55 protein-coding genes and 1 pseudogene (2 of these 56 cut by a window edge) are annotated in these 57,166 nt (G+C 58.3%); 34 read left to right on the top strand and 22 right to left on the bottom strand.

The annotated features are described in order from the left end of the window. From HP15_RS06260 to HP15_RS06290, 7 genes are all read right to left on the bottom strand, one after another. On the bottom strand, positions 1-13 hold the beginning of the coding sequence (locus HP15_RS06260; protein ID WP_014576693.1) for a tetratricopeptide repeat-containing response regulator. 1,625 nt of this gene lie to the left of the window's left edge; only the first 13 of its 1,638 coding nucleotides appear in the window; the start codon lies at positions 11-13; its stop codon lies beyond the left edge, outside the window. Next, positions 10-3,528: a hybrid sensor histidine kinase/response regulator gene (locus tag HP15_RS06265; protein WP_014576694.1), complete on the bottom strand. Its 3,519-nt coding sequence runs from the start codon at positions 3,526-3,528 to the stop codon at positions 10-12. The genes HP15_RS06260 and HP15_RS06265 overlap by 4 nt, the downstream gene beginning before the upstream one ends. Positions 3,529-3,581: 53 nt before the next feature. Beyond that, positions 3,582-4,088 (bottom strand): hypothetical protein, encoded by a 507-nt coding sequence (locus HP15_RS06270; RefSeq protein WP_014576695.1) that lies wholly within the window; start codon positions 4,086-4,088, stop codon positions 3,582-3,584. A gap of 97 nt (positions 4,089-4,185) precedes the next feature. Continuing rightward, complete coding sequence (locus HP15_RS06275; protein ID WP_014576696.1) at positions 4,186-5,952, bottom strand: sodium:solute symporter family protein; 1,767 nt, start codon at positions 5,950-5,952, stop codon at positions 4,186-4,188. A gap of 6 nt (positions 5,953-5,958) precedes the next feature. Further along, positions 5,959-6,225: a DUF4212 domain-containing protein gene (locus tag HP15_RS06280; RefSeq protein WP_008172923.1), complete on the bottom strand. Its 267-nt coding sequence runs from the start codon at positions 6,223-6,225 to the stop codon at positions 5,959-5,961. Positions 6,226-6,438: 213 nt separating this feature from the next. After that, positions 6,439-7,146 carry a 3'-5' exonuclease gene (locus HP15_RS06285; protein ID WP_008172922.1) on the bottom strand — a complete coding sequence of 236 codons (708 nt, stop codon included), beginning with the start codon at positions 7,144-7,146 and terminating at the stop codon, positions 6,439-6,441. Between the two features lie 16 nt (positions 7,147-7,162). Beyond that, on the bottom strand, positions 7,163-9,079 hold the full coding sequence (locus HP15_RS06290; RefSeq protein ID WP_014576697.1) for a putative nucleotidyltransferase substrate binding domain-containing protein: 1,917 nt from the start codon (positions 9,077-9,079) through the stop codon (positions 7,163-7,165). A gap of 170 nt (positions 9,080-9,249) precedes the next feature. Between HP15_RS06290 and smrA the strand changes: the two genes are divergently transcribed. The 9 genes from smrA (at position 9,250) to HP15_RS06335 (ending at position 16,860) form a co-directional block, all read left to right on the top strand. Continuing rightward, positions 9,250-9,831, top strand: a complete 582-nt coding sequence (smrA, locus tag HP15_RS06295) for a DNA endonuclease SmrA (protein ID WP_008172920.1) — start codon at positions 9,250-9,252, stop codon at positions 9,829-9,831. A gap of 63 nt (positions 9,832-9,894) precedes the next feature. Then, a complete protein-coding gene (locus tag HP15_RS06300) occupies positions 9,895-10,086 on the top strand; it encodes a membrane lipoprotein lipid attachment site-containing protein (protein WP_008172919.1) in 192 nt (63 codons plus the stop codon). Positions 10,087-10,166: 80 nt separating this feature from the next. Continuing rightward, positions 10,167-10,652, top strand: coding sequence for a (2Fe-2S)-binding protein (locus HP15_RS06305; RefSeq protein WP_014576698.1), 486 nt, complete (start codon positions 10,167-10,169; stop codon positions 10,650-10,652). 1 nt (position 10,653) lies between these two features. After that, positions 10,654-12,858, top strand: a complete 2,205-nt coding sequence (locus HP15_RS06310; RefSeq protein WP_014576699.1) for a xanthine dehydrogenase family protein molybdopterin-binding subunit — start codon at positions 10,654-10,656, stop codon at positions 12,856-12,858. Next, complete coding sequence (locus tag HP15_RS06315) at positions 12,851-13,846, top strand: XdhC family protein (RefSeq protein ID WP_227499718.1); 996 nt, start codon at positions 12,851-12,853, stop codon at positions 13,844-13,846. The genes HP15_RS06310 and HP15_RS06315 overlap by 8 nt, the downstream gene beginning before the upstream one ends. Positions 13,847-13,895: 49 nt before the next feature. After that, complete coding sequence (locus tag HP15_RS06320) at positions 13,896-14,522, top strand: methylthioribulose 1-phosphate dehydratase (RefSeq protein ID WP_014576701.1); 627 nt, start codon at positions 13,896-13,898, stop codon at positions 14,520-14,522. Continuing rightward, entirely contained in the window at positions 14,519-15,079 is a 561-nt protein-coding gene (locus HP15_RS06325) for a 1,2-dihydroxy-3-keto-5-methylthiopentene dioxygenase (RefSeq protein WP_014576702.1), read from the top strand. Before HP15_RS06320 ends, HP15_RS06325 begins: the two co-directional genes overlap by 4 nt. Next, positions 15,076-15,768 (top strand): acireductone synthase, encoded by a 693-nt coding sequence (mtnC, locus tag HP15_RS06330; protein ID WP_014576703.1) that lies wholly within the window; start codon positions 15,076-15,078, stop codon positions 15,766-15,768. Before HP15_RS06325 ends, mtnC begins: the two co-directional genes overlap by 4 nt. Positions 15,769-15,804: 36 nt before the next feature. Continuing rightward, the gene (locus HP15_RS06335) at positions 15,805-16,860 is read left to right on the top strand and encodes a DUF3080 domain-containing protein (RefSeq protein WP_014576704.1); all 1,056 of its coding nucleotides are present in this window, start codon (positions 15,805-15,807) and stop codon (positions 16,858-16,860) included. Between the two features lie 7 nt (positions 16,861-16,867). Here HP15_RS06335 and HP15_RS06340 read toward each other — a convergent pair whose 3' ends face one another. The 4 genes from HP15_RS06340 to arsC are packed head-to-tail and all read right to left on the bottom strand — an operon-like array spanning position 16,868 to position 20,137. Continuing rightward, positions 16,868-18,685, bottom strand: coding sequence for a GspE/PulE family protein (locus tag HP15_RS06340; RefSeq protein ID WP_049784461.1), 1,818 nt, complete (start codon positions 18,683-18,685; stop codon positions 16,868-16,870). 20 nt (positions 18,686-18,705) lie between these two features. Continuing rightward, positions 18,706-19,077: a DUF2069 domain-containing protein gene (locus HP15_RS06345; protein WP_014576706.1), complete on the bottom strand. Its 372-nt coding sequence runs from the start codon at positions 19,075-19,077 to the stop codon at positions 18,706-18,708. A gap of 57 nt (positions 19,078-19,134) precedes the next feature. Next, positions 19,135-19,740, bottom strand: coding sequence for an NAD(P)H:quinone oxidoreductase (gene wrbA / locus HP15_RS06350; protein WP_008172906.1), 606 nt, complete (start codon positions 19,738-19,740; stop codon positions 19,135-19,137). A gap of 43 nt (positions 19,741-19,783) precedes the next feature. Further along, entirely contained in the window at positions 19,784-20,137 is a 354-nt protein-coding gene (arsC, locus tag HP15_RS06355) for an arsenate reductase (glutaredoxin) (protein WP_014576707.1), read from the bottom strand. Between the two features lie 68 nt (positions 20,138-20,205). On the opposite strand from arsC, the gene HP15_RS06360 reads away from it, so the two are divergent. The 17 genes from HP15_RS06360 (at position 20,206) to HP15_RS06440 (ending at position 38,860) form a co-directional block, all read left to right on the top strand. After that, complete coding sequence (locus HP15_RS06360) at positions 20,206-20,673, top strand: TlpA family protein disulfide reductase (protein WP_008172901.1); 468 nt, start codon at positions 20,206-20,208, stop codon at positions 20,671-20,673. Between the two features lie 45 nt (positions 20,674-20,718). After that, a complete protein-coding gene (dnaE, locus tag HP15_RS06365; RefSeq protein ID WP_041645143.1) occupies positions 20,719-24,201 on the top strand; it encodes a DNA polymerase III subunit alpha in 3,483 nt (1,160 codons plus the stop codon). A gap of 139 nt (positions 24,202-24,340) precedes the next feature. Further along, complete coding sequence (gene accA / locus HP15_RS06370; protein ID WP_008172897.1) at positions 24,341-25,294, top strand: acetyl-CoA carboxylase carboxyl transferase subunit alpha; 954 nt, start codon at positions 24,341-24,343, stop codon at positions 25,292-25,294. After that, the gene (gene tilS, locus HP15_RS06375; protein ID WP_014576709.1) at positions 25,278-26,627 is read left to right on the top strand and encodes a tRNA lysidine(34) synthetase TilS; all 1,350 of its coding nucleotides are present in this window, start codon (positions 25,278-25,280) and stop codon (positions 26,625-26,627) included. The genes accA and tilS overlap by 17 nt, the downstream gene beginning before the upstream one ends. An 87-nt stretch (positions 26,628-26,714) precedes the next feature. Then, positions 26,715-28,343: a CTP synthase gene (locus HP15_RS06380; RefSeq protein ID WP_014576710.1), complete on the top strand. Its 1,629-nt coding sequence runs from the start codon at positions 26,715-26,717 to the stop codon at positions 28,341-28,343. Positions 28,344-28,345: 2 nt separating this feature from the next. Beyond that, positions 28,346-29,191, top strand: coding sequence for a 3-deoxy-8-phosphooctulonate synthase (gene kdsA, locus HP15_RS06385; protein ID WP_014576711.1), 846 nt, complete (start codon positions 28,346-28,348; stop codon positions 29,189-29,191). A gap of 124 nt (positions 29,192-29,315) precedes the next feature. Further along, positions 29,316-30,611 carry a phosphopyruvate hydratase gene (gene eno, locus HP15_RS06390; protein WP_014576712.1) on the top strand — a complete coding sequence of 432 codons (1,296 nt, stop codon included), beginning with the start codon at positions 29,316-29,318 and terminating at the stop codon, positions 30,609-30,611. Between the two features lie 205 nt (positions 30,612-30,816). Beyond that, positions 30,817-31,089: a septum formation initiator family protein gene (locus HP15_RS06395; protein ID WP_008172887.1), complete on the top strand. Its 273-nt coding sequence runs from the start codon at positions 30,817-30,819 to the stop codon at positions 31,087-31,089. Positions 31,090-31,095: 6 nt separating this feature from the next. Further along, positions 31,096-31,797, top strand: coding sequence for a 2-C-methyl-D-erythritol 4-phosphate cytidylyltransferase (gene ispD, locus HP15_RS06400; protein ID WP_014576714.1), 702 nt, complete (start codon positions 31,096-31,098; stop codon positions 31,795-31,797). A gap of 26 nt (positions 31,798-31,823) precedes the next feature. Next, positions 31,824-32,303 carry a 2-C-methyl-D-erythritol 2,4-cyclodiphosphate synthase gene (gene ispF, locus HP15_RS06405; RefSeq protein WP_014576715.1) on the top strand — a complete coding sequence of 160 codons (480 nt, stop codon included), beginning with the start codon at positions 31,824-31,826 and terminating at the stop codon, positions 32,301-32,303. Continuing rightward, positions 32,300-33,349, top strand: coding sequence for a tRNA pseudouridine(13) synthase TruD (truD, locus tag HP15_RS06410; protein WP_014576716.1), 1,050 nt, complete (start codon positions 32,300-32,302; stop codon positions 33,347-33,349). The genes ispF and truD overlap by 4 nt, the downstream gene beginning before the upstream one ends. An 11-nt stretch (positions 33,350-33,360) precedes the next feature. Continuing rightward, positions 33,361-34,131: a 5'/3'-nucleotidase SurE gene (gene surE, locus HP15_RS06415; RefSeq protein WP_008172880.1), complete on the top strand. Its 771-nt coding sequence runs from the start codon at positions 33,361-33,363 to the stop codon at positions 34,129-34,131. Continuing rightward, complete coding sequence (locus tag HP15_RS06420) at positions 34,128-34,784, top strand: protein-L-isoaspartate(D-aspartate) O-methyltransferase (protein ID WP_014576717.1); 657 nt, start codon at positions 34,128-34,130, stop codon at positions 34,782-34,784. The genes surE and HP15_RS06420 overlap by 4 nt, the downstream gene beginning before the upstream one ends. A gap of 2 nt (positions 34,785-34,786) precedes the next feature. After that, complete coding sequence (locus tag HP15_RS06425; protein WP_014576718.1) at positions 34,787-35,776, top strand: DUF368 domain-containing protein; 990 nt, start codon at positions 34,787-34,789, stop codon at positions 35,774-35,776. A 210-nt stretch (positions 35,777-35,986) separates the two neighbouring features. Further along, positions 35,987-36,877 (top strand): peptidoglycan DD-metalloendopeptidase family protein, encoded by an 891-nt coding sequence (locus HP15_RS06430; RefSeq protein ID WP_014576719.1) that lies wholly within the window; start codon positions 35,987-35,989, stop codon positions 36,875-36,877. 206 nt (positions 36,878-37,083) lie between these two features. Next, on the top strand, positions 37,084-38,079 hold the full coding sequence (rpoS, locus tag HP15_RS06435) for an RNA polymerase sigma factor RpoS (RefSeq protein WP_008172872.1): 996 nt from the start codon (positions 37,084-37,086) through the stop codon (positions 38,077-38,079). A gap of 205 nt (positions 38,080-38,284) precedes the next feature. Next, entirely contained in the window at positions 38,285-38,860 is a 576-nt protein-coding gene (locus HP15_RS06440) for a chalcone isomerase family protein (RefSeq protein WP_014576720.1), read from the top strand. Positions 38,861-38,920: 60 nt separating this feature from the next. Here HP15_RS06440 and nth read toward each other — a convergent pair whose 3' ends face one another. The 8 genes and pseudogenes from nth to metG all read right to left on the bottom strand — a co-directional run bounded on the left by nth (position 38,921) and on the right by metG (position 47,175). Next, positions 38,921-39,559, bottom strand: coding sequence for an endonuclease III (nth, locus tag HP15_RS06445; RefSeq protein ID WP_008172868.1), 639 nt, complete (start codon positions 39,557-39,559; stop codon positions 38,921-38,923). A 28-nt stretch (positions 39,560-39,587) separates the two neighbouring features. Continuing rightward, positions 39,588-40,304 carry an electron transport complex subunit E gene (locus HP15_RS06450; protein ID WP_014576721.1) on the bottom strand — a complete coding sequence of 239 codons (717 nt, stop codon included), beginning with the start codon at positions 40,302-40,304 and terminating at the stop codon, positions 39,588-39,590. A 2-nt stretch (positions 40,305-40,306) separates the two neighbouring features. After that, positions 40,307-41,008 carry an electron transport complex subunit RsxG gene (gene rsxG / locus HP15_RS06455; protein ID WP_014576722.1) on the bottom strand — a complete coding sequence of 234 codons (702 nt, stop codon included), beginning with the start codon at positions 41,006-41,008 and terminating at the stop codon, positions 40,307-40,309. A 2-nt stretch (positions 41,009-41,010) separates the two neighbouring features. After that, on the bottom strand, positions 41,011-42,060 hold the full coding sequence (gene rsxD, locus HP15_RS06460; protein ID WP_041645144.1) for an electron transport complex subunit RsxD: 1,050 nt from the start codon (positions 42,058-42,060) through the stop codon (positions 41,011-41,013). Positions 42,061-42,081: 21 nt separating this feature from the next. Beyond that, positions 42,082-43,911, bottom strand: a complete 1,830-nt coding sequence (gene rsxC, locus HP15_RS06465; RefSeq protein WP_041645145.1) for an electron transport complex subunit RsxC — start codon at positions 43,909-43,911, stop codon at positions 42,082-42,084. Then, positions 43,911-44,488: pseudogene (gene rsxB, locus HP15_RS06470) on the bottom strand (electron transport complex subunit RsxB). The gene rsxC and the pseudogene rsxB overlap by 1 nt, the downstream one beginning before the upstream one ends. A 29-nt stretch (positions 44,489-44,517) precedes the next feature. Beyond that, entirely contained in the window at positions 44,518-45,099 is a 582-nt protein-coding gene (gene rsxA / locus HP15_RS06475; protein ID WP_014576726.1) for an electron transport complex subunit RsxA, read from the bottom strand. 45 nt (positions 45,100-45,144) lie between these two features. Next, entirely contained in the window at positions 45,145-47,175 is a 2,031-nt protein-coding gene (metG, locus tag HP15_RS06480) for a methionine--tRNA ligase (RefSeq protein ID WP_014576727.1), read from the bottom strand. Between the two features lie 198 nt (positions 47,176-47,373). On the opposite strand from metG, the gene apbC reads away from it, so the two are divergent. The 4 genes from apbC (at position 47,374) to HP15_RS06500 (ending at position 51,269) form a co-directional block, all read left to right on the top strand. After that, positions 47,374-48,474: an iron-sulfur cluster carrier protein ApbC gene (apbC, locus tag HP15_RS06485; protein WP_041645146.1), complete on the top strand. Its 1,101-nt coding sequence runs from the start codon at positions 47,374-47,376 to the stop codon at positions 48,472-48,474. A 280-nt stretch (positions 48,475-48,754) separates the two neighbouring features. After that, positions 48,755-49,321, top strand: a complete 567-nt coding sequence (gene dcd, locus HP15_RS06490; RefSeq protein ID WP_008172848.1) for a dCTP deaminase — start codon at positions 48,755-48,757, stop codon at positions 49,319-49,321. Further along, the gene (locus HP15_RS06495; RefSeq protein WP_008172846.1) at positions 49,318-49,917 is read left to right on the top strand and encodes a YjaG family protein; all 600 of its coding nucleotides are present in this window, start codon (positions 49,318-49,320) and stop codon (positions 49,915-49,917) included. The genes dcd and HP15_RS06495 overlap by 4 nt, the downstream gene beginning before the upstream one ends. 74 nt (positions 49,918-49,991) lie before the next feature. After that, positions 49,992-51,269 carry a valine--pyruvate transaminase gene (locus HP15_RS06500; RefSeq protein WP_014576729.1) on the top strand — a complete coding sequence of 426 codons (1,278 nt, stop codon included), beginning with the start codon at positions 49,992-49,994 and terminating at the stop codon, positions 51,267-51,269. On the opposite strand, the gene HP15_RS06505 is transcribed toward HP15_RS06500, so the two are convergent. The 3 genes from HP15_RS06505 to purM all read right to left on the bottom strand — a co-directional run bounded on the left by HP15_RS06505 (position 51,266) and on the right by purM (position 53,814). After that, complete coding sequence (locus tag HP15_RS06505) at positions 51,266-52,000, bottom strand: DUF3108 domain-containing protein (RefSeq protein ID WP_041645147.1); 735 nt, start codon at positions 51,998-52,000, stop codon at positions 51,266-51,268. The genes HP15_RS06500 and HP15_RS06505 overlap by 4 nt on opposite strands. A 90-nt stretch (positions 52,001-52,090) precedes the next feature. Next, positions 52,091-52,753, bottom strand: a complete 663-nt coding sequence (gene purN, locus HP15_RS06510) for a phosphoribosylglycinamide formyltransferase (RefSeq protein WP_014576731.1) — start codon at positions 52,751-52,753, stop codon at positions 52,091-52,093. Continuing rightward, positions 52,750-53,814, bottom strand: a complete 1,065-nt coding sequence (gene purM, locus HP15_RS06515) for a phosphoribosylformylglycinamidine cyclo-ligase (RefSeq protein ID WP_041646167.1) — start codon at positions 53,812-53,814, stop codon at positions 52,750-52,752. Before purM ends, purN begins: the two co-directional genes overlap by 4 nt. Positions 53,815-54,033: 219 nt before the next feature. On the opposite strand from purM, the gene HP15_RS06520 reads away from it, so the two are divergent. The 4 genes in view from HP15_RS06520 to HP15_RS06535 are tightly spaced (at most 60 nt apart) and all read left to right on the top strand, a layout consistent with a single transcriptional unit that may run on beyond the window. Further along, a complete protein-coding gene (locus HP15_RS06520) occupies positions 54,034-55,311 on the top strand; it encodes a DUF2066 domain-containing protein (RefSeq protein WP_041645148.1) in 1,278 nt (425 codons plus the stop codon). Positions 55,312-55,332: 21 nt separating this feature from the next. Further along, entirely contained in the window at positions 55,333-55,893 is a 561-nt protein-coding gene (locus HP15_RS06525) for a CDP-alcohol phosphatidyltransferase family protein (protein WP_169702144.1), read from the top strand. Beyond that, complete coding sequence (gene hda, locus HP15_RS06530; RefSeq protein WP_014576735.1) at positions 55,890-56,588, top strand: DnaA regulatory inactivator Hda; 699 nt, start codon at positions 55,890-55,892, stop codon at positions 56,586-56,588. The genes HP15_RS06525 and hda overlap by 4 nt, the downstream gene beginning before the upstream one ends. A gap of 60 nt (positions 56,589-56,648) precedes the next feature. After that, positions 56,649-57,166, top strand: partial view of a ParA family protein gene (locus tag HP15_RS06535; RefSeq protein WP_008172831.1) — the 5' portion only. It continues 280 nt past the right edge of the window; 518 of the gene's 798 nt are visible here — the first part of the coding sequence; the start codon lies at positions 56,649-56,651; its stop codon lies beyond the right edge, outside the window.

Below are 57,166 nucleotides of genomic sequence, written 5' to 3' on the forward strand. Positions count from 1 at the left end.
TGGTGTCGGTCATGAGCGCTTCTGTTTCAGTAGCTTGTTAACCAGTGCTCTCAGTGCAGCCGGTTTCACCGGTTTGTAGAGAATCTGGTAGCCCCGGTTGATGGCATCCTCCCGAACTTCAGGCGCCATATAGCCGGTGATAAGTATGCCCGGGATGTTGGCATTAAGAGCACCGCGAATGCTGTCCATGGCATCGAGGCCGTTCTTGTTATCATCCAGCTGATAATCGGCAAGTATAATATCGGGCCGATTCCCTTCCAGTTTTTCCATGGCGTCTTCCAGGCTTTCGGCGGCCGTTACGTCACATTTCCAGTTCCCAAGCAACGCGACCATGCCCTGCAGGATAGCCGGGTCGTTATCGATGCACAGGAAATGCAGGCCGCCGAGGTTGGATACCCTGCGTGAGCCCGATGCGGGCTTGGCAGAGGTGGTCTCGTTCTGTTCCGGAGCTGCTGTTGGCACGGTGATACCGAAGACACTGCCTCGGCCCTGGACGGAATGGACGCTGACCGGGTGGTTCAGCATGCCGCTGATACGGTCAACGATGGCGAGACCGAGCCCCAGGCCCTTTTTATCCCGGCCATGCTGAAATCGACGAAATTCCTCGAAAATGTGTGCCAGCTGGTCCTCGGGGATACCGGGACCCGTATCCCAGACTTCTATACGAATATAGCCTTTCAGACGCCGGCACCCGAGCAGAATCTTGCCTTCCGGCGTGTAGCGTATGGCGTTGGACAGGAAATTCTGGACCACACGACGCAGCAATTTGGAATCGGAGCGGATCCAGGCCGTGCTGGGCACAACGTGCAGCTCCAGGTTCTGGTCCTTGGCGATTGCTGAAAAGTCGGTTGCCAGGTGGCGCATGATCTCGTTCACGGGGAACACCCCGATATCGGGCTCCAACGCACCTGCGTCGAGCTTTGAAATATCCAGCAGGGTGCTGATGATCTCCTCGGCAGCCCCGAGAGAGCTGTCGATGTGGTCCACGAGATCTTTCATTTCGCCGTCATCGGCTTTGCCGGCGAGGGCAGAGGTGAATAGCCGCGCTGCGTTCAGCGGCTGCAGAAGGTCGTGGCTGGCCGAGGCGAGGAAGCGTGTCTTGCTCTGGTTCGCCTGCTCGGCCACGGATTTGGCCTTCAGCATCTGCTCATTGATGACCTGAAGCTCCTGGGTGCGCTCCTTGACCCGCTGCTCGAGATAAATGTTGGTCTCCTTGAGGGCCTGCTCGGTTCTGCGCATGGCCGTGATGTCCTGGAACGTGGTGACATAGCCACCACCGGGTATCGGGCTGCCATCGATGCGTAACACCGTACCATCCGGTCTCTGGCGCTCGTAGGACATCGGCCGTCCCTCACGCATGCTCGTGCAGCGATCGACGACGATCTCATCAATCCGGCGGGCAGATAGATTGGCATTGGTAAGGTTATAGCGCATCAGATCTTCAACAGGCCGACCGACCCTGACGAAGCCCTTCGGGTAGGTGAACAGTTCCAGATACCGGTGGTTCCAGACCACCAGTTGCTGCTGGTGGTTAACCACAGACACGCCCAGACTGATATTTTCAATCGCTGACTGGAGCAACTCCCGGCTGAAGGTCATGGCCTGGGACGCTTCGTCGACGATGCTGACCACATCCTCGATCTGCATGTCCCGGCCTGTGAGGGTCGATTCCAGGACCACCCTGGCGGTGGAGGCGCCGATCACCGAGGCCAGTTGGCGCTCGATGTATTTCATCAGATGCGCCGATGCCGGGCGGTGCGGGTGCAAACGGATGGCGTTACGGCGTTCGTAATTCCGGAAAATGGTTTCCGAGCGTTCTTCACCCATGAACCGGTCGGTTAGCGCCCGGAGGTCGGATGTCAGTATTTCGCCCTGCCAGCTCTGGTGCTGCGCGGTTTCCGCTTTGGGCTGCGGATCGTGGAAGAAGGAGGCAATCTGGATCTTTTCGCGGACACGTTGACGGGTCAGCATCGAAAGTACGATGTACACCAGCGTGTTGATGCCGAGGCTCCAGATAATGCCGTGACTGGTCTGGTCCAGCTCGGACCCGAACAGGGCAGTGGGGCGCGTCCAGTTCAGTCCCCAGATTCCCTGCTCAATCAGTGTGTCGTTGACCCAACCGGTGGTGGCCAGTGCCGGCAGTAGCAGGGTGTAACACCACATCAGGAAACCAAGGCCAAGGCCCCAGACGGCGCCCATGTAATTGCCCCGGCGCCAGATAATGCCGCCTACCAGCGCCGGCCCGAACTGCGCCGCTGCCGCAAATGACAGCAGGCCGAAGGCCGTCAGGCTGTAGTCTTCGCCGGCCATCCGATAAAAACCATAGGCGGTGAGCAGCACCACAAAGATAGCCACCCGGCGGATACTCAGGAGCAGGTAGCTGAGGTCCGTGCGCCGGTTCATGCCCGGTCGGAAAAATTTCAGCAGGGCCGGCATGATGATCTCGTTGCTGACCATGGTGGCAATCGCCACGGAACACACGATTACCATGGCTGCAGCCGCTGACCCGCCACCGAGGAACGCCAGTATGGCCAGCCATTCCTCGCCTGCCATGATCGGCAGCTGCAGTATCAGGATGTCAGGGTTTCCAGCAGAGGCCTCGGGCGACAGCAGACCCGCAGCGGCAATAGGAAGCACAAAGGCGCTGGCTACGATCAGGTAGATCGGCATCGCCCAGCGGGCAATCTCGAAGTCCCGATGATCGGTATTTTCAACCACCATGACATGAAATTGCCGGGGCAGGCAGATGATGGCGAGCATGGCAATGAGCGTCTGGGTAATGAATGCCGGCGCTTCGATACCATCGGTGGTCAGGGTGCCGATCAGGTCCGCGTCCCGGGCCCGTTCAAACAGGTCGCCAAACCCGCCATAGAGCCCGTAGCCAACGAACAGCCCCACGGCGACGAAAGCCACGAGCTTGATCAGTGATTCGAAGGCCACGGCCTGGATCATGCCCCGATGGTGCTCGGTGGATTCCAGGTGCCGGGTACCGAACAGAACGGTGAAAACCGCCAGGGCAAGGGTGATGTACCACGCGGAATCACTCCAGGCCGCCGTGCTCAGCTCTTCATAGCCTGTTCCGGTAGCCGAGAGCACGTTGAAGCCCATCGCAATGGCTTTCAGTTGCAACGCAATGTAGGGAACACTGCCGATCAGGGCAAAGGTTGCAATCATTGCGGCCAGGAGCTGGGATTTGCCATACCGGGAGGCGATGAAGTCGGCAATGGAGGTACTGTTATTGCGCTTGCTGATATAGATGATCCGGCGCAGCAAGGGCGCACCGAACACGAAGACCAGCAAGGGCCCGAGGTAGATGGGGAGAAACCCCAGACCCTCCTGGGTGGCGCGTCCAACGGCGCCATAGAAAGTCCAGGAGGTGAAGTAGACTGCCAGGGAGAGTGCGTATATGTGTGTGCGTGCCAGGCGCCTGCGATATAACCCGGGGTGTTTGTCGCCGGCCCAGGCGATCACGAACAGGATAGAGATGTAGGTGATGGAAATGAGGACCAGCAGCCAGGCACTAATCATGGTTACGCGTTCCCGACAGTATCAGCAGGTTGGTACATCACGCTAACGAGTCATCACTCGGCGCAGACGGTTTCATACAGGGGGTCTCCGGGCTCGAGCAGTTTAAGGTTATCCACTCGCGGGCTTCCGTCAGATCCCAGAGGTACCAGTTCGCGGGTCGCACAGTTAATGATGTGAACGCGATGAGAAACCGCGTCTGTCATCTTCTGCTCGAAGCGATAGAGGGTAAACCGGACGATGTCTTCGCTGCTGGTATCACGGCTGATGCTTTTGGTGTCGACCGTGGAAAATGCGGTGACGTAGGGGAGCACGAAGGTCCATGGGCGCCAAAGGATGCCGTCGGATTCTGTGCTCACAACCACCGCTTCGTCCGGCAGGCGTGCTTCTTTCTGGTCGAACCAGGTGTATTCCATGTAAATGAGATAGCCGAGCATGCCCGCGCCGGCGAAAACGGGGATGATCCACTTCGGGGCTTTGTTTCGAGTGGCGGCGCGAATACCCAGTGCAATACCGGCAGCGCCAAGGCCGCAAACTACAGTAGCGACAAATGTCCAGAACATATAATGACTTCCTCAAAAAAGAACGGGCTTCCTCATTGAGGAAGCCCGTTCAGTATCAACCTGTCAGTTCATCGAACAAATCAGGCTGAGATGTTGCTTAGTGGTCTTGAGCCTGACCGGCACCACGTGGGTAACGGACGCTTTCAACCAGTTCCTGAATCTCAACGGGCGGTTCTTCAGTTGCGTTGGATACAATGAAGGCTACCGCAAAGTTGACGATCGCACCAATAGCGCCGATTGACAGCGGGGAGATGCCCAGCACCCAGTTGTCCGGAGTGTCTGGCAGGTTGTTGGTGCCCGGGATGAACAGCCAGCCCTTGTACACGAAGATGTATACCAGGGTGAACGTCAGGCCGCTCAGCATACCAGCGATGGCACCGGTGTTGTTCACGCGCTTGGAGAAGATACCCATCATCAGCGCCGGGAACAGGGATGCTGCCGCGATACCGAAGGCGAGGGCAACGACCTGTGCCGCAAAGCCTGGAGGGTTCGCCCCAAGGTAGGTGGCAACAACGATCGCAACGGCCATCGATATCCGTGCTGCGAGCAGCTCGCCTTTCTCCGAGATCGCCGGATTAATGGAACCTTTGATCAGGTCGTGACTGACCGCCGAGGAGATCGCCAGCAACAGACCGGCCGCTGTGGACAGTGCTGCTGCGAGACCACCCGCTGCGATCAGACCGATGACCCAGCCTGGCAGGTTGGCGATTTCCGGGTTGGCCAGTACCAGGATATCCCGGTTTACGACCAGCTCGTTGCCGTTCCAGCCGCGGGCTTCAGCCGTAGGCGCGAAGGCTTCGCTGTCGTTGTAAAGCTGGATACGGCCGTCTTCGTTCTTGTCGGTGAACTGGATAAGACCAGTAATTTCCCACTCCTTGATCCAGTTCGGACGCTCATCGTACTGGATCGGCTCCGCTGAGGTGCCGTCCGGGTAGATGGTGGTCATCAGGTTCAAGCGAGCCATGGAAGCAACCGCAGGCGCAGTCAGGTACAGCAGGGCAATGAATACCAGCGCCCAGCCTGCGGACCAGCGTGCGTCAGCCACCTTGGGTACGGTGAAGAAGCGGATGATAACGTGTGGCAGGCCTGCAGTACCGATCATCAGCGACAGGGTAAACAGAACCATGTTCAGTTTGTTGTCGATATCGGCGGTGTACTCATTGAAGCCGAGGTCGGTGATAACCTGGTTCAGCTTGCTGAGGATCGGCATGCCGGAATCCACGTGAGTCGAGAACAGACCCAGACCTGGAATCGGATTACCGGTCAGTTGCAGGGAGATGAACACCGCAGGAATGGTGTAGGCAACAATCAGTACGCAGTACTGTGCCACCTGGGTGTAGGTGATACCCTTCATGCCACCCATTACTGCGTAGACGAATACCACAACAGCCGCGATCATCAGGCCAACGGTGGAATCAACTTCGAGGAAGCGGGAGAAGGCAACACCGGCACCAGCCATCTGGCCGATAACGTAGGTTACAGACGCCACGATCAGGCAGATAACCGCTACGAGGCGGGCATTCTTGCTGTAGAAACGGTCGCCGATAAACTCGGGAACCGTAAACTTGCCAAACTTCCGCAGGTACGGAGCCAGCAGCATGGCCAGCAGAACGTAACCGCCAGTCCAGCCCATAAGGAAGGTGGAGTTGGCGTAGCCACCGGCAGCAATCAGACCTGCCATGGAGATAAACGATGCCGCGGACATCCAGTCGGCGCCGATTGCTGCGCCGTTGGTGATCGGATGAACACCGCCGCCGGCAACGTAGAAGTCACTCGTGCTTCCGGCCTTGGCCCAGATAGCAATTGCGATGTAGAGGAGGAATGAGCCCCCTACGAAAATGATGTTAATAGCAAATTGGCTCATTCGTTCTTACTCCTCGTGCACGCCGAATTTTTCATCGATCTTGTTCATGCGCCACGCGTAGTGGAAGATCAGAGCGATGAACGTGAGGATGGAACCTTGCTGGGCAAACCAGAAGCCCAGATCAGTACCACCAATCGGAATACCGGCAAGCATCGGACGGAGCAGAATTGCAAAGCCGTAAGATACCAGGGCCCAGACTATCAGGCTCCCGAATATCAGGCGCAGATTCGCCTTCCAGTACGCTTCAGCATCGTAGCTATGACCTGCTGACATAGGATCACTCCTGTTTTGTTGTTGTGGAGGTTGGGTGGGTTTTTGGTGAGGCACTTCTGTTAGAGAATTTATTATTCATATAAGTACTTCTCCGACTAGTTGTCCCTACTGACTTTACTGGTCAAGCGATTTATAGATATTGGCAAAAGGTCTAATTCTCAGTAATTTGGCGTGACGTCGGTCTATAAATGCGATGTTCCGTCGGGCATCGATTCAGAAACGATGCATGTTTTGCAGGCGCCGATGGTAATGGAGCTTGTCGTAAAGCCCTTTGAGAGTTTTTACCCCTTCCGACCGCGCCTTATTAAGTGCGACCAGGGTAAGTTCGGCTGTCGCGAGAGCATCGGAAGCGGCGTGGTGACGTTCGCTGACTTCAAGGCCGAAATAATCGGCCCAGTTGTCGAGTCCTTTGCCACCGGTCTTGGTGTTTGGAAAAAATGCAGGCATCAGGTCGGCCACGTCCATCCAGGTATGAGGCTGGGTATAGCCAAGCTGCGCCTTCAGGGTCTTTTCCAGAAATTTCTGATCGAACGCCGAGTGGTAGGCCAGGATCGGGTCGCCGTTCATCCACTCAAGAAGATAGAGAAGGGCATCCTCGATTTCGTGCCCCTGGGTCAGCGCCTCGGGCCCGATCCCGTGAATGAGCACGGTTTCGCGGATGTCGAGCTCCGGACGCCTGAGGATCAGGTCGAACTGGTCGCCCAGATGGATAATGCCGCCGCGGATGGCGACGGCCCCGATAGCGATCACCTCGTCCTTGGAGGGGTTCAGTCCCGTGGTTTCAAGATCCAGCACGATCAGACGGCAGTCCGTAAGCAACTGTTCTCCTGGCGTTTTCGGGTTGGGCAGATTGCCAGGATCGTGGCTGCCGATTTTTCCGCCCCGGCGATGCTCAATCCATTGTTTGATCTGTTCCAGCATGTCTCGCGCCTGAAGGTCAGAGTTGGTAGGTAACTTCGAGTTTCTGTTGCAACCGCTGCGCCTGCCTGAAAGATTCCCGCAGGATTCGACGGTCGAGTGGGTTCAGATCGTCGGGATCGATGTAGTTGGTGAGCTCCTCTCCCTTTGCCAGCATTTCCTGGTGGGCCCGCATGCGGATCGCCTGGATCAGGCTATAACCTTCCTTCCAGGCGTTGGCATCTTTCGGATCGAAGACGCCCTTTTTCGCCAGCTCATCCATGCGCTCCAGCGTGTTCGCGGTCTCAACGCCATTCGCCAGGGCGAAAACCCGCACTGCCTCAACAAACGGCGCCAGGCCCTGACGCTTGAGGTCCAGTGAGTGCTTGTTGCCCTCGGATATATAGCGGAAATTGCGGAACATGGTGAGCGGCGGCTTCCGCTGAAACGCGTTCCCGGCAAGCATTTTCTGGAACAGGGCGTTTTTCCGGATCCGCGTGAGGATCTTGTCCAGAAGATCGTTCAGCGGCTCGGTTGGACCGTAGATAGCCCTCATATCAAGAAAAATTGAGGAATACACCAGGTTCTGGGGTGTGGAGGCATCAATGAACCGGATAAACCAGTCGTCCCACTCCTTGTCGCTCAAGCAGAGTTTCGGGTTACTGGCCATGATGTTGCCCTTGCACAGGGTGAAGCCACATTCGGCCAGTTCGTCGTTTACCTTTCGCGCAAAGGGCAACAGCTTTTCCCGGACCTGTTCGGCGGTCATCCCTTCCGGCGTCTGGAACAGTATGCCGTTGTCCTGGTCGGTCAGCAGGGTCTGCTCCTGGCGGCCCTCGCTGCCAAACGTCAGCCAGGTGAAGGGAATGCCCGGGTCGTTCTTCTTGATGTTCAGTTCCAGGACCCGTCTGACGGTTACATCATTGAGCGTGGTGATGATCTTGACCACCTGCCCGGAGTCGGCGCCGTGGGCGAGCATCGCATCCACCAGGCGTGATACGTCTGTTCGCAGGCTGACCAGGGTGCGCAGGTGGGTGGCCGTGCCAATGGTGCGGGCAAGGTTTACCAGGTCCACGCGCTGCAGGGAGAACAGGTCTCGTTCCGAAACCACGCCAATCAGTTTACGGTCATCGTCGATGACGCAAAGATGCGCAAAATGATGCTCCGCCATCAGCATGGCAGCTTCGAACGCATCCGCATGGGAGGGAAGGCAGCAGGGATTCTTGGTCATTACCTGCTGTATGGGCGTATCCAGGGGGCCGGTGCCCTCGGCGATCATGGTGCGAAGGTCCCGCAGTGTGAAAATGCCGGTCGGGATACGGTTTTCATCGGTAACGATAATGCTGCCGACGTTGTTTTCGTGCATTCGGGCCACGGCTTTACGCACCGGCAGATCGGGCGAGCAGACAATCGGATTGCGCAGGGCATAGCGTTCAAGTGGCGTATCGAGGGACGTGCTGGACCCGATTGAGGCCATGGCACTTGACTGTATGCGCCGGTTCACCTGATCGAGCAGGCTGCTGACGCCCCGCAGGCAAAAATCCCGGAAAGGTTCGCTTTCAGCAAAGAGTGTAACGAACGCTGTCTGCCCGATGCTGAGGCAGAAGGTGTCGCCGTCTGCCCGATGCAGGGTTCTGGTTGGCCGTTCGCCGATCATGGCGGCGAGGGGAAAGCACTCGCCCTGGCTGATTTCGAAGGTCGTTTCCGTGCGGTCTTCTTTGTCGTTGTGGCGTTCGCCACGAATCCGCCCCTGTTTGACCACGTAGAATCGTTTAACGACATCCTGATCCGGAGACAGCACGATATCGCCATCGGCGTAGAACTGGATGGAGGCGTTCTCCGCGAAATGCGCAAGATGGGAGTCATCCATGCTGGAGAAAGGCGCGTGTTCCCGCAAAAACGTCATGATGGCGCGGATGTTCTGCGGGCGGTCATTTTCCTGGTGCGCTGAGGCCATGTCCGTCGTCACTCGCTGGTTATTATTGTCCGTCTGAAGTGTAGTGTAGCCAAAGCATCTGTTGCCCTACGATTTTGGTCGCAATAAGTCTGACATAGATCAGTTTTCTTTAAGGCCGGTTACCCGGGTGGTAAAGTCGGTTCCTGAAACAGGTCATTAATTGTAACGCCATGACTACCAAAGAAGAGCGCCTCAGCTTCCTTGAGGAAATGAAAGACGTCCGGCGTATCCGCAAGCCCAACCGGGCCGAGGTGACAACGCCCCGGGAACTGACGCCAGGCCATCTGGAACGTCAACGGGCGGCTGTTGAAAAGCCCGCGCGGGACACCAATCCCCTGACTTCCGACATGGTAGAGCCGCTTACGGCCCACGATATCCTGAGCTGGCAGCGGCCAGGCATCCAGCACGGCGTATTTCGAAAGCTCCGGCTGGGCCAGTATCCGATCGAAGCCCGCCTTGATCTGCACCGTATGACCGTTGAGCAGTCCCGTCGCGAAGTCTTCAGGTTCATCGGTGATTGCGTGCGCTATGGCCTGCGGTCGGTCATCATTCTTCATGGCAAGGGCGAGCGTAATCCTGATGGTATCGCCCAGTTGAAAAGCTACCTCGCCAAATGGTTGCCGGAGCTGGACGATGTCCTGGCCTTTCATTCGGCCCAGAAACACCATGGTGGTACGGGGGCTGTTTATGTCATGGTGCGAAAGAGTGACCGGGATAAGCAGCATAATCGTGAACTCCACGGCAGCCGTTAGGGCTGCCAATCCCAGGTATTCCTTAACAAGAGCCGCGGTGGCGGCTGAACGGAGGTTATCGTCGTGAAAAAAGCTGTATTGGTTGTATTCGCCGTACTGGCACTGGCGGGCTGTAAGGATCGAGTTATCTGGAACGACAACGGCAAGGTTGAAGAGGCCACAACGGACCGGGAGGTCTGGGACTCAAACGGCAAGATGGAGTCCGGCGAACGCAAGATCTGGGTTAACAAGGATGGCGAAGAAGTCGTCAGATAGGACTCTGGTATCTGCCATAGGGGTAGCGACAATAATAAATCCGGAAACAACACCGGAGACAGGTAAAGGAGAGGGTTGGGATGGCCGTGAGCCTGACAGTCAATGGCGACGAGCGGTCGCTGAACATTGAAGGGGATACGCCTCTTCTATGGGTATTGCGTGATGAGCTGGGGCTCAAGGGAACCAAATTCGGTTGCGGCGCGGGCCTCTGTGGTGCCTGCACAGTTCACCTGAACGGGCAGCCTGTGCGCTCCTGCTCGACACCGGTCGAAATGGCCGCGGGTGGTGATGTGGTTACGATTGAAGGCTTGGGGGAGGGACGTCGTCTTCATGCACTGCAGGAAGCCTGGATAGAACACGGCGTTCCTCAATGCGGCTACTGCCAGTCAGGCCAGATCATGAGTGCGGCCCACCTTCTGGCCAGCAATCCGGCGCCTTCTCGTGAGGAAATTGTTGCGGCCATGACAGGCAATCTTTGCCGATGCGGCACCTACTCGCGGATCATTTCTGCCGTGGAATCCGTCGTCGCTGATACGTCAGACGGCGCTCAGGGAGGGGCCGCATAACATGGCGATGAACCGACGAAATTTCCTCAAGGTCAGTGCCGGGGCCTCCGGGAGCCTCATGGTTTCAATAACGTTGCCGGGCTGCGCGGGAATCCAGACGGGGTATGAGCCGGACACGGGCGAATGGCGTCCCGATGCCTGGCTGGAACTGACTGCCGATGATGAAGTCTTCTTCACCCTGGCCCGGGTCGAAATGGGGCAAGGCACCTACACCGGCTTGACCACTTTGATTGCCGAAGAGCTGGAAATCCAGCCGGAGCGGATCACCCCACGCTTTGCACCTGTGGCGCCGGAGTATCGAAATCCTCTGTACAAGCTGCAACTGACAGGCGGAAGCACCAGTGTTGCGACCAGTTGGGAGCCGCTTCGAACGGCCGGAGCAGAAGCCCGGCAAATGCTGGTTATGGCGGCAGCACGTGTATGGAACGTCGAAGCAACCGAATGTCGCGCCAGTGAAGGCAGGGTGGTGCACCCGAACGGTATCGACTCCATGGCCTATGGCCAGTTGGTTGAGTTGGCCGCCAAAGAAGTGCTGCGTGGTGACATAGCGCTCAAGCCGCAGAGCGAATGGAAATACATTGGCAAGCAGCGAGGCAAACTCGATGCCCGGGCGAAGTCCACGGGAACCGCAGTTTACGGGATTGATGTCGATCTTCCGGACATGGTGTACGGCGTTGTTTCACGGCCTCCCCGACGCGGCGGCCGGGTCCGGGACTTCAACGCTGATCAGGTCCGTGCAATGACGGGTGTGCTTGATGTATTCAAGATCGAGCGTGGCGTGGCCGTTGTTGCCGACAAATACTGGCGTGCCCGGAAGGCTCAGGACGCGCTCAAGATAGACTGGGATTTTTCGGATGCCGTGTCTCTGTCTACGGGCGACGTATTCGACTCCTACCGCGCCGCCGCCGATGACGATCCCGGAGAGTCCGAGCGTAGTGAGGGCAGTTTTGCCAGTGCCATGGAGGAGGGCGACCGGGTGGTGGAAGCGGAATATGCCCAGCCCTACCTGGCCCACGCGACATTGGAGCCCATGAATGCCACGGCCTGGTACAGAGAGGACGGCATGGAGGTGTGGGCCCCTACACAGGCGCCGGACCTTGGCCGGATAGCAGCAGCCCGGGTGACCAATCTTGGCCCCGACGATATCACTATCAATACGACCTTTCTTGGCGGCGGTTTTGGTCGTCGACTGACGCAGGACTATATCGAAGAAGCGGCGGCAGTGGCCTATCGGGTCGGACGGCCGGTTAAGGTCATCTGGTCCCGTGAAGAGGACACCCGTCACGATCTCTATCGCCCTGCCATGCTGCACCGCATGAAAGCTAGCCTGTCTGGTGCTGAGCTGAAGGGCTGGCATCACCAGATTGTTGGTCCTCAGATCCTGGACTGGTATGTCCGCAATGCGGCCCCTGCCCAGTATCCCTGGGCGCCAAAATTCATGTACGACACACTTGGCTCAGTCGGGCTAATGGCCGAAGGCATTGCCACGCCGAAAGATCACTCCGCGATTGAGGGGGCTATCGAATACCCCTACCGGGTCCCCAATATTGATATCCGTCATACCCACACCGATCCCGGCATTCCGATTACCTGGTGGCGTTCGGTAGGTTTTTCCCACAACGGGTTTGCCGTCGAAACCTTCATGGACGAACTTGCCCATGAGGCAGGTGAGGATCCTTACCGGTTCCGTCGTCGCCTTATTGCCCACGAGCCGAGGCACCTTGAAGTGCTTGACCGGGTTGTCAGGCTGGCCGACTGGCAGTCGCCTGTGCCAGAGGGTCGGGCCCGGGGGCTCGCCCTGTTTCGGAGTTTCGGAACGTACGTTGCCCAGGTGGTGGAAGCCGGAATCGAGAATGGTGCGATCCGGGTATACAAGGTCACCTGCTCGGTGGACTGTGGCCAGGTCGTAAACCCCCGTATCGTGGAGGACCAGATCGAGGGCGGTATCCTGTTTGGGCTGACCGCGGCACTTTATGGAGAAATCACGCTGGAGAATGGCGAGGTCCAGCAGAGCAATTTCCACGACTACCGCCTAATGAGGCAGTACGAGCGTCCTGAGGTATTGGTGGATATTGTTGCAAGCAGCGAGTCGCCGACCGGAGTCGGCGAGCCTGGCGTGCCGCCGGTGATCCCGGCCCTGGGTAATGCCCTGTTTGCGCTCAATGGAAAGCGACAGCGTAGCCTGCCATTGAGAGCCAATGCCTGATTCAAGCGTCGCCTATTCGGTCGCTACTGGCCGCCAGACCGTATTAGACAGAATGTCTCGCTGGCTGGCGGAAGGCCAGAGAGCCTGGCTTTGCACCATAGTAGACACCTGGGGCTCCTCGCCGCGTCCGGTTGGCTCCTGGCTGGCGATTGCAGAATCCGGTCACTGGAGTGGATCAGTGTCCGGTGGCTGTCTGGAAGAGGACCTGCTCCGGCGCACAGCGGAAGATGGTCCGGACCATCCGGTTTTCGTTGATTATGGAATCACCGATGATGACCGGGATCATTTCCAGCTGCCTTGCGGTGGCCGGATACGGCTTCTGATTGAACCCTTCCGGGGGCAGACGGGTCTCGATCACGTTCAGGCATTGGCGGCTGCCTTGCGCGATCGAGAACCGGTGGCTCGTCGCGTGCCGATAAACGGGGCAGCGACGCTGGAGCATTCTGTCTCCCGGGCCGGTAACGCGGTCCACTTTGACGGCCAACAGCTCCTTCACACTTTGCAGCCCGAGTGCCGGCTATTGCTGATCGGTGCCGGCGAAGTCGCCCGTTACGTTTTTGAATTCGCGACCGCGGCGGATTTTGCTGTCACCCTCTGTGAGCCGAGGGAGGCCTTCGCCGCCGGCTGGAGTTTTGAAGGGATTCCCCTGGACCGGCGCCTGCCCGATGATCTGATTTCGACACAGTTTGGCGACGCCTGGTCCGGTATTCTGGCCCTCGCCCATGATCCGCGCGTCGATGATATGGGGCTGTTGGCCGCTCTTCACTCCAGAGCCTTTTATGTTGGCGCCATGGGATCCCGAAGAACCTCAGAAGCCAGGCGGGAGAGGCTCGCCTCTCTGGGGCTGGAAGAAGACGCACTGGAGCGCCTGCGAGCCCCCATTGGCGTCGATATTCCGAGCAAGACACCGGCAGAAATTGCTGTCTCCATTGTCGCCGATCTGATTGCCGCAAGGCATCATTTGCGAGGAGCCGGTTCGTCCCTATAATGGCGCCCATGGGAGTGTCCCAAGCGCTCTGAAACCCGGGAGAGAACTCGTGTTTGATGTAACTCGATACGCCGTCGCCGCGGATGCGATTGTGCAAGCCGGTCGATTCCTGTACCAGCAGGGTTGGTCGCCCGCAACCAGCAGTAACTATTCTGCCCGCATCGATGCCGAACACATCGCCATTACTGTTTCAGGCCGTCACAAGGGGCAGCTGGGGGCGGGTGATGTCATGGTGGTCGATCTGGCCGGCCGGCCGGTACAGAGCGACTGTCGCTCCTCTGCAGAAACAAGGCTGCATACGGTGCTGTATGAGGTCTTTCCCGAGGTGGGCGCGGTTCTGCACACCCACTCGGTGAAGGCAACGGTGCTCAGTCGTCTGCTTGAGCCCGGCCAGCCACTGGCGCTGGAAGGCTATGAGCTGCAGAAGGCGTTTACCGGCGTTGAGACCCACGAATCAGTCCTGACGGTTCCGGTGTTCGACAACACCCAGGACATCGACGCGTTGGCGGAGCACACTCGCGAATGGTTCCGGGAGCATCCGGAACAGCCAGGCTACCTGATTCGTGGCCATGGCCTGTACACCTGGGGCAAAACCATGGCCGATTGCCTGCGCCATGTCGAGGCCTTTGAATTCCTGTTTGAATGTGAGCTTGAAACCATGAGGGTTCGCCCATGACTACCCTGAGTATTTTCGACCAGAGCCAGCCCGAAAAGGCACGCAAAGTGACCGGGAATCCTGAAGAAATACGGGAGCTTCTGGCCCGCCACGGTGTGCGCTATGAGCAGTGGCCAACGAAAGATCTGCCGGCTGACGCCTCCCAGGAAGACATCCTTGAGGCCTACAGCGAGGAAGTCTCGAAACTGAAGCACGACTGTGGTTTTCAGACCGCGGATGTAATTAGCCTGAACCCGGACAATCCGCAGAAAGACGCGTTCCGTCAAAAGTTCCTGGATGAGCACACCCACAGTGAAGACGAAGTTCGTTTCTTTGTCCGTGGCCAGGGTCTGTTTTACCTGCACTTCGGCAACGAGGTTTTCGCCGTGCTGTGCCAGAAAAACGATCTGATCAGTGTGCCCGATGGCACTCGTCACTGGTTTGATATGGGCCCGGAACCTGCGTTTACCTGCATTCGCCTGTTCACCAACCCCGAGGGCTGGGTGGCGGACTTTACCGGTGAAGACATCGCCGGTCGCCTGCCTCGCTATGAGGCGCTGGCAGGAGCGGCCGAATGATCCGGGTTGTGCTCACGGATATCGAAGGCACCACCAGCTCTATTTCGTTTGTGCACGATGTCCTGTTTCCCTATGCCAGCGAGCACCTGCCGCGTTTTGTCCGTGAACAGCATCAGGACAGCCCGGCTGTGTCTGAGCAACTGGACGCAGTGGCCGAGGTTTCAGGCGTTGCGCGTGAGGATGTCGAAGGGCTGATCCAAGTGCTTGAAACCTGGATCAGGGAAGACCGCAAGGAAACCTCTCTTAAGACGCTGCAGGGCATGGTCTGGGAGCAGGGATATCAGCAGGGAGAGCTGAAAGGTCACATCTATGCTGACGCAGCCGACTACCTTCAACGCTGGCATGATCGGGGGCTGCGTTTGTTCGTATATTCATCAGGTTCGGTGAAAGCCCAGAAGCTGATTTTCGGTTTTACCACGGAAGGCGATTTTACGCCGTTTTTCTCGGGCTATTTCGATACCCGTATCGGTGGCAAGAAAGAGGCCGTTTCATACCGGAATATTCTGTCTGAGTTGGGCGTCGAGGCCTGCACGGTGCTGTTCCTGTCTGATGTGGAAGCTGAACTGGAGGCAGCCGAGGAAGCCGGCATGCAAACTGCCTGGCTTGTTCGCGAGGGAGATCTGCCGAAAACCGAACGTTTCGTTGCCCGTGATTTTGCGGAGGTCGATACCCTGCTGCAAAAGCGCTAGGCCCGGGGCTTTTTAACGCCATCGCAGGAGGAATGAATGCCCGGAACCGGAATTTGCAGAATCTTTGCGCCGGTTCTCGCCGTGCTTATTGCCGGTTGCGACCCGTTCTCGGATGCGCGTCCCATGATGGACGAGTATGTGGAGCGGGTGGCCCGCGTGTTGGAAGCCGATCCCGAGTTTTCTGACATTCCCTCCGCCAGCCAGCTTCCCCGCCGCCGTGACCGTGTGCTGACCATGCCCGAACTGGACATGGGAATGCTCGATTTTCTATCGCTCTACGGCTGTGAACTCCAGTACGTTGTTGGTGAGAAAAACTCGGTGATGGGGCGGGTTATGCAACCCCTGAACCGCCTTCGTTATGAAATCCGGTTTATCGAAGCGGCCAGGGACTGTCTGCCGGATATAGAAGATGAAGAATTTGCCGAAGAGCTTGCCGGTGGTATCGACAGCAAGCTTGAATCCCTGCCCATTGCTATCTGGAATGCCACCTGGGGCGTCGAAGAAATCGAAAAGCTGTTTACCCTGGCCAAGGGCTACTATCCCGTCGCGCCAGAGGGCAATCCGGTGTCTGATCTCGCCCTTGATATCGACAGCCTGAACGCAGCAGTGGCCCGTTTGTACTCTGAAGATCTGGCCGTTTCCCTCGACTTTGCCGGCGACGTTCATCAGCGCTGGCAGGCAGAATACCGCGCCGGTCAGTTGATCAACAGCGCGCTTCTTCTGACTGCAAGGCTGAAGGACGGGACGAATTTGCTCAAGCAGAGAATTGAAGGCAAGCCTCTGTGTATTAACGGCCAGCTGAACAACCAGTCGGATATTGTTCAGAGTATGTTTTTCAGTGTTTATATCGAAAAGATCCAACCCTATGTGAGCACTGTGACCCAGGGACGGGTGGCGCTCATCGAGCCGTTCGAGCAGTTGGCGGAAATGCAGCGGGCGGTTATGCCAGAAAGTTTCGCCGGCTGGTATGAGCGGCATCTCTCACAGGGCGCCGAGGCCAGCCTGTGGCGGGAACTGGACGTGGCCATGATGGCCCACACCAAAGCCTGGCAGGAATTACTGGGCCAGTGCGGATTGCGCCCGGGAGCCTGACCCTCATTCAGCGCTGGCTTTCCGGCGTCACCCTCAGAATCTCTTCCATCGTTGTCTGGCCGGCGGCCACTTTCTGTGCACCACTCAAGCGCAGGGATTTCATGCCTTCCTTGTAGGCATCCAGCCTGAGCTGCTCCAGCTCGCAATGATCGGTGATCTGTCGTAGCAATGCGCCAGACAGCGTCATAATTTCATAAACCCCTGCGCGGCCAAGATACCCTGTGTTCCGGCATTCCAGGCAACCCACGGGCTGATAGAACTGCTTTGGAACCGGCGCTTTCCAGGGCCGGGTGAGGGTCTGCCACGCCTGTTCGTCCGCGGGCCCGGGCGCCTTGCAATGGGGGCACAGAGTTCGGGCAAGCCGTTGTGCCATCACGCCCAGTACCGTGGCCCGAATCAGGTAAGGCGGAATGCCCAGTTCCATCATTCGGGTGATTGCACTCGGGGCGTCATTGGTATGCAGGGTCGATAGCACCAGGTGGCCTGTCAGGGCAGCCTGCACGGCCATTTCCGCCGTTTCCAGGTCGCGGATCTCGCCGATCATGATGATATCCGGGTCCTGACGCAGCAGCGCCCTTACGCCGGCTGCAAAGGTCAGGTCGATATTGGTCTGAACCTGCATCTGGTTGAACGCCGGCTCCACCATTTCGATGGGATCCTCGATGGTGCAGACGTTCAGCTCGGGCGATGCAATCTGTTTCAGGGTCGAATACAGGGTCGTGGTCTTGCCGGAGCCAGTGGGCCCGGTGACAAGGACGATGCCGTGTGGGCGGGATGTGATTTCCTGCCAGCGCTGGCGGTCTTCCTTGCCGAATCCCAGTTGCTCGTAGGACTTCAAAAGCACGTCTGGATCAAAGATCCGCATGACCATCTTTTCGCCAAAGGCAGTCGGCATGGTGGCCAGACGCAGTTCCACCTCCCGGTTGTCGGGTTTGCGGGTCTTGATGCGACCGTCCTGGGGGCGGCGTTTCTCTGCCACATTCAGGCGACCCAGGATCTTGAGGCGACTGGTCACCGCCACGCCTACATGCTCGGGGAATTCATAAACGTTGTGCAGCACGCCGTCGATCCGGAACCGGACCTGGGTGACCGTGCGGCGGGGCTCGATGTGAATATCCGAGGCACGCTGGTCAAAGGCGTACTGAAGCAACCAATCGACAATCTTGACGACGTGCTGGTCATTGGCGTCCGGGTGTTCGCTGGCGCCAAGATCGAGCAGCTGCTCGAAATTCTGGTTGCCGGCAACACCTGGGCCCTGGCTGCCGCTGGCCTTGCTGACGGAATTGGCGAGCTGGTAGAACTCTACTGTGTACCGGCGGATATCCTCGGGATTGGCGACAACGCGCCGGATATCCTTGCGAACGGCCTGTTGAAGGTTCTGCACCCAATCGCTCTTGAAAGGTTCTGTGCTGGCGATCAGCACCTCATCGGCGCCGATCTCAACGGCCAGGATGCCATGGCGCTGCGCAAAGGCGTAAGACATCACCCGGGCAATGGCGGGTGTGTCGATCTTGAGGGGATCAATATGGTAGTAGGGTTGCCCCGCCCAGTCGGCCAGCCAGTGAGTCAGCCGATCCAGATCCAGGGTGCGACTGCTCTTCTGGCTGGTCAGCGCGGCAATCGCCACCAGTTCCAGCGGGTGGCGCCTGCCTTTCTGTCCGTCGCCGGTTGCCGCGCCCAGGTTGGCCGACAACACCCGCTCTGCGTCTTCCTGGCTGATTTCCCCGCTGGTAACAAGCGCGGTGCAGACATCTCTCAGGGTCAGGGTACTTCTGGGCGGCGCGGGTGGCCGCTGCACCGTTCCGGAGTTGCTCGTGTCAGCCATAGAGGGTCAGTTCCAGGTCTTCAGGGTGTGTTTCCGTCTGCCACCGGCCGGTTCACCTTCAGGTGAATCATGGCAACAGTGAACAACAGGAAGGTCAGTACCGTCAAAATGACCGGCCCCGGGGCGCCTTCGCTCAGCCATGCCGAAACAACGGCCTGAGTGAAGTAGAAGATCACCACGAAGGACATCCAGATATAGCCCCGATTGTGACCGCGAAAGACCGTGACCGCAAAGGGCAGAAGCGGGACCAGTTTCACCGCCAGCATCAGGGGTATTGAAACACCCTCGACGGGAGCCGGGTAGAACGTGGTAATCAGCAGGGTGGCAAGCACGCCGATGTAAAGGGCGATCGTCGCCCGCACAGTGACGCGGGCCTTCGGGTTGTTCAGCATAGTGTGTTCCGGAATCGATAAGTGTAGAGCAAAGTACGTCCTGCGCCCGGTCGCGTATCAGTCAGCGAGTTTCAGCGCCAGTCGCGCCAGACGTTCGCCGAAGGCCTGGCACAGGGCTTTCTCATGCGTGCTCAGGGGTTGCTGTTCGCCGGTTCCGGCCCAGTGGGTAGGGCCGTAGGGTGTGCCACCGGTGTCCGTTTCGCCGAGACTCTTCTCCGAGTAGGGGAGACCACAGACCACCATGCCATGATGCAGCAGCGGCATCATCATGGTCATGAGAGTCGTTTCCTGCCCGCCATGGAGGCTGCCGGTAGAGGTAAATGCGCCCGCCGGTTTGCCTTCCAGGGTTCCGCTCAGCCAGAGGTCGCCGGTCGTGTCGAGGAAATGCTTCAGGGGCGCTGCCATGTTGCCAAAGCGGGTGGGGCTGCCGATGGCCAGGCCGGCGCAATTTGCGAGATCGGATTTGCTGGCGTAAGGCGCTCCAGAGTCCGGAACTGCGGGCAGGGACGCTTCCGTGTCCGGTGAAACCGGCGGTACCGCCCGCAACCTCGCTTCCATGCCTGTTACCCGGGCCACGCCACGACCAATCTGGCTGGCCAGCTCCGCAGTCTGGCCTGTGCGGCTGTAAAATAGCACGAGAACATAGGGCAATTGATCGGACATCGTCAGAGATCCTTCTGATCTGGCTGGAGGAGATTGTTCGGCGTTACAGGATCGAGAGAACGTTTTCCGGTGGCCGGCCAAGTGCTGCTTTGCCGTTGGCGATTACAATCGGTCGTTCAATCAGTTTCGGTGTTGCTACCATCGCGGCGATGAGTTGTTCGTCGCTCAGGTCGGGGCTGTTCAGGCCCTGTTCTTTATACTCTTTTTCTTTCGTGCGCATCAGTTCGCGGGGGCGAAGATCCAGTGCGTTCAGGATATCCTTGAGCTCCTGCTCTGTCGGTGGTGTTTCCAGGTAGCGTATAATCTCTGGCTCAATTCCCCGTTCGGTAAGCAGTTCAAGGGTTTGGCGGGATTTCGAGCAGCGAGGGTTGTGGAAAATCCGGGTGGGTTCTGTCATCTTCGTGCCTGATTGTCTGAATGGAGTCCACGATTTCTGTGGCCGGTAGTCTAACAGGAGGTTTTCCAGTGCAGTACCCTGATTCTGTCCGTAGGCGTTCCGGCCTGCATGTTCTGGCCGTGGCGCTGCTCATTCTGGCGATGTCCGGCTGCCAGAAAATCGAGCTAGAGCGGGCAGAAGGCACAAAACTGAACTGGGACACCTTGCGCGGCCAGTGGGTGTTGGTTAACTACTGGGCGGAATGGTGCAAACCGTGCCTCGAAGAAATTCCCGAGCTCAATGAGCTGGACAAGGCGCCCGACATTACCGTACTCGCCGTCAATTTTGATGGGGTGCGGGGCGACGCATTGGTCGAACTGGGCGAGCGTATGGGCATTGAATTTACCATGCTGGCGGACGATCCAGGGCCGGGGTTCGGCTGGAAGTTACCGGTCGCGCTGCCTGCCACTTTTCTGGTTAATCCGGGCGGCGATCTGGTAGAGACCCGTTTTGGACCCCAGACCGAAGAAGAACTCCGGGCCGTGATCGGCGGTTGAGCCGGCCGCCCCAACTGAATTACACAGCAGGAATAACCTGACGTTATGTCGCAGACTTTTGTACACCTCCGCGTCCATTCCGAATACTCCATGGTGGATGGCCTGGTCAGGGTTAAACCGCTGATAAAGCGCGTTGCCGAGCTGGGCATGCCGGCTGTTGGCCTGACCGAGCAATCCAACATGTGCTCGCTGGTTCGCTTTTACAAGGCGGCCATGGGCGCGGGCGTCAAACCCATCATTGGCGCCGATCTGTGGCTGGAAAATCCGGACGAGCCCGAGAATCCGTTCCGCATCACGCTGTTGGCGCGAGATAACGACGGTTATCTCAACCTCACCGAAATCATTTCCCTGGGGTATACCGAGGGGCAGCGGTTTGGCAAGCCGATCATCCAGCGCAAATGGCTTGAGGCTCGGCCGAACGGTTTGATTGCGCTCTCTGGTTCGAGAATGGGCGATGTGGGCAAGGCTTTGATGGCGGGCAAACCGGAACTGGCCCGCGAGCGCGCCCGTTACTGGATGGATTTGTACCCGGATAGCTACTACCTCGAGTTACAGCGCACCGGTCGTCCAGGAGACGAAGACTGCCTGCACCTGAGTGTTGAGCTGGCCGGTGCTCTTGGCCTTCCGGTGGTTGCCACTAACGATGTGCACTTCCTGGAGGCGGAAGACTTTGAGGCTCACGAGGCCAGGGTCTGTATCGGTGAGAGTCGTACCCTGGATGATCCGCGCCGTGATCGCCGGTTCAGTGACCAGCAGTACCTGCGCAGCGCCGATGAGATGATCGAGCTGTTCAGCGACATCCCGGAAGCAATCGAGAACACCGTGGAGATTGCCCGGCGTTGCTCGGTGAAGGTTCGGATGGGTGAGTATTTCCTGCCCAATTACCCGATTCCCGATGGCATGACCATGGACGACTATTTCCGAAAGGTCTCCGAGGAGGGGCTGGAAGAGCGGCTGGCCAAGACCCTCAGCAAGGACGATCCGGAATACGATGCCAAACGCGAGGCCTACTACAAGCGCCTGAACTTCGAGCTGGATATCATCATCCAGATGGGGTTCCCGGGCTACTTCCTGATCGTGATGGACTTCATCAAGTGGGCCAAGAACAACGGTGTGCCCGTGGGGCCAGGCCGGGGTTCCGGTGCCGGCTCGCTGGTGGCCTACGCCCAGCTGATCACTGACCTGGATCCACTAGAATATGACCTGCTGTTCGAGCGGTTCCTGAACCCGGAACGGGTTTCCATGCCCGACTTTGACGTCGACTTTTGCATGGAGGGCCGGGACCGGGTGATCGAATACACCGCCCAGAAATACGGACGAGAGGCGGTGTCGCAGATCATTACCTTCGGCACCATGGCCGCGAAGGCGGTTGTGCGGGATGTTGCCCGGGTGCAGGGCAAATCCTATGGCCTGGCCGACAAGCTGTCCAAAATGATCCCGTTCGAGCCGGGCATGACCCTGGAGAAGGCTCTGGAGCAGGAGCCACAGCTGGTCGAGTTTCTCGAGAACGACGAGGAAGCCCAGGAAATCTGGGAAATGGCCCTGAAGCTCGAGGGCGTGTGCAGGAACGCCGGTAAACACGCCGGCGGCGTGGTGATCGCGCCTACCAAGATCACCGATTTTTCGCCCCTGTACTGCGACGACGAGGGCGGAAGCCTGGTGACCCAGTTTGACAAAGGCGACGTGGAAGACGCCGGCCTGGTGAAGTTCGACTTCCTGGGCCTGCGGACGCTCACGATCATCAAGTGGGCGCTGAACATGATCAATCCGCGCCGGGAAAAGAAGGGCATGCAGCCGCTCGACATCAACGAGATTCCGCTGGATGACGTGCCCTCGTTCGACATGCTCAAGAAAGCGGAAACCACGGCGGTGTTCCAGCTGGAATCCCGGGGCATGAAAGACCTGATTCGCCGTCTCCAACCGGACTCCCTCGAAGACATGATCGCCCTCGTGGCCCTGTTCCGGCCGGGGCCGCTGCAATCGGGCATGGTGGACGACTTTATCGACCGTAAGCACGGCCGCCAACCCATGTCCTTCCCGCATCCGGATTACCAGTATGAAGGCCTGAAGCCGGTTCTGGAGCCCACCTACGGGGTTATCCTGTACCAGGAGCAGGTCATGCAGATCGCCCAGGTGATGGCCGGTTATACCCTTGGTAATGCGGACATGCTGCGACGCGCCATGGGTAAGAAAAAGCCCGAGGAAATGGCCAAGCAGAAGCAGTTTTTCCTGGATGGCTGTGAGCAGAACGGGATCAACACGACCCTGGCCGAAAACATCTTTGACCTGGTAGAGAAGTTTGCCGGCTACGGCTTCAACAAATCCCACTCCGCCGCCTATGCACTGGTGTCCTACCAGACACTCTGGCTGAAAGCCCATTACCCGGCAGAGTTCATGGCCGCGGTACTGACTGCCGATATGCAGAACACCGACAAGGTGGTCACGCTGGTGGAAGAGTGCCGGAACATGAAGCTGGATCTTCTGGTACCTGACGTCAGCCGCTCGGAATACACCTTTACCGTTAACGACGAAGGCCAGATTGTGTATGGCCTCGGTGCTATCAAAGGCCTGGGCGAGGGCCCGATCCAGAGCATCGTGGAAGGTCGTGGCGATGGCGAGCCTTTCCAGGATATCTTCGATTTCTGCCGGCGGGTTGATCTCAAGAAGGTCAACAAGCGGGCCATGGAAGCGCTGATCCGCTCTGGCGCCATGGACAAGCTTGGCGCGAGCCGTGCCCAGCTGATGGCCAGCATTGACAAGGCCGTGCAGCAGGCCGACCAGCAATCCCGTAACGAATCCGTTGGCATGATGGATATGTTCGGTGAAATGCTCGAGGCGGGCGATGGTGGCGATCCTTACGAGGACGTGGCCGGTGTGCGCGAGTGGCCCGAGAAGCAACGGCTGAAAGGTGAGAAAGACACGCTGGGGCTGTACCTGACCGGCCACCCTTTTGATGAGTATGAGAAAGAGGTTCGGCGGTTTGTCCGCTCCTCCATTGCCGATCTGAAGCCGAACAAGTCTCCCCAGCGGGTCGCGGGGCTGGTGGTTGCGCAGCGCACCATGAAAACCCGCACCGGCTCCACCATGTGTTTCATTACTCTGGATGACAGGAGCGCGCGGATAGAGGCGACCCTGTTCTCGGAAGCCTTCTTTGAGAACCGGGAATTGTTGCAGTCAGATCAGGTGATTGTCGTGGAAGGGCAGGTTAGCCACGACGACTATTCCGGCCAGATGAAGATGCGGGTGAGCTCGGTGATGGATGTCGCGAGCGCTCGTCAGCAGTTTAGCCGCGGGTTGAAGCTCAACCTGCACGCCGATCAGCTGCAGAACGGACTGCTGGAGAAACTGGACACCACCCTGAGGCCGTTCCGCTGTGATGGCAGTCCGGTCTGGATTGAGTACAGCAGCCCCGAGGCGTCCACCCGGATCGAGCTGGGTGAATCCTGGCGGGTGCAGCCGGATGACAACCTGCTACTGGAGCTCCGTTACCTCGTAGGCGACCAGTCGGTAGAACTGGTCTATGATTGAGTAAGCTGAAAATTAAAAGTTTGTCAGATAGCGGACTCATACCAATGTCCGCTTTAGCCACTGACCGGGCGCTGCTATCTTTGTGTAAATTCTGGTTTGGCGGAGCATTTTCCCGCCTGGCAAAAAATGATGGAACATCATGAACCCTAACTATCTGGATTTCGAACAGCCAATCGCCGACCTGGAAGCCAAGATTGAAGAGCTTCGGATGGTTGGCAATGACACCGACATCAATATCACCGACGAGATCACCCGGCTGAAGAAAAAAAGCGTCAGCCTCACAGAGAGCATTTTCTCCGATCTCAAGCCCTGGGACGTTGCCCGACTGGCTCGCCATCCCCGCAGGCCCTACACCCTGGACTACATCGAATCCATGTTTGAGGATTTCGATGAACTGCACGGTGATCGCCGTTATGCAGACGACCTGGCGATCGTAGGGGGTACTGCCCGGCTGGACGACAAGCCGGTAATGGTGATTGGTCATCAGAAGGGCCGGGAAGTGCGGGACAAGGTAAAGCGCAACTTTGGTATGCCGCGCCCTGAGGGCTATCGCAAGGCCCTGCGCCTGATGGAAATGGCCGAGCGGTTCAAGATGCCCATTCTCACGTTCATCGACACGCCGGGTGCCTATCCTGGCATTGGTGCGGAAGAGCGTGGGCAGAGTGAGGCCATTGCCTTCAACCTGGCCGTGATGTCCCGCCTCAAGACACCCATTATCTCCACAGTGATCGGTGAGGGCGGTTCCGGTGGCGCGTTGGCCATCGGTGTCTGTGACCAGCTGAACATGCTGCAGTATTCCACCTACGCGGTGATTTCCCCAGAGGGCTGTGCGTCGATCCTCTGGAAAAGTGCCGAATACGCTGCCCAGGCGGCGGAGGCCATGGGTGTTACGGCTGACCGGCTCAAAGATCTGGGGCTGGCGGATAACGTGGTAACCGAGCCCCTCGGCGGTGCTCACCGCAACCCTGAAAAAATGTCGGAATCCCTCAAAGAGGTTCTGGCGAAAGGCGTCGCTGAGCTCAGCCGCCTGCCACTGGATGAGCTGGTATCCCGCCGCTACGAGCGGCTGACCCGCTATGACACCGGGCGCTGAGCCCGGTTCAGGATTCCGCTGGCCGGAGGCCCTGTGTGCCCCGGTCAGAGAACTCCCCGATCACACCCGTCTTTGGGTCGCCCTGAGCGGCGGCCTCGATTCCACCCTGTTATTGCACCTGGCAGCCCACTGCCATGGCTGTTCCGGCGCTGTCCGGGCGATCCATATCAATCATCAGCTTCAACCCAATGCATCGGATACCGAGTCGTTTTGTCGCGGTGAATGTGAGCGACTTGGCGTGCCGCTTGTGGTTGAGCGGGTAACCGTCGATGGTGGCCGTAGCTCGGGTGCGGGTATAGAGGAAGCCGCCCGCAAGGCCCGCTATGCCGCCCTCGAGGCGCTGGTCGGGAAGGGCGACCTGGTCTTGATGGCTCACCATGGGGATGACCAGGCGGAAACCGTTCTGTTCCGGATGCTCAGGGGCAGCGGTGTGGCCGGGCTGGCGGGCATGCCGGCCAGTCGTGAGCTGGGCACCGCGACCCTCGTCCGGCCCCTGCTCGGGTTTGAGAGGGCCGAACTCGAGCGCTGGGCCCGGGTCGCTGGCCTGTCATGGGTTGATGACCCCAGCAATACCGACCAGCGATTTGACCGGAATTTCCTCCGTCACACTGTGTTGCCGCTCTTGCGGGATCGCTGGCCGGGGTTGAATCGCAGGCTGCGGCACACGGCGGAATCCTGTGGCGAGAGCGAAGCGCTGAACCGTAAGCTGGCCGCTTTGCAGTGGCAGGCAATCGGCGGCGACCGGGACCGTCTCCCCGTTGATGGCCTGAAAACACTGCCTCTGGCGGAGCAGAAGAATCTGGTCCGTTGGTGGGCACGGGAACGCGGGTTTCATGCGCCCACCCCTGGTGACTGGCAGCAGGTCATTCGGGACCTGCTGTTTGCCGCAGAGGATCGGGAGCCGGAGTTCCGGTCCGACGGTTTCAGTCTGCGACGTTTCCAGGGTGATCTTTGCCTGGTTCCCGACCGCGGCCCTTTACCGGACGCTCCGGTCGATCTCGAGCCGGGGGAGGGCGTGGCGTGGGGAGAGTGGTCCCTCAGGTTGGAATCTGTCGTTACCCCGGAACAGTCGTTGCCGCCAATACGGATATTTACGAGGCAGGGTGGCGAGCGGGTCCGTTTCCGTCCCGATGGACCGTCCCGTTCGCTCAAGAAATGGCTGCAGGAAGTCGGCGTTCCACCCTGGGAAAGAACCCGTCTGCCGCTGGTTTTCGCGGGTTCCGGGGACGCAGCAGAGCTCATTGCCATTGGCGATTTATGGTGTTCTGAACAATACTCGGGAGGCGCCCATGCCGCCGGTTGGCGGCTGGTCGTAGAGCGGGAATGTGATTGAGTCAATGGGGCCTTTCTGGTAGTCTGGCGTCCCATCTTGAGATGACAATCTCCCTCCTTCACCGAACCAGACAATCACGGAATCTGCATGACGCGTTATATTTTCGTCACCGGCGGTGTCGTGTCCTCCTTGGGGAAAGGTATCGCATCAGCCTCTCTGGCTGCGATCCTCGAGGCACGCGGCCTGAAGGTCACTATTCTCAAGCTGGACCCGTACATCAACGTGGACCCCGGCACCATGAGCCCGTTCCAGCACGGTGAGGTTTTTGTCACCGAGGATGGCGCGGAAACAGACCTCGATCTGGGCCACTACGAGCGCTTCATCCGCTCCCCGATGAGCAAGCGCAACAACTTCACCACCGGTCGGGTGTACGAGGAAGTAATCCGCAAGGAGCGCCGTGGCGACTACCTGGGCGGAACTGTGCAGGTAATCCCCCATATCACTGACGAGATCAAGCGCCGGGTCGTTGAAGGTGCTGCTGGCGCCGACGTAGCGCTGATCGAGATTGGTGGCACGGTAGGCGATATTGAATCCCTGCCGTTCCTCGAAGCCTGCCGCCAACTGAAGGTTGAAGTCGGTCCCCAGCGTGCACTTTTCATGCACCTGACCCTGGTTCCGTACATTGCCACTGCGGGTGAGATCAAGACCAAGCCCACCCAGCACTCGGTCAAGGAAATGCGCTCTATCGGTCTGCAGCCGGATATCCTGCTGTGCCGCTCCGAGCACGAGGTGGACGCCAGTTCACGACGCAAGATTGCCCTGTTCACCAACGTCGAAGAGCGGGCCGTTATTCCTCTCCAGGATGCAAAATCCATTTACGCCATTCCTCGCATGCTCTATGAGCATGGCCTGGATCAGCTCGTTATCGAACGATTCGGCCTGGATGCACGTCCTGCGGACCTCAGTGAGTGGGACAACGTTGTTGAATCACTGATGAATCCCGAGCAGGAAGTGACCATTGCCATGGTTGGCAAGTACATGGAGCTTCTCGACGCGTACAAGTCGCTGATCGAATCCCTGCTGCACGCCGGCATCAAGACCCGCACCAAGGTCAATATCAACTACATCGATTCCGAAGACATCGAGCGTGATGGCACCGGTGCGCTGGCCAATGCCGACGCGATTCTGGTGCCGGGCGGTTTCGGTGAGCGCGGCGTGGAAGGCAAGATCCGCACGGTTCAGTATGCCCGTGAGAACAAGGTGCCTTACCTTGGCATCTGCCTGGGTATGCAGGTTGCTGTAATTGAATACGCGCGGAACGTGGCCGGTCTGACCGACGCTCACAGCACAGAATTCCGCGAGCACACGCCGGAGCCGGTGGTGGGCCTGATCACCGAATGGCTGGATTCCACCGGAGAGCGCGAAGAGCGTACGGAAGAATCTGATCTTGGCGGGACCATGCGTCTCGGCGCCCAGGATTGCGTGCTTACCGAAGGTTCCACCATTGCCAACTGCTATGGCAAGAAAACCATTCGCGAGCGTCATCGCCATCGTTACGAGGTCAACAACCACTTCCTGCCAAAGTTGGAAGAGGCCGGTCTTCAGATCTCAGGTCGTTCGACCGATGGTCGTCTGGTCGAAGTGGTTGAAGCGCCGGATCATCCCTGGTTTGTCGCCTGTCAGTTCCATCCGGAATTTACCTCCACACCCAGGGACGGCCACCCGCTGTTCAAAGGCTTTGTTGAGGCAGCACTGACCTGTAAGAAAGGATCCTGAGCATGGCGCAGAGCACTGTAAACGTTTCGGGAATCGACGTCGCCAACGACAAACCGTTTGTGCTCTTTGGTGGCATGAACGTCCTTGAGTCGCCGGAGCTGGCCATGGAGGTTGCCGAGGCCTACGTTGAGGCCACCGGCAAGCTCGGCATTCCCTACGTTTTCAAGGCGTCGTTTGATAAGGCCAACCGTTCGTCGGTGAATTCGTTTCGTGGTCCAGGCCTTGAGAAAGGGCTGCAGATTCTGGCGGACATCAAGAGCAAGTTTGGTGTTCCCATTATTTCGGACGTCCACGAGCCGGCCCAGGCCGCTCCCGCAGCGCAGGTATGCGACATCATCCAGCTGCCGGCTTTCCTGAGCCGCCAGACCGACCTGGTGGTCGCCATGGCGAAAACCGGAGCGGTGATCAACATCAAGAAGGCCCAGTTCCTGGCTCCCCAGGAAATGAAGCACATCATCACCAAGTGCGAGGAAGCCGGCAATGACAAGGTGATCCTGTGTGAGCGGGGCAGCAGCTTCGGCTACAACAACCTGGTTGTCGACATGCTGGGCTTTGGCATCATGAAAGCCATGAACGTACCGGTGATGTTTGATGTGACCCACTCCTTGCAAATGCCCGGCGGACGCGCGGATTCGGCCGGTGGCCGACGTGCCCAGGTGACTGACCTGGCGCTGGCGGGTATGTCCCAGGGGTTGGCCGGTTTGTTCCTTGAGGCCCATCCGGACCCGGACAAAGCCAAGTGCGATGGCCCCTGTGCTTTGCGGCTCAGCCAGCTTGAGCCCTTCCTGCAGCGGGTGAAAGCTGTGGATGATCTGGTAAAAAGCTTTAAACCTATCGACACCGCCTGATTGGCGGTGTTGGCGTTTTACGCGGACTATGGGAGCGAGCGGGAACGGCCCTGCGAAGATTTAGAGGGCCGTTCCCTCTCGCTCTGACTCCCGAATTTGAACATGAACTTGGAGACAGAGAAGAATGACCAAGATTGCCAACATCAAGGGCCGTGAGGTTCTGGATTCCCGCGGTAACCCGACAGTAGAAGCCGACGTTATCCTCGAAGACGGGACCGTCGGCAGCGCCTGCGCGCCTTCAGGTGCCTCCACGGGTTCCCGGGAAGCCCTGGAACTGCGTGATGGTGACGCTTCCCGTTACCTTGGCAAGGGTGTTCTGAAGGCTGTGGAAGCCGTGAACAGCAAGATCCGTGATGCACTGGTAGGCAAAGATGCGGCTGATCAGCGTGCTCTGGATCAGATCATGCTGGACCTCGACGGTACCGAGAACAAGGCCAACCTGGGCGCCAACGCCATCCTGGCAGTTTCCCTGGCGGCGGCCAAGGCTGCAGCGATTTCCCTGGGCAAGCCGCTGTACGAGCATATTGCTGATATCAACGGCACCTCTGGCCAGTTTTCCATGCCGGTGCCGATGATGAACATCCTGAACGGTGGCGAGCACGCGGATAACAACGTTGATATCCAGGAGTTCATGGTTCAGCCGGTTTCCGCCAAGAGCTTCTCCGAAGCCCTGCGGGTTGGCGCGGAGATTTTTCACAGCCTGAAAAAAGTGCTGAAGGCCCAGGGCCTGAACACAGCGGTTGGTGATGAGGGTGGTTTTGCTCCCAACCTGCCCTCCAACGAAGCGGCGCTGGCGGTTATCCAGGAAGCGGTCGAGAAGGCCGGTTACAAGCTTGGTACCGATGTGACCCTCGCCCTGGACTGTGCGTCTTCCGAATTCTACAAGGATGGCCAGTACCAGCTGTCCGGCGAAGGCAAGAGCTTCGATTCCGAGGGCTTTGCCGATTACCTAGCCGGCCTGTGTGAGCGATATCCGATTGTCTCCATTGAAGACGGCATGGACGAGAGCGACTGGGATGGCTGGAGGGTGCTGACTGACAAACTGGGCGCCAAGGTTCAACTGGTTGGTGACGACCTGTTTGTGACCAACACCAAAATCCTGAAGCAGGGTATCGAGAAGGGCGTGGGTAACTCCATCCTGATCAAGTTCAACCAGATCGGCAGCCTGAGCGAAACCCTCGATGCCATCAAGATGGCCCAGGATGCCGGTTTCACTGCCGTGATTTCACATCGTTCCGGTGAAACCGAGGACACCACCATTGCCGATCTGGCGGTGGCGACCTGCGCCGGCCAGATCAAGACCGGTTCCCTGTGCCGTTCGGATCGTGTTGCCAAGTACAACCAGCTGCTGCGCATCGAAGAAGCGCTGGACGGTAAGGCGCCTTACCGCGGCCTGAGCGAAATCAAAGGGCAGGGCTGATCGACTGATCCCACCGGTTCTGGCAGAGTGTCTGGCCGGTAATTGGCGAAAAACTGTTAAGGCCATCGTGTTCTGGGCGAAATTCCGGACATGATGGCCTTTTTGTACAGGCAGTTAGAAGAATTTGTTGCTAATCTACTCTAAGGTCTATACTCAACGTCCGGCGTTGGTATTTTGATTGATTGAATTTTGAACGGAATCGGCAATGAAGTTGCTCTGGACCTTAATGGTGGTTGTGATTCTCCTGCTGCAGGTGCGCCTGTGGGTCGGGGAGGGCAGCTTTGCGCAGGTATGGGCTCTGGAGCAGTCCATTGCCGAGCAACGTGAAGAAAATGCCGAGCTGGCTACCCGCAATGAACGTCTCTATGCGGAAGTCAGGAATCTGCGTAACGAGCAGGGCGCCGTTGAAGAACGGGCCAGAATGAACCTCGGCCTGATAAGAGACGACGAGACCTTTTTCCTGGTTGTTGAAAACTGATTGTCTATGCCTTCCCCGAGACTCTGGCTGATTGTTCCTGCCGCCGGCATCGGCCAGCGTATGCAGGCTGAGCAACCGAAACAGTACCTTCGGATTGGCGAGCGTTTCATTCTCGACATCACCCTTTCCCGACTCATGGATTCCGCGCCTTTTTCCGGCTGCATGGTGCCATTGCACCCGGCCGACCATTGGTGGCCGGATACCGAAGCCAGCGGCGATAGCCGAATCCAGACCTGTACCGGCGGTTCCGAAAGAGCTGGTTCGGTGTTGTCGGCGCTGCACGCCATGGCGGAACAGGTGAAAGATGACGACTGGGTTCTGGTGCACGATGCGGCGAGGCCCTGCCTTGATACCCGGGATCTTTCAAATCTGATTGACCGGCTCTACAGCCATCCTGTCGGGGGGCTGCTTGCCTCGCCGGTTGCCGACACTTTAAAGAAAGCCGTTACTGCTGAGCTTCCGGAAGTGATTGAGACCGTTGATCGCACGGGGTTGTGGCGGGCTCTGACGCCCCAGATGTTTCGCTATCGTATTCTTGTTGATTCTCTGGAGGCAGCTCTTGCCCGGGACCTTCCGGTGACCGATGAGTCCTCCGCGGTGGAGTTTTCCGGTAACATGCCGGTGGTGGTTGAAGGGCGGCCGGACAATATCAAGATCACCGTGCCCGCAGATCTGGCACTGGCAGGCTTCATTCTGAGCCAATTCTGAACTTTCGGAGTGTTCCGGAGCACATTATGCGTATTGGTCAGGGCTTCGATGTCCACGCCTTCTGCGAAGGCGACTCTGTGATTATTGGCGGCGTAAGCATTCCGCATTCCCACGGGCTCAAGGCTCATTCTGATGGTGATGTCCTGCTGCATGCGTTGGCAGATGCATTGCTGGGCGCTGCCGCGCTTGGCGACATCGGGCATTTCTTCCCGGATACCAGTGACGAGTGGGCAGGGGCCGACAGCAGGGACCTTTTGCGTCGGGTTGTGAACCGGGTCCAGGATGAGGGCTTCTCCGTCGTTAACGTGGATACCACAATCATTGCCCAGGCTCCCAAGATGGCACCCCATATCGATGCCATCCGTTTGAACATTGCCGAAGATCTGGGCGTGCCGGCCAGTCGTGTCAGCGTGAAAGCCACCACCACGGAAAAGCTGGGTTTTACGGGGCGCGGGGAAGGCATTGCCTGCCAGGCGATCTGCCTGCTTGAACCGGTGGAATCTTGAGCAGCTGGCGCATTGACGGGCCAACCTCCAGCGGCGGTCGTATTGCCTCTGGCCGCCTGAAAACCGCCCCGGGCGATTTCATTGTCGACGAATTGCTGGAGCTACCGGAGAGCAGCCCGGCCGTCGAGGGAGAGGTAATCGCAGGTATTGGCGAGCATCTTTGTTTGAAACTGGAGAAAGTGGGTGATAACACAGAGTATGTTGCCCGCGAATTGGCCAGGATCGCCGGGTGTCGTCACTTTGATGTCGGTTTCTGTGGGCTCAAGGATAGGCATGCTGTGACCCGCCAGTGGTTCAGTCTGTACCGTCCCGGAAACGAGGATCAGGACACCGCTCTGATCCGGGAGATTGGCCTACGCTGGCCGGTTCTGGCGGTTTCGCGGCAGGCGCGGAAATTGCGGCGCGGGGAGCACAGGGGTAATGGCTTCACGATTACCCTGAGGGCCGTCTCCGGTGAGCACCAGGTTATTGACCGAGCGCTGGAGCGTCTGGGCGATATTGGGGCTCCAAACTACTTTGGCCCCCAACGGTTTGGCAATGATGGCGCTAACCTTGACCGTGCGGTGCATCTCGATCCCGCTACCCTGAACCGACGTGGCCGGTCCGGCGGAAAAGGCCGGGGTGGCAAAAAGCGAGCTGGCAGCGACGGCTCGAAAAACGTATTGTATTTTTCGGCAGCGCGCTCCTGGCTGTTCAATGAGGTGCTGGCAGCTCGGGTAGACGATGGCAGCTGGGCCGAGGCAGGAGCGACAGGTCCACTGTGGGGTGACGGCGGCACCACCGCTTCCGGGCCCCTGGAAACCTTCGAGCGGGGCATTGTCGAGCAAACCCCGGAGTTGGCCGCCCTTTTTTCGGTCACCCGGATGAAACCGGAGCGAAGGCCATTGGCGGTAAAACCGGAGAGCCTCTCCTGGCAGTGGGTCGCTGAGGACTGTCTGGAGCTGGCGTTTTTTCTTTCGCCCGGCCAGTACGCGACAACGATTTTGAGTGATATTTTCGAGCTTGAGGACATGAGCCTCGGCCGACACAACGAACAACAAGGCTAGCGGAGAACACTGTGCGTATTCTGTTGTCGAATGATGACGGCGTTCATTCACCGGGGCTCATAGCCCTGTTTGATGGCTTAAAAGGACTGGGTGAGCTTGAGGTCGTGGCGCCTGACCGGGATCACAGCGGCGCCAGTAACGCCCTGACGCTCAATCGCCCCCTGACGGTTGAGGAACATCCCAACGGTTTTCGTTCGGTCGATGGAACACCGACCGACTGCGTGCATCTGGCGGTGAACGGATTGTTCCGTGAGCCGTTCGACAGGGTGGTGTCGGGTATCAACACCCACGCCAACCTTGGCGACGACATTATCTACTCCGGTACCGTTGCAGCAGCAACCGAGGGGCGCCACCTCGGACTTCCTGCCATTGCCGTCTCCCTCGTCAACGATGGCCACTTTCACTACGAGACCGCCGCACGGGTTGTCCGGGTGCTGCTCGAGAACGAGCGTCCCCTGGTGCTGGGGCCTCGCTCCATTCTCAACGTGAATGTCCCGGATGTTCCCTGGGAGGAACTGGCTGGCATTCGGGTGACGCGCCTCGGCCACCGGGAACGGGCAGAGGGTGCCGTCCCGATGACCTGTCCTCGCGGCAAAGAGCGTTACTGGATCGGGGCGGCAGGTGTCGGCGGTGACGCCGGTCCCGGCACTGATTTCAATGCCGTACGTGAAGGTTATGTCTCGGTTACCCCGGTTCACATCGACATGACCCGGCATGAGGCGCTCTCACGGCTCCGGGATTGGGTCGATACCCTGGAGGTTTCGCTGGAGGGGCGGGGATGACAGCGCAGCTCGAAGGCATCGGGATGACCTCCCGACGCACCCGGATGCGACTGGTTCAGCGCCTCAGGGAAGCCGGCATCGAGTCGGACCGGGTACTTGAGATTATGGGAGAGGTGCCACGGCACATTTTCCTGGATGAGGCGCTTTCCCATAGAGCCTACGAAGATACATCGCTACCGATTGGCTACGGCCAAACCTTGTCACAGCCCTACATAGTGGCCCGCATGACTGAATTAATGCTTGCCCACGGGCCCTCACGGGTCCTGGAGCTTGGCACCGGGTCCGGTTACCAGACCTCGGTGCTCTCCCGCCTGTTCGCCGAAATCTACAGCGTCGAGCGTATCAAGGCGCTTCAGGACAGGGCCCGGGACCGGTTGCGACAACTGAACGCCAGAAACGTGTTCCTGAAACATGCTGATGGTGGCATGGGCTGGCCTGAACGTGGCCCTTTCGACGGCATTATCGTGACCGCAGCACCCATTGAAGTTCCAGCCGAATTGCTCGCCCAACTGGCAGACGGTGGCGTGTTGATTGCCCCTGTCGGTGAGGAGAACCAGGTGCTGGTGCAGGTAACCCGGCGGGGAGATCGCTTTGATCACAAGGAGCTGGAACCGGTCCGGTTTGTGCCGCTTCTGGGCGGGGTTGTCCGATAATCATGGTCGACTCTTCAGAAAGTAAACCAATCCTGGAAAACGATATTGCACGCAGCCACCACCCTGCAGCCGTGTTTCTTCGGGGAATCGCCATGGGTGCCGCTGATATCGTTCCAGGGGTTTCCGGTGGCACCATTGCCTTCATCACCGGTATCTATTTCCGCCTCCTGGAAGCTATCAACGCGGTTCCGGGAGCAGTTTTCCATGACTTGATTCGCGGCCGGTTCAGTCGGTTCTGGCACGCCTGTGACGGAACTTTTCTGGTCGCCTTGCTGGCGGGCGTCCTGACCAGTATTGCTACCCTGGCATCTGGGATCAGCTATATGCTGGTGGCCTACCCGATCCTGATCTGGAGCTTTTTCTTTGGATTGATCGTCGCTTCGGTGTGGCATGTCGGGCGTCAGGTGCGACACTACAAGCCCGCACTGCTGGTTCCGCTGTTGTTCGGCATTGTTATCGCGTGGTGGATAACCACCCTGTCTGCCAGCGAGGTCGCGCCTTCCACTCTGGCGTTCTTTGGTGCCGGCGCGCTGGCCATCTGCGCCATGATTCTTCCTGGCATCTCGGGCAGCTTTATCCTGGTGATTATTGGTATGTATGCGCCCGTGCTCGCCGCGATCAAATCGTTGGACGCGGGCATTCTGCTTCTGTTTATGGCAGGTTGCGTGGTGGGTCTTTTATCCATCGCCCGCCTGATCACCTGGGCGTTCCACCATTTTCATGATCTCGTGCTCGCCTTGCTCACCGGCTTCATGATTGGAGCGCTCAACAAGGTCTGGCCCTGGAAGGAGACTCTCAGTTGGCGTACCAACAGCTCCGGTGAACAAGTTCCTCTTAATGAGACGAGTATCTGGCCCTCTACCTTTGCGGAGCAGGCCGGCCAGGATCCCCAGGTGCTATTTGCCCTGCTCATGGCGGCGGCCGGTTTTGCCCTCGTTCTGCTGGTGGAGTGGCTCGGTTCCCGGCATGGAGAGGTCGCACCATCGAGGTGATTTGAGGCGACTGTGTGCGAAGAGTGTTACCTAACGCACAAAACGGATGTTTCTGGAGGTAACAAGGGAGGTCGGTCAGTAACTTGGCTTCCCGAGAAAAATGTGCAATATATTAGCAAGTTACTATAAAAACTTTAGAAACTGCTTCGACAACCGACAGCGGTTATACGGATTTTTCATAACTGGGTCAGTTTTATTCCTGTGAGATTCATGCGTGGGCTCATCACTGCCGTTTCACCGGCGTCCCCGCGGTTCCCGTCCGGTGCCTCAGAGCCTGATCGCCCCGCGAAAAAGGTGCTGGCCAGCCGCCTTGCACTCCTGCCCCTCATGGTCCTGCTGTTACTTTCCGGCTGTAACACGCCGGCACTCTACCAGGACGACATTTACAATCCCCCGGTCTATTGGGGCCGCCACGTCGTCAAACCCGGCGAAACCCTTTACAGCATAGCCTGGCGGTATGGTCGGGACTACCGCGAGCTTGGCGACGCCAATGGCATTGGTCCGCCCTGGAATCTCAAAGCGGGTCAGGTGATTCGTCTGGATCTTCGCGGAAATGTAACCTCGGGCAGTCAGACTACAGCTGCCAAAAAGCCGTCTGGATCGCAACCGCCGAGAACGGCGAGTCGTGCTTCGCCTCCAAAACAGACAGCCGCCACGGCACCCAAACCTGCGGTGACGAGAGCGGCGAACAAGGGCGCGCCGCTCGCTTCCCAGACCCAGACCGTGGCCCGGATTGAATGGCGCTGGCCTCACGTTGGCACTGTAATTGCTGGATATTCAACATCCGGAAAAGTCAATAAAGGTATTGATATTGCCGGGCAAGCCGGGGATGCTGTAAGAGCTGCGGCCACCGGGAATGTGGTCTATGCCGGCAACGGGTTGCTTGGATACGGCAACCTGATTATCGTGAATCACAACGAGCACTATTTAAGTGCTTACGCTCATAACCGGAAGATTCTGGTGCAGGAAGGGGAGGATGTGAAAGCCGGGCAGGTGATCGCAGAGCTCGGTAGCAGTGGCGCTGAACGACCCATGTTGCATTTTGAGATTCGTAAAAATGGCAATCCGGTTGACCCAGTCCATTATCTGCCGCCGCGCTAATGAATGACGCAGTCAGCAGGCTGCCCTGATCGCACACCCTGGCACTGACAAAACACCGCGTTCGCAAGAAAAACAAGAACGGTAAAGGCCATGACAGGCCGACCAACAAAATGTCCTGAAGAAAAAAAGTGTGAAGACAAAGACGTCCGCAATAACAAGAAGTATCGGGCGAACATCCAGGATTATTGAGAGGCGGGGCAAGACAAATGTCAGCAGAGCAAGAAGACATCATCATTGATCGTGTATCGGACATGGACGATGCCGAGGATCAATTGTTAGCAGAAGAGAAAGTTGAAAAAGAGCCCACCGAAGAAGTGGCCGAAGTAGAAGAGGACATCCCCACCCAGGGACGTTATTTCACCAGTCAAAAGCAGCTGGATGCCACTCAGCTGTATCTCAACGAAATTGGTTTTTCCCCCCTGCTTACGCCGGAAGAAGAGGTCTATTTTGCCCGTCTGGCACGCAAGGGAGAGGAGTCCGGCCGCAAACGGATGATCGAGAGCAACCTTCGCCTTGTGGTGAAGATCGCACGACGTTACGTGAACCGGGGGCTGACCCTGCTGGACCTGATCGAAGAGGGCAACCTTGGCCTGATCAGGGCGGTGGAAAAGTTTGATCCGGAGCGGGGTTTCCGATTCTCCACCTACGCCACCTGGTGGATTCGCCAGACCATTGAGCGGGCCATCATGAATCAGACCCGCACCATCCGTCTGCCGATTCATGTGGTCAAGGAACTCAATCTGTATCTCCGTGCAGCGCGGGAACTGACCCAGAAACTGGATCATGAGCCCTCGGCGGAGGAAATCGCCAGAATGGTCGATAAACCCGTGGCCGACGTTAAGCGGATGTTGGGTCTCAATGAGCGCGTCGCTTCCATGGACACTCCCATTGGTGCCGGTGGCGAAAAGTCGCTTCTGGATACCGTAGCGGATGAAGGGGCTTCGGATCCGGCGGATCTCCTGCAGGACAACAATATGTGTTCCTGCCTGGAGAAGTGGATTGACCAGCTTAGCGACAAGCAGCAGGAAGTTCTGTCACGCCGTTTTGGTCTGCGGGGTTACCCGGTGAGCACGCTGGAGGAAGTCGGCCAGGAGATTGGTCTGACCCGTGAGCGAGTAAGACAGATCCAGGTCGAGGCGCTTCGTCGTCTTCGTGAGATCCTGGAGAAGGAAGGCCTGTCAGGAAACCTGCTGTTCAAGTAACGTCTTTCTTTTCTTTCGATCCAAAGCCGGCCAGGGAATCCCTGGCCGGCTTTTTTGTGTTTCAGGATCGCTCCAAATGAGAACCAGGGCGCGTCCCGCCCGCCAGCGCCGTTGATAGAATGCCGTGACCGGGCGGGGATAAGGGTGTCGAAACCCGGTGCACGAATGAAACACGTCAATAATAACGATCGAAAAGGAAAGGACTATGAAGAAGGCTCTTACAACCGGTTTTGCGTCTCTGACGCTGACGGCCCTGCTGTCTGCTCCAGCCGCCGCACTCACCGTGGAAGGTGTTGATGTTCCGGATACCTATTCCGCCATGGATACCGAACTCACGCTTAATGGCGCAGGTACCCGTTCCAAATGGTTCATGGACCTGTATGTCGGCGGTCTGTACGTTCCCGAGACCATCGACGATGGTGAGGCCGTGATTAACGCAGATGAGCCCCAGGCCATCACTCTGCACATTATCTCCGGCATGATTACCAGCGAACGCATGACAGAGGCCACCCTGGAAGGTTTCGAGGCCTCCACCGACGGCGACATGGCATCTATCCAGGAGGATGTGGACCAGTTTATGGCGGTCTTCCAGGAAGAAATCACCGAGGGTGACGTTTTCGATCTGGTGTACCTGCCGGGCGAAGGCGTGCGGGTCCTCAAGAACGGCGAGCAAAAGGACACGGTTGGCGACCTGGCCTTTAAAAAGGCCCTGTTCGGAATCTGGCTGTCCGATAAGCCGGCTCAGAAGGATCTGAAGGAAAAAATGCTGGGTCAGCGCTAACCGCGGCTTGGCATCTGAAACGAAAAGCCGGCAAGATGCCGGCTTTTTTACGCCGCGGATTCAGAGATAATCCCGTTTCTGCTTGAACTCGCACAGGTCCTCAATGATACAGGCGCCGCATTTCGGTTTGCGGGCGGTACAGGTATAGCGCCCGTGCAGAATGAGCCAGTGGTGCGCGTCCAGCAGAAACTCTTTTGGCACCAGGCGCATCAACCGGTTCTCCACCTCCAGAACGTTCTTGCCGGGCGCAATGCCGGTGCGGTTCGACACGCGATAGATGTGAGTGTCCACCGCCATGGCCATGTGGCCGAAGGCGGTGTTCAAGACCACGTTTGCGGTTTTGCGACCGACCCCGGGCAACGCCTCCAGATCCTCCCGCCGCTCCGGCACTTGGCCGCCGTGTTTCTCAATCAGGATTCGACAGGTCTTGATCACGTTCTCGGCCTTGCTGTTAAACAGGCCAATGGTCTTGATGTACTCCTTCAGGCCATCGACTCCCAGGGCCAGGATGGCCTCTGGGGTGTTGGCGACCGGGAACAGCTTGTCAGTAGCCTTGTTGACACCCACATCCGTGGCCTGGGCCGAAAGAATAACGGCAATCAGCAGCTCGAACGGGCTGGAATAGTTCAGCTCGGTGGTCGGGTTGGGGTTGGCCTCCCTGAGGCGGGTGAAGATCTCAATGCGTTTCTGTTTGTTCATCAGCTCTCAGTCTTGTGCAAGTGCGGACTCAGGATACGTTCCCGGTAACCCGGACCCGCTTGCTGCCTGCTGCTACAGGCGCTGGTTCATGTGCCTTGCGGCGCTCTTCCAGATAGTTGTCGATACCATTTTTGAGCGCGATCAGCAGTCCTAGCCCGATAAAGGCGCCGGGCGGAAGAATCATGAACAGCATATCCGGGTAGTTGTCGAAGGGGCGGATCACCCAGTCGGCAGCAACGGGGCCCAGCAGCAGGTGCATGTCCACAAATAGGGTGCCCTGTCCGATAAGTTCCCGAAGGCCGCCCAGAACAACCAGCACCGCCAGAAAGCCAAGGCCCATCATGGCGCCATCCAGCAGTGCCGGAAGTGGTGGATTTCTGGAAGCAAAAGCGTCAGCCCGGCCGAGGATGGCGCAGTTGGTGACGATCAGTGGAATGAAGATGCCAAGAATCAGATAAAGCTCATAGGTAAAGGCCTGCATGAGCAATTCGGCGCAGGTTACGAATGAAGCGATGATCATGACGAATGCGGGCAGGCGCACAGACTCGCTTACGAAATTGCGAATCAGTGACACCGCAAGATTGGACCCCATGAGCACCATGAGTGTAGCCAGCCCAAGCCCGATGGCATTAACAACGGTACTGGTCACGGCCAGAAGCGGGCAGAGCCCAAGCACCTGGACGAGGGCCGGGTTGTTGTCCCAGAGCCCGTCGCGGATGATTTCGCTCGATGATTTGGTTGCCATGATCAGGAATGCTCCGTATTGGACGATTCGCCGGCAATCGCTTCAGGGTTCAGGATCTTATCTCTCGGTGACGGCTCTTCGTTGAGCCGCTCCCGGATAATCTGACGGTTTTCCCGAAAATAGATCAGCGCTTTCTGAACCGCTTTCACTACAGCCCTTGGCGTGATGGTCGCGCCTGTGAACTGATCGAATTCTCCACCATTCTTTTTAACGTTCCACTCCCGGTGCGGTGGTTTGCCCAGCGAGCGGCCATCGAAACTCTTGATCCAGTCGGATTTGCGGGTTTCGATCTGGTCTCCCAGCCCCGGCGTTTCCTTGTGACTGGTTACCCTCACTCCGAGAATGGTCCCCGTCATGTCCACTCCCACGAGGAGATGAATCTTGCCGGAATACCCGTCGGGTGCTACCACGGGCATTATCATGCCAATGGGCTGCTCGTTCTGTCGAGCTACCCAGACGTTCAGAGGGCCGGGCTGTGCCAGGCGCTCACTGGCAGGCAACTGTACCGTATCCCTGAGCAGGTCGTTGTTGTGCCGGCTTTCGGGAATGATTTCATACAGGGCCTGGGCCTCTGCGCGGGCGGCCTGTTCACGAATTCGCTCTTCCGTGGCCACCTGGGTTACGGCAATGGTGCCGCCGGTGATCACGGCGAACAGGCCGAGCCCGATGGCGCTGCGGCGGATGGACTGTGCAACTGCAGCCATGATTACCCCTGGCTCCCCGGTACACCCCGACGGGCCTTGTGGTGGCCATAAGTGCGTGGAGGTGTGTAATGATCAATGAAAGGAACGGCAAAATTCATCAGAAGAACGCTGAACGCCACGGCGTCGGGATAATTGCCCCAGGTGCGGATCAGGTAGATCAGAATGCCAATTCCCGCTCCATAGATGAGTTTCCCCTGGTGGCTCGTAGCTGCTGACACCGGGTCGGTAGCGATAAAAAAGGCGCCGAGCATGGTCCCGCCTGCAAGCAGATGCAGGGATAGTGGTGCATAGAGGTCGGCATTGTTGCCAAAGGCCAGGCTCATTACGATCATCCCACCAAGAAATCCTGCCGGAATGTGCCAGGTAATGATCCGCAGGGCGATGAGCAGAAGGCCTCCTGCCAGAAATGCCGCATTGACCCATTCCCAGCCTCTGGCGATACCCTCACCAAACGTCGGGTGGTTCAGCACCTCGGTTGCTGTGTGGGTGGTGATCTTGTGTTTGTACTCGTCAAGAGGCGTTGCCATTGTCCAGCCATCGACCGCTGTTTGCTGGCCGGAGGCTATGGTTGCCAGGGTCTCGCCAAAGCCCGGAGCACCGTCCCAGAGCATGGCGGGCTCTGCCCAGTTCGTCGTCATCGCCACCGGAAAAGACACCAGAACCAGGGCGTAACCAACCATGGCAGGGTTGAAAGGATTTGAGCCCAGCCCGCCATAGAGTTGTTTGGCCACAACGATAGCCGAGATCACTGCGACCGCAGATACCCACCAGGGCGCAAATTGTGGCAGCGACAGACCTAACAGAAGGCCGGTGACGGCGGCCGTATTGTCTTTGATGAAGAAGGCGACCGGCTTTTTTCTGAGCTTGAGCAGGGCAGCTTCAGAGGCGATCGCCAGGGCAATACAGAAGACCACGTTGATCAGGTTGCCCCAGCCGAAGAATAGCGTCTGGGCCAACAGGCCAGGCAATGCCGCAATAAGAACCCACAACATCACGCGGGATGTTGGCCGGGCCTTGTGGGCGTGTGGCGATGACTGCTGAACAAATGCCATGGATGTGTTGCCTGATCTCGTTTAGTGGGTTGTCTGGGATTCAGTCGGACCGGCGGCCAGCTTTTCTCTGGCCTCAGACAGCGCCTCTTCCGCTCTTTGCACCCGATCGTGATTCTTGGCCACGGCCCTCTCCAGCTTCTCGACGTTGTCTGCCTGCTGGGCTTTGGCGTCATCAAGCATGCCTTGCATGGTTTCCAGCTTGGACCTGGCCTGCTCCAGCTGCTTCTCAAGGGCCTCGATGTCGGGCTTTTCTTCGGTCGGCGGCGCACTGGGGGCAGGCGACTGGGACGCTTGTGCCTTTGCTTTCTTACGGGCCAGGGCCTGCTCCACAAGCGCCGACTTGGCGGCACGTTCGTCAACAGCCTGACCGTCGGCGGCCGCTTTCTCCGCCTCTGCCTGTTTTTTCGCGGCTGCTTCGGCTGCGGCCTGCGCCCGCTCCTTGCGCCTCAGTTCTTTCTCCTGTTGCTCGCGCTCGAGGCGGGCCTGGCGTGCCTCGAAGCGTTCCCGGGCCCGGTCGGCTTTCAACTGTTCTGCCTGTTGGGCACGGATTTCACCCTTGGCGAACCGATAGTACTGAACCAGCGGAATCGAACTCGGGCAAACATAGGAACAGGCGCCACATTCTATGCAGTCAAACAGGTTCAGGTGCTCCGCCTTTTCAAATTCGGTGGCCTTGGCGTGCCAGAAAAGTTGCTGCGGCAACAGCTCCATGGGGCAGGCTTCGGCGCACTGGCCACACCGGATGCAGGGTTGTTCCGGTGGTGGTGCCGGCAGTTCAGCTGCCGTTGCCGCAATCACGCAATTGGTGGTCTTGATGACCGGTACCGCTTCGGTCGTGAGTGTGTAACCCATCATGGGGCCGCCAAGCACCAGGCGGCTGACCGCATCCTGGTTAACACCAGCCTGCCCGAGCAGATGCTTAATCGGTGTGCCAATAAGCGTTTCGAAGTTGCCCGGTTCCCGAACGGCTTCCCCCGTGATGGTAACAATTCGGGAAATCAGCGGCGTACCCTCCAGGACCGCATTTGCCACGGCAACGGCGGTTCCGATGTTCTGGCACATCACGCCGATATCGGCGGGAATTCCGCCGCTGGGCACTTCCATGCCGGTCAGTATCTGGATCAGCTGTTTCTCGCCACCGGAGGGATACTTGGTGGGAACAACCGCAATTTCGGTCTGGGTGCCTTCGGTGGCTTTTCGCAGCGCGGCAATGGCTTCGGGTTTGTTGTCCTCAATACCGATCACGCAACGCTCGGGGCGCAGAATCCACGCCATGATTTTTAGCCCGGCAACCACCTCGTCGGCCTTTTCCCGCATGGTCATGTCATCAGCGGTGATATAGGGCTCGCATTCTGCGCCGTTCAGAATGAGCGTGCTGACCTTGCGATCCCTTGGTGGCCGGAGTTTGATATTGGTGGGAAAGCCGGCTCCACCCATACCGGAAATACCGGCATCACGGATAATTTGCAGAACCTCGTCGCGCTCCAGAGAACGATAATCCGCCACTGGACTGCGCTGGCAACATTGGTCCTCGCCATCCGGTTTCAGGGTGATGCACCGGTCCGCCATACCTGAGGGATGGGGGACAGGGAAGTCGGCGATGCTCTCGATTACCCCGGACGTCGGTGCATGAACGGGAACGCCCATGCCGGTTTTAACGTCGGCAATTTTCTGGCCCTTCAAAACCCGCTCGCCGACCTCAACAATGGCCTCCGCCGGATCGCCGATGTGCTGCTGAAGTGGCAGAACCAACTGGGCAGGCATGCCCGCATCGCGAATCGGACGCGCGGTCGAGATGTCTTTGTGTTCCGGAGGATGTATACCGCCGGAGAAGTCCCAGAGTTGAGTCATCAGGCACTGGCTCCCTGGCGATCGGTGGCAATGAGTCCGGATTTGGGCGGTGTCCAGGTCCAGGTACGAATATCGGGTTCCACCGTCACCATGTCGATGCAGTCCACCGGGCAGGGATCAACACACAGATCGCAGCCGGTGCATTCGCTCTCAATGACCGTGTGCATGTGCTTGGCGGCGCCAAGAATGGCGTCCACGGGGCAGGCCTGGATGCACTTGGTGCAACCAATGCATTCGTCCTCACGAATCACCGCAACCCGTTTGACCTGTTCAACGCCGTGTTCGGCATCCAGGGGTTCCGGTTCCACATCCAGCAGGTCTGCCAGTGCCTTGATGGTAGACTCGCCGCCCGGCGGGCATTTGTTGATCGGCCCCCCTCGGCAATGGATTCGGCGTAGGGCCGGCAACCGGGATAGCCGCACTGGCCACACTGGGTCTGGGGAAGAAGGGCGTCAATCTGATCCACCAGCGGGTTGCCCTCCACCCTGAACCGTTCGGCCGCAAATCCGAGCAGGCCGCCGAAAACAACGGCCAGGGCCAGAAGCACCACAACGGCAACAAGAACGCTTGTCCACATAACCTGTTACTCCTAATCCCGCCGGCCGATCAAACGCTGACCAGGCCGCCAAAGCCCAGGAAAGCCAGGGCCATCAATCCGGCTGTCACCAGCCCGATGGCAGCACCGCGAAAGGCCACCGGCACATCGGACACGGCGATGCGCTCACGCATGGCGGCGAACAGCACCAGAACCATCGAGAAGCCCGCTGCTGCACCAAATCCATACAACACGGACTCAACGAAGTTGTTGTTCTTGTTGATGTTAAGCAGGGCGACGCCCAGCACCGCGCAATTCGTGGTGATCAACGGAAGGAAGATGCCCAATACCCGGTAAAGCAACGGGCTGGTTTTGCGCACCACCATCTCGGTGAACTGAACCACCACGGCAATCACCAGGATAAAGGTGATGGTTCTGAGGAACGCGAGGTCCAGCGGCTCGAGCAGGTAGGTATAGGCAAGGTAACTGCACACCGAAGCCAGGGTCAGCACGAACGTGGTGGCCAGGGACATCCCCATGGCCGTTTCCAGTTTTCCGGAAACGCCCATAAAGGGACACAGGCCCAGGAACTGAACCAGTACAAAATTGTTCACCAGAATGGTGCTGACCAGAATCAGCAGATATTCGGTCATTTACCTTGCTCCATTGGCACCTGTCAGCGCTCAGCCCGGTCGCCCTTACATAATCCGCATGCCGGGCGTGGCGCCCGAATCCGGGGACAGGATAAAGATGTCCTTGCCTCCCGGGCCGGCCGCCAGAACCATACCCTCGGACATTCCGAACTTCATCTTCCGCGGCTTGAGGTTGGCGACCATGACGGTCAGGCGTCCCTCGAGATCTTCCGGCTTGTAGGCTGACTTGATACCAGCAAACACGTTGCGCTCGCCATGCCCTATGTCAAGGGTGAGGCGAAGAAGCTTGTCGGCACCTTCCACATGCTCTGCTTTGACAATTTTAACGACCCGAAGATCCACTTTCGCGAAATCGCCAAATTCTATTTCATCGGCGATGGGTTCAAGATTGGCAGCGGGTGCCGGTTTTCCGGTCGCTGCGGGCAACTCCTCCTTGGAGGAATCCAGCATTTTCTCGATCTGGGCCATATCCACACGGTTCATCAACGGCTTGAACTTGTTGATGCCGTGGTTCTCCAGGCGTTCGCTCCGATTGTTCCAGTCCAGCGGTGCATTCAGGAAAGCCTCGGAGGCCTTGGCGGTCTCCGGCAGCACCGGTGCCAGATAGGTCATCAGAAGATGGAACATGTTGATGGCGTTGGTGCAGATGGCCTGGAGATTCTCGTCCTGGCCTTCCTGCTTGGCGATCACCCAAGGCTGCTCATCATTGACGTACTGGTTGGCAATGTCTGCCAGTTCCATGATCCGTCTCATCGCGCGGCCGAATTCGCGGGACTCGTAGTATTCCTCGATTTCCTTGCCGGCCTCGATGAATTCCTTCAGTTTGGCGTGCTCGGTGACCTGGCCAAGCTGGCCGTCGAAGCGCTTGGTAATGAAACCGGCACTGCGGCTGGCAATGTTTACCACCTTGCCCACCAGATCCGAGTTCACCCGGGCAGCAAAGTCTTCCAGGTTCAGGTCCATGTCATCCACGCTGCCGGTCAGCTTGGCGGCGAAGTAGTAGCGCAGGTATTCGGGGTTCAGATGATCCAGGTAAGTGCGCGCCATGATGAACGTGCCGCGGGACTTGGACATTTTCTTCCCGTTAACGGTGACAAAGCCGTGAGCCCAGACTGCGGTTGGTGTGCGGAAGCCCGCATCGTGCAGCATGGACGGCCAGAACAGCGCGTGGAAGTTGATGATGTCCTTGCCGATGAAGTGGTAGACCTCGGCGGTGGAATCGGCCTTCCAGAAGTGCTCGAAATCGATGCCTTCCCGGTTGCAAAGGTTCTTGAAGCTGGCAAGGTAGCCGATCGGCGCATCCAGCCACACGTAGAAGTATTTCCCGGGCGCGTCCGGAATCTCGAAACCGAAGTAGGGCGCATCACGGCTGATGTCCCACTCCTGAAGGCCTGCGTCCAGCCATTCCGCCAGTTTGTTGGCCACCTGGGGTTGCAGCGTGCCGCTGCGGGTCCACTTGGCGAGGAAGTCCTGGAAATCCGGCAGCTTGAAGAAATAGTGCTCGGACTCTTTCTCGATCGGTGTGGCGCCGGAAACCGCCGAGCGCGGATTGATCAGCTCGGCCGGCGTGTAGGTTGCGCCACAGGCCTCGCAGTTATCCCCGTACTGGTCCTCGGTTTTGCACTTGGGGCAGGTGCCCTTGATGAACCGGTCCGCCAGGAACATGTTCTTCTCAGGGTCGTAGGACTGGGTAATCTTGCGCGTGGCAATGTGCCCGTTTTCCTGAAGCTGACGGTAAATATATTCCGAGAAATAGCGGTTCTCTTCGGAATGGGTGGTGTAATAGTTGTCGAACAGGATGTGGAACCCGGCGAAGTCCTCCTGATGCTCCTCGCGGATCCGGTCGATCAGCTGCTCGGAGGTAATGCCTTCCCGCTCGGCACGAAGCATGATGGCAGTGCCATGGGCGTCATCGGCGCAAACGTAGTAACAATTCTGGCCACGCATCTTCTGATAACGCACCCAGATGTCGGTCTGAATGTATTCCAGCAGGTGCCCCAGATGAATAGGGCCGTTGGCGTACGGCAGGGCGCTGGTAACCAGAATATCGCGCTGTTGCTTGCTCGCTTGCGTCATGGTGATGTCCGAACCTTATGTTGACACGGGTTGGAAAGACAAAACGGGGAACTGGTGGCTGTCTTGATTGATTGCCCCAGGTAAAGACCCCATATGGTCAGAAACGGGCACAGATGATACCTTCCGAGCAGAGAATTTTCACCCGAATCACCTGTTTCCGTGCTTAAAATCGAGCATGAGCTTATTCCGGAGAACCCGATGACACAGATTTCTGAGCAGGCCCTGCAATCAGCGGTTCGCGAGTTCCGTGATCCTTACCTCAACAAGGACCTCTACCAACTGGGTGCCGTAAAATCCCTGAACGCCGACGAGCGCGGAAACGTCACCCTCATGGTCGAGCTGCCATACCCCTCGAAAGGCATTGCAGGTGCCCTCAAGCAGCTTGTCGGTAATGCTCTGGAAGACGTCGACGGTGTCGAGAATGTGGACGTCCACGTGGGCCAGAAAATCCACTCCTACAAAGTCCAGAAAGATCTGCCCTCGGTACCCGGCGTGAAAAACATCATCGCTGTCGCGTCGGGCAAGGGTGGCGTCGGTAAATCCACCACCGCCGTCAACCTGGCCCTGGCACTCCAGGCCGAAGGTGCACGGGTCGGCATCCTCGACGCCGACATCTACGGCCCCAGCATCGGCATGATGCTCGGCGTGCCCGAAGGCAAACGCCCGGACACACGCGAAAACAAATACTTCGTCCCCATGGACGCCCACGGCCTCCAGGCCAACTCCATGGCTTTTGTCGTTACCGAGAAAACCCCCATGGTCTGGCGCGGCCCCATGGTCAGCGGCGCCGTGATGCAACTGCTCCAGCAGACCCTCTGGAACGAACTCGACTACCTCATCGTCGACATGCCCCCCGGCACCGGCGACATCCAGCTCACCCTGGCCCAGAAAGTCCCGGTAACCGGCGCCGTCATCGTCACCACACCACAGGACATCGCCCTGCTGGACGGCAAGAAAGGCATCGAAATGTTCCGCAAAGTCGATATCCCGGTGCTTGGCGTGGTCGAAAACATGAGCGTCCACATCTGCAGCAACTGCGGCCACGAAGAACCCCTCTTCGGCCACGGCGGCGGTGAACGCATTGCCCAGGAATACGACACAACACTCCTGGGCCAACTGCCCCTGCACATGACCATCCGCGAACAGACCGACGGCGGCACCCCCTCAGTGATCGCCGAACCGGACTCCGAAGTGGCCCGTCGTTACCGGGATATCGCGAGAAGGGTAGGGGCTGAACTGTCCACTCGGGAGCGAAACCTTTCCGGTTCGATCTCAAGCGTTTCAGTCACGGAGCACTGACAACGTCTCGAGGTTTGCGGCGTTTCACTCCGAAGTTAGTTCGCGGTCTTAGGGGCAGCCTTCCAAAAATGTCGAAGGCCATGGATGGCCTTCGCCAAGCGCACATGGATGTGCTCGTAGCGGTTTTTGGAAGGCTGCTCCTATGAGCGCAGCCCGCCAATTCTGAGGTCCGAGCACTCAGCCGCAGCCCCCAGAAGTAAAGACTCGACAGCCTTCGACAGACCCCAAGGGAAAAGGTAAACTACGCCCCAATTTTCCCAGTGGATACGAGACTTCGCCAATGAGCATCAAATCCGACAAGTGGATTCGCCGGATGTCCGAACAACACGGCATGATCGAACCGTTCGAAAGCGGACAGGTTCGTGAAACCGAAAAAGGCCGCGTGATCTCTTACGGCACCTCCAGCTACGGCTACGACGTACGCTGCAGCAACGAATTCAAAATCTTCACCAACGTCCACTCCGCCACCGTGGACCCGAAGAACTTCGACGAAAACAGCTTCGTCAACTACACCGGCGACGTCTGCATCATCCCGCCGAACTCCTTTGCACTGGCCCGCACCGTTGAATACTTCCGCATTCCACGAAGCGTCCTGACCATCTGCCTGGGCAAGTCCACCTATGCGCGTTGCGGCATCATCGTCAACGTCACCCCGCTGGAGCCGGAATGGGAAGGCCAGGTTACCCTGGAATTCTCCAACACCACCAACCTGCCGGCGAAGATCTACGCCAACGAAGGCGTCGCCCAGATGCTCTTCTTTGAGTCCGACGAGATCTGTGAAACCAGCTACAAAGACCGCGGCGGCAAATATCTTGGCCAGACCGGCGTGACCCTGCCCAGGACATGAACGCCAACCAGTTCCTGAAAGCCGTTTCACAACTGCAGGGATGGCGCGAATGCGCCTTCCTGCTCGCTCTGGCTGAGCGCTCATTCCCGAACTACGCCCTGTTTGCCGATGCCATGGGCCTGAAGACCGGTGCCAAAATGCGCCAGCTTCTGGATCTTGGCTGGGATCTCCTCCAAAAAGACGTCTCCGAATCGGCGATCCCGCAGTTGCTCGCCAAACTGGAAACCCTGTCGCCGGACGTGGACGCCTACGACGCCTACGGTGTTTACCCGGCCTTCGACTTCTGTCAGCTACTGGAGCAGGCTCTGCTGAACCGCCTGAACCCCTCCAAACACCGCGCTACCGATGCGTCACAGATGGCGACCGGAACCGTGATGAACTTTATTGAGCTGTCCGAAGGGGAAGACCTCGAGGAAGACGAGCTCGTCCGTCTGCTTGATCATCACCCGTTGATGAAAGAAGACAAAACCTTCCAGCGGGACCTGATCCTGGAGCTGAAGCGCCAACGCACGCCAACCGATCAGTTCGTGGCCCGTCTCCGGGAGGATGCAGCCAACGAGGGCGTCAGTAACCTTGGCATTTCGCTCACCGAATAAACGTTGGGGAGCGAGCAAGCTACACTTTCGGTATTACCCGTTGTATTCAGAATAGGTCAGATGGATTTTATCCCATGAAACTCTCTGCTTTTGGTCGCAAGTTCACCGCCGATGCCGGTATCACGTCCCTCATGGATGACCTGGGTAACGCCATGGCATCCGGCGACGACATGATCATGATGGGCGGGGGAAATCCCGGGCATATTCCCGAGATCCAGCAGAGAGTGCAGGAAATTCTCGCGGATATGAGTCGTAACGAAGGCGATGTTCGCCGTCTGGTCGGCATCTACGATCCGCCCCAGGGGGAAAAGCAGTTTATCGCCTCGCTCGCCGAGCTGCTCAACCGCGAATATGGCTGGGGCCTGAAACCCGAGAATATCGCCCTGACCAACGGCAGCCAGGCGGCCTTCTTTATGTTGTTCAACATGTTTGGCGGAGACTACGGGGACGGTAACCGCAAGCATATTCTTTTGCCGCTTGCGCCCGAGTACATCGGCTACGCTGACGCTGGCATTGAACCGGGCCTGTTCCATGCGGTGCAGCCGGACATCTCGTTCACCGACGCCCACGAGTTCAAATACCGGGTGGATTTTGATGCCGTAGAGGTTACCGGTGAGACCGGCGCTATCTGTGTGTCACGTCCCACCAATCCGACCGGTAACGTCGTTACTGACGAAGAGCTTGCCCGGCTTGAAGAGCTCGCCCGCCAACACGACATACCACTGATCGTCGATGGCGCGTATGGCACACCATTTCCGAGCTTGCTGTTCGTTGATGCAGCACCCACCTGGAACGACCAGATCATCCTCTGCCTGAGCCTCTCGAAGCTTGGTTTGCCGGCAGCGCGGACCGGAATCGTGATTGCGGCCGAACCGGTGATCAAGGCGTTGTCAGGCATTAATGCCATTATGAACCTGGCCACGGGCAGTTTTGGCGCCATGCTGGCAGAGCCTCTGGTTCGTTCCGGTGAAATATTGTCCCTGAGCCGGGATGTGGTTTGCCCGTTCTACAAGGCGAAGATGGAACGGGCGGTATCCGCGTTCCGGGAGGCCATGGGAGAGGACAGCTGCCGCTGGTATGTGCACAAGCCCGAGGGCGCCATGTTCCTGTGGCTCTGGTTCCCGGATCTGCCGATCTCCAGCCTTGAGCTGTATCAGCGGTTGAAGAGCCGAGGGGTTCTGGTCGTTTCCGGACACTATTTCTTTCCCGGATTGCCGGAAGATGGCTGGAGGCACCGGCATGAGTGTCTGCGCGTGACCTACTCCCAGGACGACGACCGGGTTGCCGAGGGCCTCCGGATCATTGCCGATGAGGTCAAGGCCGTGTGGCGCGAGGCCGGGCGTGAGGTCTAGCGCTCGAACTCTGCTTCCTTGAGTTTCAATTCGTAGGTGCTGCCGTCCGGCTCAACCTGCCTGAGGCGGACTAGCAGGAAATTCTGCTCCGGCGAGAACCACATCAGCGTCTGGCGCTTGGAATCCTCGCGAACCTTCTCCGCCTTCAGGGTGGCGCTCTGTTTGTTGCCGGTGCTCATATTCTCCCCATTGATCACCGCGAAGCGATCAGTGTCGATAGAGTTACCGTCGAGCACCCGATAGGTCATTTCCCGCTTGCCATTCTTGATGTCCTGGTGCAGCTGAAGCTGGTAGCCCAGCGGATCCAGCAGGCCTTCTTCCAGCGCCAGTTCGAAGGGCTTTCCCTTGTATTCCCCGGTTGCCATGCCTGCGGACCAGTCGAAGTCGATAGAGTTCTTGCGGTCGCTGATCAGGAAACCGGATAAGCGGTATCGATATCGCATGGGTATGACGTGCCCGTCCTCCCAGCGGAATACCAGCGATTCATCGATGCTGACAATGAAGGAGTCGACATCCGTGCGGTACAGCCAGACATCGTTGCCCTGGGAGGAGAGTGTGCGTTTTGCGGTGCCATTGAGAGAGAGACCCTTCTCCATGGCTGCGGTATAGCTGGCCTCGAAGGGGGTGAGGTCCGCTTCGGTCTCGGCATGCAGTGTGACCGGTCCGGCGAGAATGCCGAGACAGGCCAGCAGTGCGGCGCAACCAAATCTGATGAGACGTCGTGAAAGCATCTTGTTAAACCCGAACAATTACCGTCATCAATGGCGACAGTGTAGCTGCTCGGGCAGGATGCGGGGATGACAATTCGTTCAGGCGATGCCTCAGTTGTCCGGCAAGCGCATCGGAGCGTTCAAGGGTTCGCCGTCGAACAACACATAATCGCTACCCAGTTGAATCCGGCCCTCACAGAACCAGCGGACAACAATGGGGTAGAGAATGTGTTCCTTGGCCTGTACCTTCTCCGCGAGGCTTTCTGGCGTGTCATCGGAAACAATCGCCACTTCTGCCTGGGCAATCACGGGGCCGCCGTCCAGCTCTTCAGTAACGAAGTGGATGGAAACGCCATGTACGGTATCGCCCGCTTCCAGTGCACGACGGTGAGTATTCAGCCCGGTGTACTTCGGCAACAGGGACGGGTGAATGTTCAGCATCTTACCCCGGAATGCCCGAACAAAATCCGTGGTCAGAATGCGCATGAAGCCTGCCAGGACAATCAGATCCGGATTGTATCGGAGGATTTCCGCCATCAGGGAGGCATCAAACTCATCCCGGGATTCGAAATTCTTGTGGTTTACCACAAAGGTCTCGATATTGGCCTGGGCCGCGCGCTCAAGGGCAAACGCGCCGGGCTGGTTGCAGCCAACGGCAATGATCTGACCGGGAAAATCCCGCTCCCGGCTGGCGTCAATCAGTGCCTGAAGGTTGGTGCCGCTTCCGGAGGCGAGCACCAGGATTTTCGGTAACGGGGTCTGATCTGCCTTCATGCCGACAGCAGCCCCGGTGCATAGCGAACGCAGGCATCTGCCTGTTCGTCATCGGCACGTTCGATCAGGCCTACCTGCCAGGCATGTTCGCCCAGTGCTTTCAGGGTATCCAGGGCCAGCTCCTTCTGGTTGGCAGGCACGCAGACAATCATGCCGAGACCACAGTTAAAAGTGCGGTACATCTCTTCACTGGCAACGCCGCCGTTGTCCTTGAGCCACTGGAATACCGGGGGCAATGACCAGCTGTTTGTATCGATGGCAGCGATCGTGCCGTTCGGCAGCACCCTGGGAATATTTTCCGGCAGGCCACCACCAGTGATGTGGGAGAGGGCACGAACGTCGACTTCGCGAATCAGCTGCAGAAGATTCTTTACGTAGATTCGAGTCGGTGCCATCAAGGCGTTGGCCAGGGTGGTATCGCCGATTGGCTGCTCGAGGTCAGCGTTGCTGACTTCCAGAATTTTCCGGATCAGGGAGTAGCCGTTGGAGTGAGGGCCGGAAGAGCCCAGGGCAATCAGCACGTCTCCGGCCTGGACGCGGCCGCCGTCAATAATCTCGCTGCGTTCGGCAACGCCTACGCAGAAGCCAGCCAGATCGTAGTCGTCGCCTTCGTACATGCCCGGCATTTCAGCGGTTTCGCCGCCGACCAGCGCACAGCCAGCCTGCTCGCAGCCCTCGCCGATTCCGGCAACCACCTGAGTGGCAACGTCTACGTTCAGCTTGCCGGTCGCGTAGTAGTCGAGGAAGAAAAGCGGTTCAGCGCCGCCGACAACCAGATCGTTCACGCACATGGCGACCAGATCGATGCCGATGCTGTCGTGCTTGTCCAGTTGCATGGCCAGTCTGAGCTTTGTGCCCACTCCGTCGGTGCCGGAAACCAGAACCGGTTCGTTATATCCGGCGGGGATGGAGACCATGGCGCCGAAGCCGCCGAGACCGCCAAGAACCTCGGGGCGGCGGGTGCGCGCGGCGGTGTCCTTGATTCGGCTGACGAGTTCATTGCCGGCATCAATATCAACGCCAGCATCGCGGTAGGTCAGGGAGGGCTTCTGTTCGCTCATGGTGTACTTAACCGTTGGCCAGTGGGTCAGGCGGCGGATTTTAACAGGTGCGGTGTGGCGCTCCAAATGTATATTGCTTTTCCGAAATCCGGGGCCGCTACTCACACCTTGGGGCATGGTGTATCCTATGCGCCATTCATGCGAATTGCAGGGTGTTTCATGTCAGTATCAGGGCAAAAGCCGGCACACAGGTCTTTATCCGGGGCGTGGGTCGTTGCGTTGTTCACCGTTCTGCTGTCTGGGTTTTCCGCTCAGGCGAGTGCCGTGACGGTTTCCGGTCTCTATTCGGCAAAGGTGCCAGTGGAAGGGTCCTCGTCGGGTCAACTCGCCCAGGGATATGCAGACGGGCTGAGCCAGGTACTGGTAAGGGTTTCCGGTACCCGAGACGTACTGGCGATGGAGGGCGTTGAAGCCCTGCTGTCCGATGCCGAGTCGTTACTGCTTTCCTATCAGGTTGCCCGTGGCGAGTCCGGGCAGAGTGTTCTGAGCATGTCCTTCGGAGCGGTTGGCGTGAATCGCGCGCTGGCTGCAATTGATGCGCCGGTGTGGGGTGCCAACAGACCGCTCACGCTGGCCTGGATTGCTGCCGAGGATCGTGGATCGAGAACACTCGTAACACGGCCCGGGGCCGGCTCTGGTCTGGAAGACGCAGGAGCCTGGAGGGCTGCGTTCGATGAGGCGGCCAGAAAGCGTGGCTTGCCCGTGGCGCTGCCCCCGTCAGATTTCAGCTCTGACCGCGAATTGCTCTCGGATATCTGGGGGCAGTTTATTGGTCGGGTGAAGTCTGCATCCGGGAATCTGGACCATGATGTGCTCGCTTTGGTGCGGGTCAGCCGTGCTGGCGGGCAATGGCGTGCCGGCTGGGTCTTCGATGGTATGGCCATGAATGCCGGGGAAGAGTCGGTAACCGCCGATACCCCGGAAGCGCTGGCGGAGGCGACGATAAACCGCTGGGCGGAGCTATACGCCAGCCGATACGCGGTTGCTGCATCGGAAGTGGGCGATTCGCCCCAGGTGGACATTGTGCTGCGTGGCGTTACGTCGCTTGAAGACTATGCCGGCGCCAATAAGGTGCTGGAAGGACTGACCCCCGTGGTTAGCGTTGGTGCCCATCGGGTACGGGACGAACAACTGACCCTGCGGGTGGCTTTCTCCGGTGAGCTGGACCAGCTGCGGGAGTACATCGCCCTGGATCCGCGCTTCGTTCCAATGGAGGCCGACGTTCCGGCAGAACCTCCGGTTACCGCCCGCACAGCAGAGGGCCAGGTGGCGTCGCCTGGGCCGAACCCGCAAGAGGCGCTCGAGAGCGAGGTATCGCAGCCGGCTGGCCCGGATCAGCAAACCTCTGCGGAGGCGTCTGAAGAGACTGCCCTGTTTACCTATCAGCCGGTGCCCGTCGATGAGGAAGATGCCAGGGAGGCGTTCGAATCCCTGTACCAGGTTCTGTATTATCGTTGGCAACCGTCTTCTGTCATCGGGAGCGATGGCGGCGAATAAGGTGTAACCGGAGGGAGTCTTTTGAATTTGCACCGCTGGCGCTGGATTCCCAATGCCCTGACGTTCCTGCGCATTCTTCTGATCGCTCCCTTCGCGGGAGCGTTACTGATCGGAGATTATCGCCGAGCGTTGCTGATATTCTTTCTGGCCGCCGGCACAGACGCGGTTGACGGCTTCCTTGCCCGCCATTTCAATTGGCGTTCCAGGCTTGGTGCAATTGCAGATCCTCTCGCCGACAAGGCCTTGTTGATCACCGCGTACCTGATGCTTACTCTCACCGCTGTGCTGCCCGTGTGGCTGTTTCTGCTGGTGTTGGGGCGTGATCTGCTGATTGTAGTCGGCGCTCTGGCCTACCACTACAAGGTTGGTCGATACGATATGGAGCCCAGCATTCCCGGCAAGATCAATACGTTTATCCAGATTCTTGTAGCCCTGGCTATCATCGTGCTTCTGGCGGACCTGCCGATGCAGCCCTGGGTGGTGGATGCCGGCATTATCCTGGTGGCTGTTTCCACCGTGTTCAGCGGGGGGCATTATCTGTTTGTGTGGGGCTTGCGGGCCTGGAGGGCTACCCGGCCATGACCGCATCCCAGTTGGTACTCGGGGTCAAGCTGCGTGATGACGCCCGATTCGACAATTTCCATGGCGACCGGAACACGGGCGCAGCCCAGCGTCTTGAAAGCGTTTGTCAGCAACCTCATGATATGCCTGTCGTTGTTCTGTGCGGTGATGCCGATACCGGCAAGAGCCATCTTCTACAGGCAGTGTGCCACCTGGGCGAAAAGCAGGGCAGGGCAGCGGTGTGTATCAGCATCGCAGAGCTCGAGCCTTTTGGTCCCGATGCCTTGTCGGGGCTTGAGACCCATGAGATCGTCTGTCTTGACGATGTCGACCGCATTGCAGGCCAGCGGGTATGGGAAGAGGCCATTTTTCATCTCTATAACCGGATTCTCGATCGAGGCGGCCTTTTGCTGGTGAGCCTGGCCGATTTGCCGGCCAGTCTGCCTTTTGAGTTGCCGGATCTGATCTCCAGATTCAGTCACGGGCTGGTCATCCAGTTGGGTATCTACCGGGATGAGGATCGCCTGACCATTCTTAGGGCCCGTGCCGAGAAGCGTGGCCTGGTGATGGCGGATGATGTGGCCAGCTATATAATGCGCCGGGCGCCCCGAAGGCTCGGTGATTTGCTGGGGATTCTGGATATACTGGATGAAAATTCACTTCAGGCACAGAGACGGCTTACTATCCCGTTTGTGAAGACAGTGATGGGGTGGTGAGTTGGAATGGGTTCATCGCAGGGCAGAAATCGATAACGGATTCATCAAGGGAGAGGCAAAATGAGACGGGTGGTATTCAACCAGAAAGGCGGTGTCGGTAAGTCCAGTATCACGTGCAATCTCGCAGCTATCAGCGCCGCTCGTGGAAAGCGAACCCTGGTCGTGGATCTTGATCCGCAGGGAAACTCCACCCACTACCTGCTGGGCAAGCCTGCCAGCGAGCTCAAGGACACCGTGGCGGATATGCTGGAGCAGACGGTGGCCTTTACCGTGTTCAATCGCCGTCCGGACGAATTTGTCCATGCATCACCGTTCAAGAACCTGTTTGTGATGCCCTCCAGCCCGGAGCTGGATTTTCTCGAGCGCAAGCTGGAGGCCAAGCACAAGATATACAAGCTGAGGGAAGCCCTGAAAAAACTGGGTGAATCCTTCGATGCGATCTACATCGATACCGCGCCGGCGCTCAATTTTTATACCCGGTCTGCCCTGATTGCAGCCCAGCGCTGCCTGATACCCTTCGACTGTGACGATTTTTCCCGTCAGGCGCTGTATAACATCCTCAACGAAATTCGTGATCT

It is taken from the genome of Marinobacter adhaerens HP15 (assembly GCF_000166295.1).
Taxonomy (GTDB): domain Bacteria; phylum Pseudomonadota; class Gammaproteobacteria; order Pseudomonadales; family Oleiphilaceae; genus Marinobacter; species Marinobacter adhaerens.

Excerpts from the sequence above, each read along its gene's own strand:
- HP15_RS06265 (WP_014576694.1), bottom strand. The coding sequence starts at position 3,528 with ATGATTAGTGCCTGGCTGCTGGTCCTCATTTCCATCACCTACATCTCT.
- HP15_RS06270 (WP_014576695.1), bottom strand. The coding sequence starts at position 4,088 with ATGTTCTGGACATTTGTCGCTACTGTAGTTTGCGGCCTTGGCGCTGCC.
- HP15_RS06275 (WP_014576696.1), bottom strand. The coding sequence starts at position 5,952 with ATGAGCCAATTTGCTATTAACATCATTTTCGTAGGGGGCTCATTCCTC.
- HP15_RS06280 (WP_008172923.1), bottom strand. The coding sequence starts at position 6,225 with ATGTCAGCAGGTCATAGCTACGATGCTGAAGCGTACTGGAAGGCGAAT.
- HP15_RS06285 (WP_008172922.1), bottom strand. The coding sequence starts at position 7,146 with ATGCTGGAACAGATCAAACAATGGATTGAGCATCGCCGGGGCGGAAAA.
- HP15_RS06290 (WP_014576697.1), bottom strand. The coding sequence starts at position 9,079 with ATGGCCTCAGCGCACCAGGAAAATGACCGCCCGCAGAACATCCGCGCC.
- smrA (WP_008172920.1), top strand. The coding sequence starts at position 9,250 with ATGACTACCAAAGAAGAGCGCCTCAGCTTCCTTGAGGAAATGAAAGAC.
- HP15_RS06305 (WP_014576698.1), top strand. The coding sequence starts at position 10,167 with ATGGCCGTGAGCCTGACAGTCAATGGCGACGAGCGGTCGCTGAACATT.
- HP15_RS06310 (WP_014576699.1), top strand. The coding sequence starts at position 10,654 with ATGGCGATGAACCGACGAAATTTCCTCAAGGTCAGTGCCGGGGCCTCC.
- HP15_RS06315 (WP_227499718.1), top strand. The coding sequence starts at position 12,851 with ATGCCTGATTCAAGCGTCGCCTATTCGGTCGCTACTGGCCGCCAGACC.
- HP15_RS06325 (WP_014576702.1), top strand. The coding sequence starts at position 14,519 with ATGACTACCCTGAGTATTTTCGACCAGAGCCAGCCCGAAAAGGCACGC.
- mtnC (WP_014576703.1), top strand. The coding sequence starts at position 15,076 with ATGATCCGGGTTGTGCTCACGGATATCGAAGGCACCACCAGCTCTATT.
- HP15_RS06335 (WP_014576704.1), top strand. The coding sequence starts at position 15,805 with ATGCCCGGAACCGGAATTTGCAGAATCTTTGCGCCGGTTCTCGCCGTG.
- HP15_RS06340 (WP_049784461.1), bottom strand. The coding sequence starts at position 18,685 with ATGGCTGACACGAGCAACTCCGGAACGGTGCAGCGGCCACCCGCGCCG.
- HP15_RS06345 (WP_014576706.1), bottom strand. The coding sequence starts at position 19,077 with ATGCTGAACAACCCGAAGGCCCGCGTCACTGTGCGGGCGACGATCGCC.
- wrbA (WP_008172906.1), bottom strand. The coding sequence starts at position 19,740 with ATGTCCGATCAATTGCCCTATGTTCTCGTGCTATTTTACAGCCGCACA.
- arsC (WP_014576707.1), bottom strand. The coding sequence starts at position 20,137 with ATGACAGAACCCACCCGGATTTTCCACAACCCTCGCTGCTCGAAATCC.
- dnaE (WP_041645143.1), top strand. The coding sequence starts at position 20,719 with ATGTCGCAGACTTTTGTACACCTCCGCGTCCATTCCGAATACTCCATG.
- accA (WP_008172897.1), top strand. The coding sequence starts at position 24,341 with ATGAACCCTAACTATCTGGATTTCGAACAGCCAATCGCCGACCTGGAA.
- tilS (WP_014576709.1), top strand. The coding sequence starts at position 25,278 with ATGACACCGGGCGCTGAGCCCGGTTCAGGATTCCGCTGGCCGGAGGCC.
- HP15_RS06380 (WP_014576710.1), top strand. The coding sequence starts at position 26,715 with ATGACGCGTTATATTTTCGTCACCGGCGGTGTCGTGTCCTCCTTGGGG.
- kdsA (WP_014576711.1), top strand. The coding sequence starts at position 28,346 with ATGGCGCAGAGCACTGTAAACGTTTCGGGAATCGACGTCGCCAACGAC.
- eno (WP_014576712.1), top strand. The coding sequence starts at position 29,316 with ATGACCAAGATTGCCAACATCAAGGGCCGTGAGGTTCTGGATTCCCGC.
- HP15_RS06395 (WP_008172887.1), top strand. The coding sequence starts at position 30,817 with ATGAAGTTGCTCTGGACCTTAATGGTGGTTGTGATTCTCCTGCTGCAG.
- ispD (WP_014576714.1), top strand. The coding sequence starts at position 31,096 with ATGCCTTCCCCGAGACTCTGGCTGATTGTTCCTGCCGCCGGCATCGGC.
- ispF (WP_014576715.1), top strand. The coding sequence starts at position 31,824 with ATGCGTATTGGTCAGGGCTTCGATGTCCACGCCTTCTGCGAAGGCGAC.
- HP15_RS06420 (WP_014576717.1), top strand. The coding sequence starts at position 34,128 with ATGACAGCGCAGCTCGAAGGCATCGGGATGACCTCCCGACGCACCCGG.
- HP15_RS06425 (WP_014576718.1), top strand. The coding sequence starts at position 34,787 with ATGGTCGACTCTTCAGAAAGTAAACCAATCCTGGAAAACGATATTGCA.
- HP15_RS06430 (WP_014576719.1), top strand. The coding sequence starts at position 35,987 with ATGCGTGGGCTCATCACTGCCGTTTCACCGGCGTCCCCGCGGTTCCCG.
- rpoS (WP_008172872.1), top strand. The coding sequence starts at position 37,084 with ATGTCAGCAGAGCAAGAAGACATCATCATTGATCGTGTATCGGACATG.
- HP15_RS06440 (WP_014576720.1), top strand. The coding sequence starts at position 38,285 with ATGAAGAAGGCTCTTACAACCGGTTTTGCGTCTCTGACGCTGACGGCC.
- nth (WP_008172868.1), bottom strand. The coding sequence starts at position 39,559 with ATGAACAAACAGAAACGCATTGAGATCTTCACCCGCCTCAGGGAGGCC.
- HP15_RS06450 (WP_014576721.1), bottom strand. The coding sequence starts at position 40,304 with ATGGCAACCAAATCATCGAGCGAAATCATCCGCGACGGGCTCTGGGAC.
- rsxG (WP_014576722.1), bottom strand. The coding sequence starts at position 41,008 with ATGGCTGCAGTTGCACAGTCCATCCGCCGCAGCGCCATCGGGCTCGGC.
- rsxD (WP_041645144.1), bottom strand. The coding sequence starts at position 42,060 with ATGGCATTTGTTCAGCAGTCATCGCCACACGCCCACAAGGCCCGGCCA.
- rsxC (WP_041645145.1), bottom strand. The coding sequence starts at position 43,911 with ATGACTCAACTCTGGGACTTCTCCGGCGGTATACATCCTCCGGAACAC.
- rsxA (WP_014576726.1), bottom strand. The coding sequence starts at position 45,099 with ATGACCGAATATCTGCTGATTCTGGTCAGCACCATTCTGGTGAACAAT.
- metG (WP_014576727.1), bottom strand. The coding sequence starts at position 47,175 with ATGACGCAAGCGAGCAAGCAACAGCGCGATATTCTGGTTACCAGCGCC.
- apbC (WP_041645146.1), top strand. The coding sequence starts at position 47,374 with ATGACACAGATTTCTGAGCAGGCCCTGCAATCAGCGGTTCGCGAGTTC.
- dcd (WP_008172848.1), top strand. The coding sequence starts at position 48,755 with ATGAGCATCAAATCCGACAAGTGGATTCGCCGGATGTCCGAACAACAC.
- HP15_RS06495 (WP_008172846.1), top strand. The coding sequence starts at position 49,318 with ATGAACGCCAACCAGTTCCTGAAAGCCGTTTCACAACTGCAGGGATGG.
- HP15_RS06500 (WP_014576729.1), top strand. The coding sequence starts at position 49,992 with ATGAAACTCTCTGCTTTTGGTCGCAAGTTCACCGCCGATGCCGGTATC.
- HP15_RS06505 (WP_041645147.1), bottom strand. The coding sequence starts at position 52,000 with ATGCTTTCACGACGTCTCATCAGATTTGGTTGCGCCGCACTGCTGGCC.
- purN (WP_014576731.1), bottom strand. The coding sequence starts at position 52,753 with ATGAAGGCAGATCAGACCCCGTTACCGAAAATCCTGGTGCTCGCCTCC.
- purM (WP_041646167.1), bottom strand. The coding sequence starts at position 53,814 with ATGAGCGAACAGAAGCCCTCCCTGACCTACCGCGATGCTGGCGTTGAT.
- hda (WP_014576735.1), top strand. The coding sequence starts at position 55,890 with ATGACCGCATCCCAGTTGGTACTCGGGGTCAAGCTGCGTGATGACGCC.